Source organism: Rhizobium binae, from assembly GCF_017357225.1.
GTDB lineage: Bacteria > Pseudomonadota > Alphaproteobacteria > Rhizobiales > Rhizobiaceae > Rhizobium > Rhizobium binae.
Genome location: NZ_CP071604.1, coordinates 4417562 through 4474666 on the forward strand (window position 1 = coordinate 4417562; position 57105 = coordinate 4474666).

A 57105-nucleotide genomic window follows, 5' to 3' on the forward strand; every position below is an offset into this window, starting at 1 on the left:
AAGTCGGTGACGTTGATTTCCATCTTGAGGCCGAGCTTATCGGCGACGGCCGTCAGGATGTCGCTGTCGAGGCCGACGAGTTTTCCATCCTTGACCGCCGTATAGGGCATGTAAGGCTGGACCGTAACGACGAGGGTGCCCGGCTTCATCAGCTCCAGATCGTCGGCATTGGCCGCGGACGGCACGGCCGTCGCCAACAACCCCAAACTCAGGATTGTCAAGGCAAGCATCCCATTCGCCTGTGCTTTTTTCGTCAATTCAGCATGTTTCATTTGAACCCCTCTTTGTGGTTATATATTGCTGATATATTGAGGATATGCAGACATGATATGAAGTCAAGCGGATTCGTTAAGCGCCTTTTTTCTATGCGGAATGGCGTTTAGATATGCGGAAATGGACAGAGAGAGGAACGCGCTGAATATGTTCGAAGTGGATTACGAAGCGGTGGAGTCAACGCTGGCGGAGCGGACATACATTCGGCTGCGCGACGATATCATTACGACATTGCTTCCTCCGGGCACGCTTTTGCGGGAAGCCGAGCTCATGAAACGCATGGAAGTCGGGCGCACGCCGGTCCGGGAGGCGCTTCAGCGTCTGCAATATGACGGTTTCGTTGTCGTCAGCGCGCGCCGCGGCACATTTGTCAGTAAGATCGATATCAATGACCTTACCGCGGTCTACGAGGCACGGGCACGGATCGAATCCTGGGCGACTCGACTGGCTGCGGAAAGGCTGCGCGAGTTCGAGCGGCAAGAAGCACGGCAACTGATCGACGAGCTCAAGCAGACAACCGGTCCGATGGCGTTGGAAGACATCCTTGCTTTAGATCGCCGGATTCATCGCTTCATTTACAAAGTGGCGAAAAACCCTTTCCTCTCCGACACGCTGGATCACTACCACAATCTGTCGCTGAGAATCCTCTACGTCGCCATGAAGCGGTTTCCGACACTGGTACCGCGTCTCGAGGACGTCTTGCATGATCAGGTCCTCATGCTTGAGGCCGTATGCAGAGGTGATGCAGATGAGGCTGAAAGGATCGCAATGGCTCACGTCATGAGCTTCGAGAGCGAGGTCCGAAAGGTAATCTGAATTCGGCTCTTGGAATTGGGTGCAGCTTTAGCTGAATGAAGATATTTCCGGCAAATGAGCCGTTCGAATCGCGCGGTGCAAGTGGAAGCGGCATCGATACTTGCCTGCATTCCACATTTCAGTCAGAGGCCGGCGTGAGCCGGCACTCTTGAATCGATGAAAACCAGGATCAATCCTTGGCGCGTTCGACGTAGGAATTGTCTTCGGTGGCGATGACGACGCGGGTGCCGGCATCGATATGCGGCGGCACCATGGTGCGAATGCCGTTGGAGAGCATGGCCGGCTTGTAGGAAGAGGAAGCCGTCTGGCCCTTCACGACCGGTTCCGTCTCGGTGATTTCGAGCGTGACGTGGCGTGGCAATTCGAGCGCCAGCGGAATGCCTTCATGAATCGACAGGATGCAGGTCATGCCTTCCTGGAGATAGGCCTTCTGGTCGCCCATGGTTTCCTGGCTGACGACCACCTGGTCGTAGGTCGCCGGGTTCATGAAGTGAAAGCCTTCGCCGTCCTCATAGAGGTACTGGAAGTTCACGTCTTCGACGAAGGCTCGCTCGACCTGCTCGGTGGTGCGCCAGCGCTCGGAAACCTTCACGCCATCGACGATGCGGCGCATGTCGACCTGGGTAACCGGCGTGCCCTTGCCCGGATGAAAATTCTGGGCGGTGAGAACGACGTAGAGCTTGCCGTCGACATCGAGAACGTTGCCCTTGCGGACCGAAGAGGCGATGACCTTGACCATAAGACTTCCTTGTAACTCGGCTTTCGGCGTCGTAGAGGACTGTCGAAACGCCCTGAAGACGCAAATATTTTTCTTTGGGGGCGCAACTAACCTAAAATCCGGGAAATAGCCACCCCCATACCGGCTTCTCCGGCGAAGAAAGCTTGGAATGAACCCTTCGGCCAAAGCGTCCCCCTGGTGGGCCCCGTCCGTGCATGCCGACCGCCGACCGTTCCTGATCGGGCGCAATGCGATCCAGGCGGCATTGCGCGGGTTTTTCGCGCGCGAGGATTTCATCGAAGTGGATACCGCGGTGCTGCAGGTATCGCCGGGCAACGAGGCGCATCTGCATGCCTTCGCCACCGAAGCGCTGACGACGGATGGGCAAAGGGCGCCCTTCTACCTGCACACCTCGCCGGAATTTGCCTGCAAGAAGCTGCTTGCGGCAGGTGAGCAGCGCATCTCGTGTTTTGCCCATGTCTACCGCAACCGCGAGCGCGGGCCGCTGCATCATCCCGAATTCACCATGCTCGAATGGTATCGGACCGGCGAAAGTTACGAGAGCCTGATGATGGATTGCGTGCGGATTCTGGCGCTCGCCGCCGAGACGGTGAAGACCGACAAGCTTGGCTATCGCGGTGCGGCGAGCGATCCTTTCGCCGGGCCGGAACGCCTGAGCGTCGCCGAAGCGTTTGGACGCCACGCCGGCATCGATCTTCTCGCCTCTGTCGCCGCCGACGGTTCGACCGATCGAGCACATCTGGCGGCCGAGCTCAGGCGCGTCGGCATGCGTGTTGCCGATGACGATGGCTGGGCCGATCTCTTCAGCCGGGTGCTGGTCGAAAAGATCGAGCCGCATCTCGGCTTCGGCCGCATCACCATTCTCGACGAATATCCGGTCTCTGAGGCGGCCCTTGCCCGCCCATCAGCCCGCGACCCGCGTGTTGCCGAGCGTTTCGAGCTCTATGCCTGCGGCGTCGAGCTCGCCAACGGCTTCGGCGAGCTCACCAACGTCCCCGAACAGAAGCGGCGGTTCGAGATCGAGATGGCCGAGAAGATGCGGGTTTATGGTGAGACCTACCCGATCGACGAGGATTTCCTGGCGGCCCTTTCGTCGATGCCCGAGGCAAGCGGCATTGCGCTCGGTTTCGACCGGCTGGTCATGCTGGCGACGGGGGCCTCGCGCATCGATCAGGTGCTCTGGGCGCCGGTTGCGGAGTATGGGCGATGAACGCCGTCAAACCGATCAAGACAGTCGATGATCTTCTGCAGGCAGGGCTGGCCACGCCCGGCGACCGTGCCATGTTGGACGCGGTAGCCGCACGTTACGCGATCGCGCTGACGCCGGTTGTGGCGAGGCTGATCGATCGCGCCGATCCTGATGATCCGATCGCACGGCAATTCGTGCCCGATCCGGCCGAGTTGACGGCCGCAACCGGGGAACGCGCCGATCCGATCGGTGATCATGCCCATAGCCCCGTCGAAGGCATCGTCCACCGCTACCCCGATCGCGTATTGCTCAAAGCTGTGCATATCTGCCCCGTCTATTGCCGTTTCTGCTTCCGGCGCGAAATGGTCGGGCCGCAGGGCCTCGGCACGCTCGATGCCGTCGCAATGCAGGCAGCCTTCGATTACGTAGCCGACCATCAGGAGATCTGGGAGGTCATCCTCACCGGCGGCGATCCGCTGGTGCTTTCCGCGCGCCGGCTCCGCGACATCATGGAGGCGCTGGCGGCAATCGCGCATGTCAAGATCGTACGCTTCCACACCCGCGTTCCCGTGGTCGATCCCGAAAAGATCGATGCAGCGCTGATCGATGCCCTGAAGGCGAGCGGCAAGACGGTCTATGTGGCGCTGCATGCCAATCATCCGACGGAATTGACAAGGGAAGCGCGCGCGGCTTGCGCCCGCCTGGTCGATGCCGGCATCGCCATGGTCAGCCAGTCGGTGCTGTTGAAAGGCGTCAATGACGACCCCGACGTGCTTGCCGAGCTGATGAAGGCCTTCGTCGAGATCCGCGTCAAACCCTATTACCTGCACCATCCGGATTTCGCACCCGGTACCAGCCATTTCAGATTGACGATCGACGAGGGGCAGCAGATCGTCGCGGCGCTGCGCGGACGGATTTCCGGGCTTTGCCAGCCGGCCTACATCCTCGATATCCCCGGCGGGCACGGCAAGGCCGTCATCAGCCAAAGCGTTATCCGGGCAACAGGCAAGGGATGTTATTCCGTCTCGGACTATCGCGGCGGCGAGCATTCCTATCCCCCCGCCGGTTGACGCAAAATGGCGCTTTGCGTGTCATTTTTGTACTCGTCGTGTGCCACAGCGCCGCAAGCTTCGTCGTCGAAGTTCTATTAAATTGTTGATGTAGAATTGTAATTTCTGCTGCACCCGGGCCGATCGCTAAAATCCTAACTGTGAGTGCTAATCATATTTAACCCAACAAATTAGCGGAATGTTCTGTTTTCCCCACTAAAAGAACGCTCATGACAAGGCGATGAAACGCCGGTTCGGGATCATGAGAATCTTGGAGTGATGGGATGAATACGACAATCCGCGACCTCGTAGCCAAATTCGGCAAGCTTCCGACGTCGATCGACCAAATTGCCGACGATGCCGATCTTTATGCAGCAGGTCTGACGTCCTTTGCTTCGGTGCAGCTGATGCTCGGCATTGAAGAGGCCTTCGACATCGAATTTCCCGACAATCTGTTGAACCGCAAATCCTTCGCGAGCATCGCGGCGATCGCCAAAACTGTCGATCTCATCCGGGATGGCCGGAAGGTCGCCTGATGAATTTCCCCGTCAGGATCATGCAGGACGGTCTTGCCGCCAGGGTGGCTCGCGTCGCCGAAATCGCGGCCAAACATGCCGATGCCGTCGACGCCGAGGGCCGTTTCCCACGCGAAGCCGTAGACGCCATGAAGGCCGAGAGGCTGCTCGGCATTCAGGTGCCGCACCATCTCGGCGGTGAATCGGCCTCGATCACCGAGATCGCCGAATTGTGCTCGATGCTCGGCCAGGCTTGCGCGGCAAGCGCCATGGTTTTTGCCATGCACCACATCAAGCTGTCGAGCCTTGTCGAACACGGCAGCGACAGCGAATGGCATTGCCATTTCATGCGCAATATTGCTGGCGAGCAACTGCTGATCGCCTCCGCCACCACCGAGGGCGGGATCGGCGGCAACCTGCGCAACAGTATTTGCGCGGTCGAAGTCGACGGCGATATCTGCAGCCTCGAAAAGGATGCCACCGTCATTTCCTACGGTTCGCATGCTGACGCCATCCTCATCACTTCGCGCGCCCACCCGCAGGCGGCGTCCTCCGATCAGGTGCTGACAGCCTTCCTCAAGGACCAGTACACGCTCGAAAAGACCCACGTCTGGAACACGCTCGGCATGCGCGGCACCTGCTCCGACGGCTTTCTCTTCAAGGGACAGGCACCGGCCCATCAGATCCTGCCGAAGCCATTTGCCGAGATTGCTGCGCAATCCATGCTCGCCTCGTCGCATCTGTTGTGGAGCGGCGTCTGGTATGGCATCGCGGTCGATGCGGTCGCGCGGGCCCAGTCCTTCGTGCGCGCCGCCGCCCGCAAGGCGCCTGATGCCCAGCCGCCCGGCGCGCTGCGTCTCGCCGAGGTTTCCAACCTTCTGCAAATGGTCAAATCCAACGTGGTTGCCGGCCTGAAGGCTTATGAACATGCCAAGGCCGATCCCGACAGGTTGTCGTCGATGGGCTTTGCCGTGGCGATGAACAACGTCAAGATCGCCTCTTCCGAGACGATCCTGGAGATCGTCAACCATGCTATGCTGATCTGCGGCATCATGGGCTACAAGAACGGTACGCCCTTCAGCCTCGGACGGCACTTGCGCGACGCCCATTCCGCACAGCTCATGATCTCGAACGACCGCATCCTCGGCAATACGTCGAGCATGCTTCTGGTCCATAAGCAGGACACTAGCCTACTGGGGTAACAGTCATGGATATGCAGACTTCGTTTCTCGACCGGCTTTTCGAAGCCGGCCTGCTGATCGATACCGGCATCGACGGGCTCTATGGCCGCAGCGGCCAGTTCGAAGAGGTGATCGCTGCCTTCGAGCGCCTTATCGACAAGGTCGGCGGCGCCGATGGTGCGGAAGCCATGCGCTTTCCTCCCGGCATGAACCGTGCCTTCTTCGAAAAAAGCGGCTACATGAAGAGCTTCCCGCAGCTGGCGGGCACCGTGCACAGCTTCTGCGGCAGCGAACTCGACCATGTCAGCCTGCTGCAATGCATGGAAGTCGGCGAGGACTGGACGAAGGGGCAGGAAGCCACCGACATCGTGCTGACGCCGGCTGCCTGCTATCCGCTCTACCCGACAGTCGCCAAGCGCGGCAATCTGCCGAAGACCGGCGGCCTCTTCGACCTGCAATCCTACTGCTTCCGCCACGAACCGTCGAAGGATCCGGCCCGCCAGCAGCTCTTCCGCATGCGCGAATATGTCTGCATGGGCAGCGAGCAGCACGTCACCGATTTCCGCCAGCGCTGGATGGATCGCGGCGTCGAGATGATGAAGGCGGTCGGTCTCGAGGTAACGATCGATATCGCCAACGATCCGTTCTTCGGCCGCGCCGGCAAGATGCTCGTCAACAATCAGCGCGACCAGAACCTGAAATTCGAACTGCTGATCCCGATCACCTCGGCCGCCAATCCCACCGCCTGCATGAGCTTCAACTATCATCAGGACGCATTCGGCACGAAATGGGGCCTCAACCTCGAAGACGGCAGCGTTGCGCACACGGCCTGTGTCGGCTTCGGGCTCGAGCGCATCGCGCTTGCCCTGTTCCACCATCACGGGCTCGACGTGAAGCAATGGCCGGCCAATGTGCGGAAAGCGCTGTGGGGCTGAGCTACTCGATGACATCGGTATTCCCGGGGACCAGCCCGGAAACCTATCGGCAGCACGCGCTGCATTCCAGCGAGCGCGCCTGGCCGGAAACCAATTGTTACGTCGACCTGTGGATCGAGGTGCTGGCGACGTCGGGGGCAGCACCCGAGGCGATGCTCGGTTTCACCCTGGCGCAGGATTTCGAAGGCGACCAGTTCACCTTCTTCAAGGTGCCACTCGAGGATCTCGAGACGCTTTATGGCATCCGCGCGACCGAGCTTGCCATCTATGACCGGGTCGAGCGGCATGTCGAAGTGCAGATCGCCCGGAGCCGTCTCTGCCTCATCGAGATGGATTCCTTCTATATGCCGGATACGCGCGGCACCGCCTACCGGCAGGAGCACGGCAAGACCACGGTTGCCATCAACCGGCTGGACGTTGCGGCAAAACGGGTCGAGTATTTCCACAATGCCGGCTATTTCCACCTCGAAGGCGAGGATTTCGACGGGCTGTTCCAGCTGCAGCTGACGGAGAACGACCCGCCGTTCCTGCCTTATGCGGAATTTGCGCGATTCCCGGAAAAGCCCGCCGACGAAGCGCACCTGCGCGCGACCGCACGGCGGCTTGCCGGGGTTCATTTCAACAGGCGGCCCAGCGAAAATCCTATCCGCGCCTTCGCCGCCGTCTTTCCGCAACAGGTGGAAGCGGTGGCTGAGCGGCCGTTCGGCTTCTTTCACAAATATGCCTTCAATACGCTTCGCCAGGTCGGCGCCAATTTCGAGCTGGCGGCCGATTACCTGGCGTGGCTCTCCGCGGATGAATTCGCCGGCGCCGCCGCCCATGCCAGGCGGATTTCGGACGCTGCGAAATCCGTGCAGTTCCAGCTTGCCCGCGCCGTTGCCCGCCGGAAGTTCGAACCGCTGCAGGCAGCCCTTGATCCGGCCGCCGATGCGTGGGATTTGATGATGGCATCGCTTGCAGAGCGAATCTGAGGCCGGAGATCAGACCATGCGGGGGCGTTTGGCAAGCATCGGAGCCGAGGAAAGCTTGCTTTCCGAAGGCTGGAACCTGGTCCTGACGGAACCGGATGCCTGTGCGGTGCCGCACGACATTCCGCTCTCCGCGCAGTTCATTCCCGCACCCGTTCCCGGCACCGTCGCCGCCGCACTCGAAAGAGCCGGGCTCTTCGACCGGGAAAATCCGGAGCCGCTGAACACCAGGGACGCCTGGTATCTCTGCCGCCTCTTCGATGCCGAGCCCGGCGACGCGATCTTGCGTTTCGAGGGGCTGGCGACGCTGTGCCATGTTTTCCTGAACGGCCAGGAGATCCTCTTTTCCGAAAGCATGTTTACGGCGCACGAGATTCCGGTGACGCTTTCGGGCGGCGACGAGCTGGCGCTCTGCTTCCGGGCGCTCGGCCCGCGTCTGTCGGAGCCCGGCCCCCGCGCGCGCTGGCGGCCGCAGATGATCACGCCGCCGGGCTTGAAAAATTTCCGCACGACGCTGCTCGGTCATATGCCGGGCTGGTGTCCCGATATCCACGCGGTCGGCCCATGGCGGCCGATATCGCTGGTGCGGCGCAATCCCGTCTCGCTCGACAATGTCTCCATCCGCGCTGTCTTGGATGAGAGCGGCGTCGGCCGGCTCAGCGTTTCCCTGCACAATAATGCCGACAATCCTTCGATGCTGCTGCGCTGCGGCGGGATGGAACAGCCGTTCGAGAAGGTGGGCGACCATCATTACTCGGCTATCCTCAAGCTTGCCGACATCGAAGCCTGGTGGCCACATACGCATGGCGTTCCCCGTCTCTACGAATTGACGCTTGTTTCCGACGGCGCCGACTACTCGCTCGGCAGCACCGGCTTCCGGCGCATTGAGGTCGAGCGCGGCGTTGACGGCGATGACTTCGCGCTTCTCGTCAATGGCGAGCGCGTCTTTTGCCGCGGCGCGGTGTGGACGACAGCGGATATCGCGCGCCTGCCGGGGGGACGAGCGGACTACGAACCGTTCCTGCGGCTTGCCGCCGAAGCCGGCATGAACATGATCCGTATCGGCGGCACGATGACCTATGAGACGCCGGATTTCTTTGCGCTCTGCGACGAACTCGGCCTGCTCGTGTGGCAGGACTTCATGTTCGCCAATTTTGACTATCCGCGCAACGACAAGACCTTTCTCGGTCACGTGCACGCCGAGGTCGAGGAAATGCTGCACGGCGTTCAGGCATCGCCTTCGCTGGCGGTGCTCTGCGGCGGCAGCGAGATCCACCAGCAAGCGGCCATGCTCGGCCTGCCGATGGAATTCTGGAGCGGGCCGATCACCGATGAGATCATCCCGGCAATCATTGCGCGCATGCGTCCCGACGTGCCCTATGTCCCGAACTCGCCCTATGGCGGCGCACTGCCTTTTTCGCCGAACGCCGGTGTCGCGCATTATTACGGCGTCGGCGCTTATATGCGGCCGATTGCCGACGCCCGCCGCGCCGAGGTGCGGTTTGCCTCCGAAAGCCTCGCCTTTGCGCATGTGCCGCAGCAGAGGACGCTGCATCGTCATCTTGATGTGCCGGCCGTCCACAGTCCGCTCTGGAAGGCGCGCGTGCCGCGCGACCGCAGCGCATCGTGGGATTTCGAGGACGTTCGCGACTTCTATCTGGAGCTCTTTTACGGCTTCGATCCGGCCCGGTTGCGCCGCGAAGATCCGGAACGTTATCTCGATCTCTCCCGCGCAGTCACCGGCGAGGTGCTCGAGGAAACCTTTGCCGAATGGCGGCGCAAAGGCTCCGGCTGCAGCGGCGCGCTCGTCTGGACGCTGCAGGACCTGCTGCCCGGCCCCGGCTGGGGTGTGATCGACTCAACCGGCGAGCCAAAGCCGGTCTGGTATGCGATGCGCCGTGCCTTCCGGCCGGTTCAGACTGTGTTTACCGATGAGGGAACCAACGGCCTCGATGTGCATGTCGTCAACGAGACCGAAGCTGCACTCGACGTGGAGCTCGAAGTCTTCTGCCTGCGCGACGGCAAGCAACAGGTCGTCAGCGGCAATACTGGCTTCAAGCTGGCGGCAAGGAGCGTGGAACGTTTTGCCTCCACCGCGCTCTTCGGCGCCTTCTTCGATACGACCTATGCCTTCCGCTTCGGCCCGCCGGCGCATGATGTGAGCGTGGCGCGACTGCGCTCACTCGCCGACGGCGCCATTCTTGCCGAAGGCTTCCACTTCCCCTCGGGACGCGGCAAAGCGCTTCACGATGCGGGCATCGAGGCATCGCTCGGCAAGGTTGGCGAAGATTGGTTCGTCGATCTCAGGACCGACCGGCTGGCGCAATCCGTGCATATCGACGTCGAAGGCTATCGGGCCGAGGATGATTGGTTTCATCTCGCTCCCGGTGCGGCGCGGCGCGTGCGGCTCCATAGGCTGCCCGGCACGGACAGTCCGCCGGCCGGCGACATCAGAAATCTCGGCAGTTCACATCGCCTCATGCTTCAGAGCTGATACCCCGCCAACGACAAAGCCGATGCATTGAGAGAGATCCGTGATTTGAGAACGATATACCGATTTCTGCGTGCCCATGCCCTGCAGCGGCTGATTCCACGCTCACGTGTCGCCTTCAATCCGCGCAAGCCGGTGGAAATCGCCGGCTATCTCTCGATGGCCGTCGGCGTCGGCGAGTCGGCACGGCTGTGCGCCGATGCGCTTGCCGCAGCGGGACGGGCGATATCGCTTTCGGACGTCAGCACGCATCCCGACGAAACATCCTTTGCGGCATGGAGGCCCTTGTCTCCGTCCACTGAAACACCGGGAAGCCGCATCTGGCATCTCAATCCGCCGATGCTGCCGCGCGCCATTCTGAAGAAGGGCGTGGCGAATTTCTCCCGGACCTTCAATATCGGCTATTTCGCCTGGGAGCTCGAAGCCGTCCCGGCGGAGTGGCGCAACGCGATGCGTTACATGAACGCCGTCTTCGTGCCTTCGGAATTCACCCGCCGCGCGATCGCGCCGCTGACCGCCGCACCCGTTATCGTGGTTCCGCATCCGGTCACCGAGAAGCCGGCCGCGGACGGCATGCGCGAGAAATTCGGAATCGAGAAGGACGCCTTTCTGGTCAGCTTCATCTTCAGTGCCGGCTCTTCGATCAACCGGAAGAATCCGCAGGCCGTCGTCGAAGCCTTCAGGATATTCGCCGCCGAAGTCCCAAGCGCCGTCCTGTTGATGAAGGCCAGTGGCGACATCGTCAGGGATCAGGGCCTGGGCGACCTGGTCGCCTCGGTCAAGGACGACAGCCGGATCAGGATCGTCACCGACAAGCTGTCGAATTCCGAGATCAACGGCCTTATCCGCTCGTCGGACGCCTATCTTTCACTGCATCGTTCGGAAGGCTTCGGGCTGACCGTTGCCGAAGCGATCATGCAGCTTACGCCGGTCATATCCACCGCATGGTCGGGCACGGCGGATTTCTGCGATCCGGACAATACATGGCTGGTCGACTCTCCGCTCATTCCGGTTGTCGACACCCATCCTGAATTTGCCGGGCTCGAAAACGCGGTCTGGGCGGATCCTTCTCCCCGGGCGGCGGCCGCCCACCTCAGGGAAATCTTACTTGCCCCCGAGCGGGCGCGCGATAAGGCGGAGAAAGCACGGGAATTCCTGCTGCGCTACCTCGCCGAGAACAGCTACGAGAAGGCACTTCACAGGCTGGCGGGGCTGCAAACCAACTAAGCTGAGGTCGCCACTCCGCTTTATTTTAATATTTTCGCATTAGAGATGGCGGGTGTGCGGCTTAGAGCATGTCACGCAGAACAGTGCAGCGATTTTGCCACATGCGGGAAAACAAAGAGCTAAAGCGCGTGGCGCGCGCTTCAGGCGATCCTGACGGATGGACAGATGTCGAAGGGTATTATCGCGAATTCGGTGATGAATGCGGCGGCGGGCATGCTGCTGCTGCTGACGGGCTTCGTTTCGTCGATCATAACCGCGCGGCTGCTGGGACCGGAAGCCAACGGCATCGTCGCCTTCTCGCTCTGGCTGGTGGTGACCGGCGCCTCGATCGCCGAGCTCGGCTCCAGCATCACGCTCCTGAAGACGCTGCCGCAGCTGTCGGCGGAAGGTTACGACGCACACCGCCGGCGGGGTTTTGCCGCCATTCTCGTCAGCTTCATGATGTTTTCGACCGTCGTGCTGCTGGCCCTCTACGCGCTGTTTTTCCTGACCTCCGAGGAGATGCACTGGGCCGAGACCGCGCCGTCCGTCGCGCTGGTCACCGGCATTCTGTTCTTCGTCCAGGCGATCGGATCCTTTGTCAAATTCTACCTGATCGGAGAGAAGAAGCTCGGCGCCTTCTTCCGGCTGACCGTCGTCGTCTCGATCGTCCAGCTTGCCGGCGTCGCTGTCGGTGCCGTCCTCTATGGCGTCCAGGGTGTTCTCATCGGTTACGCGCTCGGCCAGCTTGTCCTGTTTTTTGCCACGCTGCCCATCCTGCTTGCACGGCGCGACTGGTGCGGCGTGTCGCTGAAATACCTCGCCTCCTCCTCCGTCATCCTTTCGCTCCAGTTCATCATCGATTCCATCTTCCTCAACCGGCTCGAACTGCTGTTTTTGCAGCAGTTCTGGTCGGTGGAGATGGTCGGCTATTATGCAGTCGGCCTGTCGATCGCCAATATCGCATTGCAACTGCCGATCCAGATGACCGGCAGCCTGCTGCCCTATTACTCCGAACGGCGGCACAACAGCGACGATTCGACCTTGCCGGTCGAGGTCTTTGCCTCAGTCACCCGCAGCATGGCCTATATTGTGCTGCCGATGAGCCTCGGGCTTGCGGCGATCTCCAGCGAGCTGGTGCTGGTCGTGTTCGGCGAAGCGTTCGGCCGCAGCGGCACGGTGGTGGCGCTGCTGGCGCTGGTGGCGCCCGCCTATACCTTCATGCAGATTCTCAGCCTCTACCTCTTATCGATGGACAGAGCCCGAGCCCGCCTGAAAATCAGTGTGATAGGTGGCCTGGTGATGGTAGCGGGTTGTTTACTGATCGTTCCTAGGCTGGCGGCCGAGGGCGCCGCGCTGGTGCGCATCCTCGTCTTCGTTGCAATGTCGGTGATGATGATAAGACAAACAGGATTCGGATCTCAGCTTTCGGGTCTCTACAGAAGCCTGACGAAGGTGACGCTCGCCTCCGTGCTATGCGCCTGCGGAGCCATTTCCGTACTGGAATTTGTCCATGGTCCGGCCGGACTGGTCGGCGCGATCGTCGCCGGCACGTTCTGCTATTTCGCAGCGCTGCGGGTGCTGCGCGCCGTGCCGGCCGAAGATGTCGACGTCATGCGCTCCATTCTCGACAAGATGCCGTCCGCGCTGCGCAAGCCGGTCGGCCACGCCATCAATTTCATTGCGCCGGCGCTTCCCGGCGACCCCGATCGCGCCAAGGTCGCTCCCGGCGAGTTCTCGCTCGAACCGGCCGAAGGAGCTGGACGCAGCGCTGCGCTGCCTGTCGTCTTCGACGGTACGATCGGCCTGTTCATGCCCGAGAATGCCCGGGTGAAGAAGCGTTCGGCCGCCGTGCTCTTCGTCAGCCCCTGGGGTTTCGAGGAGATGTGCAGCCGCAAGTTTTTCCGCGTTGCGGCCGAGCATTTTTCGGATATTGGCGTGCCGAGCCTGCGCTTCGACTATCGCGGCACCGGCGATGCGCTGGATTTCGACGCGCTGCCGGCAAGGCTGGAAACCTGGGAAAATTCGATCCGCGCGGCGGCCGCCAAGCTGAAGACGCTCTCCGGCTGCGACCGTATTGTTCTCATCGGACAGGGCCTCGGCGCAACCCTTGCTCAGCGCATCGGTGCCTCGATCGACGGCGTGGACGGACTCGTCATGCTGGCGCCGGTGCTGAGTGGCCGGGCCTATCTACGCGAACTCAACATGTGGTCGAAGATCATCGATGCCGATCTCGGCCTCGGCAAGGAGCATGTCCAGACCGCCAAGGTGCAGATCGCCGGGCTCGTCATGCCCGAGGAGATCGCCGGCGAGCTCGGCAAGCTCAACATCGCCTCGCCGCGGGGTTTGGCGGCGTCCCGCTATCTGATCCTCGAACGTCCGGCCAAGGCCGACGATACCGGCTTTGCCGATGCGCTGAAGGCTCTTGGCGCCGAGGTCGAGCAGAGGGCTTTCGAAGGTTATGACGAACTCGTCACCAATCCGCTCTTCGCCAAGACGCCGATGGCTGTCGTCGCGCAGCTGACGACCTGGCTGGAGGGGGCCACGGTGGAGACGTCCGACGCCCCTTCGCCGGCAGAAATCGAGAACCCGCCGCTGGCAGGCGATGGGTTTGTCGAAATGCCTGTCCGTTTCGGAAGCTATGATCACCTGGTCGGCGTCGTCAGCCGGCCGCCCGGCGAGATCAAGGGCAGTGCCGTACTCTTCCTGTCGACGGCCTATGACCGGCATGCCGGCTGGGGCCGGACGACGGTTGATATGGCACGAGAGCTTGCACGCCAGGGCGTGGTTTCGCTGCGCTTCGATTCCGCTAATGTCGGCGACAGTCCGCCGCGGCCTGATGCGCCGGAGCAGGTGCTCTATTCCGATACGCAGACCGCCGATGCGGTCGCCTCGCTCGATCTGCTCGAAGGCATCGCCGCCGGCCCTGTGATGGTGGCCGGCCGATGCAGTGGCGGCTATGTCGCCTTCCGCGCCGGCGTCGCCGACGAGCGGCTGAAGGCCGTCGTTTCGATCAATCCCTTCGTCTATTACTGGGATCCGAAGATACCGGTGCGTAAGGAACACGTCGTCTCCGTTCCCCGCAGCCTCGATGATTACGGCCAGCGCCTGGCGCGGCTCGATACGCTAAAGCGGCTGCTGCGCGGCCAGGTGGATGTCGTCTCTGCGCTGCAGAACATGGTCATCGCTGCCGGCCGCCGCTTGTCGCCCTGGGTGGCGCCGCTGCTCGAACTGCTGCCTGACCGGCGTCATATCGCCCGCGAAGTCCGGCAGTCCTTCGCCCAGTTCGGCAGGCGCAAGGTGCCATTGACGCTGATCTACAGCGAAGGTGATGTCGGCCTCGATCACGTCTATTTCCACTTCGGACCGCGCGGCGCCAAGCTTTCCCGCTATCCGAACGTGCGGCTGCTGATGCTGCCGGATGCCGATCATAATTTGACGCCGCCGCAATCACGCAGGTTCGTGCTCGATGAGATCATCCGTCTCGCCAGAGCGTGACGGGATTTCAGGCTGGCAGGCTCAGATCCGCTCGCCAGCAACGACGTTCAGTGATCCATAGAGATCGATATAACGCCGGGCGACGATATCCCAGGAATAGCCGCGCACGGCGTCGACAAGCTCGGCGCGGACGACATCCGGTTGGCGCGCGAGCGTTTCATAGGCCGCTTCGATCATTGTCACGGCGGTCTCCGGATGGGTGAAATCGGCCAGCCTGATGACGGGATGCCGGCCGGCAAGCGTTGTAAAGGCGTCATTGGCATTCAGCACCGGCAGCAGGCCGGCGCTCATCGCCTCCAGCGCCACCAGGCCGAAACCTTCATACTCCGAGGCGGAGGCAAACAGCGAAGCCTCGGCCATGATGCGCCGGATGGCACCGTTGTCGGGAGAGACGTGCAGGGTGACGCGGCCGGAAAGGTTGCGGCCTTCGATGGCGGCTTCGACATCGGTCCGGCTCAGGTCGGATTCGGCGCCGACTATATCGAGATGCCATTCCGCATCGCGGCTCTGCAATACGGTCATCACGTCGAGCAGATGGTCCAGCCGCTTGTTCACCGAGAAGCGGCCGATGGTGACGATGCGGCGCCTTGGCCGCTGCGACGCGGTATCGGCGAACTTGCCGATATCGGCGCCGTTCTCGATCAGCATGCTGTCCGGCACGATCGCGGAAAACTGCTTGAGATCGGAGGCGCTGCAGCATACGACGCGCCTGTAGGCCAGTGCCGAAGCGCGGGTCAGCGTGCGGAACCAGATCTTCTTGATCGCCGCGTATTTGCGGGTGTGGAAGAAGCCGCCATGGGTGGTGACGATCATCGGCTTGCGATGCAGCGGCCGGCCCCAGGCGAGCGCGTCGAAGAAGAAGTCGATGGCATGGACATGCACGAGATCGGCATCGGCGAGATGGCGGAAAACCTCCGGCGCCAGCGGATAACGGCTGCTGCCCGACCACGGAATGCGCACCACCTCGATGCCGTCGATGTCTTCGCGCGCCGGAAGTTTATTCTTCGGTGCAGTAAACAGCGAATCGAGTGTTACGACGCGAATGCGATAACCGCACCGGACGGTTTGGCGGGCAAGATTGGCGACCACATCTTCCAGGCCGCCGCGATTTGGCAAAAACTGGCGCACGACATGGACGATCAGCGGCGCCGTTTCCAGCTGCGGCCTCTCGTGCACCCTGTCTGCCTCCATGATCGCCATTCTCCACCTATCGCTGCCCACGCCACCTCCTGTCGAGGCGGCCTTGTTATAGCAACGATGAGATATCTCAGGCGTTAACCCGCAGTTTCGGCGAGGTTCGGACAGGCGATTCTTCGCGAAAGGGTTAACCGCCTCTGACGGAAATGCTCTTTTTGTTTCACGCAATTCCCGGCAAAAGCGCTGCACACTTTTGCTGGAATTGCTTAGAACGCCTTGAAGGTCAACGTCGTCAGCGATCGGACGATGCCGGGAATATTGGCAATGTTGTCGTTGATGAACTTGCCGATATCCTGGCCTTCCTCAATGTAGACCTTCAGCAGCAGATCGTAGTCGCCGCTGGTGGAATAGAGCTCCGAAACCAGTTCGGTCTGGTAGATGGCATCGGCAACCTCATAGGTTTTGCCGGGGGCGCATTGGAGCTGGACGAAGATCGGCTTCATGGGATTTCCTGCAGAGGTTGTTTGACCGATATAATGGTCGAAAGCGCCATGGCGATGCAAGCCGTTCCTCACGCAGTCGGATTGGCGGCGGCTTCCGCGACGATCCAATCGCGAAAGGCGGCAAGCGGCGCATAGTCGGCGCGCTCGCGCGGAAAGGCGAGATAGTAGCGCTCGCGGCTCTCCATCTCCAGATCGACGGCGGCGACGAGATCGCCGCGCTTGAGTTCCTCCTGCATCAGGAATGTCGGCAACAGAGCGACCCCGAGACCGGCGATCGCCGCCTGTGCGGCGGTGGCGAACTGGTCGAAGAGCATGCCATCCACGCTTTCGAAGGAAACGCCGTTGCCGGCGAACCACTGCTCCCAGGCATCAGGGCGGGTCGTCAGATGCAGAAGCGGAACGGACAGTAGATCCTGCGGCCCGGCGATCGTGTATCGCTTGAGAAAGTCAGGGCTGCAGGCCGGCACCGTGCGCTCCGACATCAGCAAGGTCAGTTCCGCGCCCGGCCACTGCGGATGGCCGAAATGGATCGCGGCATCGATCGAATCGAGGCGGAAATCGAAGGGTGAAAGCCGGGTCGCCAGATTGATGGTCACACCGGGATTGGCGGCGAGGAAGCGCCCGAGCCGCGGCGCCAGCCAGCGCGTGCCGAAGGTTGGCAGGATGGCGAGATTGAGCGTGCCGCCATGCGGATTGGCGCGCAGGTTCAAAGAAGCGCTGGATATCCGCCGCAACGCCTCGCGGATTTCGCGGGCATAACTGTCGCCGGCCAGCGTCAGCCGCATGGTCTGGCGTTCGCGCAGGAAGAGCTCGACGCCGAGCTGCTCTTCCAGCGCGCTCACCTGGCGGCTGACGGCGCTCTGCGTCAGATCCAGCTCGCGTGCTGCCGCCGTGACGCTGCCGGTGCGGGCGACCGCCTCGAAGGCGGCGAGATGTGAAATCGACGGCAGAAAACGTCTTGAGCCAAGCATGATCATTCCATTTCAGAATGAGCTATTTCCGAAATAGCGATATTTCGGGCTTCGCAGCAATTGTAAAGAGTTTCATCCTGCAAGAACGGAATGAGCCGGAGTTTTCAAGATGCCGCAAACCTTCGTTTCCACTGACCGCATCCGTTCGCTTTTCACCGAGGCGATGTCGCAGATGTACCGGACGGAGGTGCCGCAATACGGTACGCTGATCGAACTGGTCGCCGATGTGAATGCCGGCTGCCTCGAACGCGATCCGGATCTGCGCGAGCGTTTGGTTCGCGCCGGCGAGCTCGAACGCATCGATGTCGAGCGTCACGGCGCCATTCGCCTCGGCACGGCGGATGAACTCTTCACCATCCGCCGGCTGTTCGCGGTCATGGGCATGCAGGCGGTCGGCTACTACGATCTTTCCGTTGCCGGCGTGCCGGTCCACTCCACCTGCTTCCGGCCGATCGACGAGGCCGCACTCAACATCAATCCGTTCCGCGTCTTCACCTCGCTGCTGCGATTGGAACTGATTGAAGATGAAGGGCTGCGCAACGAAGCAGAGGCCATTTTGGCAAAGCGGCGCATCTATACGCCGCGCGCCGTCGCGCTGATCGAGCGCCACGAGCAGAATGGCGGTCTGACGGAAGCGGAAGCAACGGAATTCGTCGCCGAGGCGCTCGAGACCTTCCGTTGGCACGGCGAGGCGACGGTCGGCGCCGAAACCTACAAGCGCCTGCACGACGCCCATCGGCTGATCGCCGACGTCGTCAGCTTCAAAGGCCCGCATATCAATCATCTGACGCCGCGCACGCTCGATATCGACGCGGTCCAGGCTCGCATGCCGGAACGCGGCATCACGCCGAAGGCCGTTATCGAAGGGCCGCCGCGCCGTCAATGCGATATCCTGCTGCGGCAGACGAGCTTCAAGGCGCTCGAGGAAGCGATCGCCTTTGCCGGCGAGGCGGAAGCAGTTCAAGGGACGCATACCGCCCGTTTCGGCGAGATTGAACAGCGTGGCGTGGCGCTGACGGCCAAGGGCCGGGCGCTCTATGACCGGCTGCTCGCCTCGGTTCGCGGCGAGGTGCAGGTCGGCGCCGGCGGCGCCAAGGCCGGCGCCTACGATCAGGAACTCGCCGAGCGTTTCAGGGCGCTGCCGGACAGCTGGGACGAGCTGCGCAGGCAGGGCCTGGCCTTCTTCCGTTATTCCGCCACATCAGCGGGCATTGCCGCCGCGGTCAACGGCGCGCTGGCTGGCGATCCGGAAACGCTGATAGCCAGGGGTCACCTTGCCTTCTCGCCGATCGTCTACGAAGACTTCCTGCCGGTCAGCGCGGCCGGCATCTTCCAGTCGAATCTCGGCACCGATCAGCAGCAGAACTATGTGACGTGCTCGAACCGCGACGCCTTCGAGGCCGCACTCGGCGCAACCGTTCAAGACGAGCTCGCGCTTTATGCCGAGCGCCAGGCCGCATCGCTGGATGCAGCGATGGAAGCGCTCGGCCTTGCGGGCCTGCAGTTGAAGACGGTTGCGTGAAATCCTCGCTTCAACGCTTCATCATATGGGTTAAACTACCGCGATTTCGTTCCGATCGGACTGAACCATGCTGAATGATCCGCGCTCCCACGGCCTCTGGGAAAAGACCGCAGCCGAACCGCCTGTTACCTCGCCTCTGGCAGGCGCGGTATCTGCCGATGTCGTCATCGTTGGCGGCGGTTACACCGGCCTCTCCTCTGCCCTGCATCTTGCCGAAGCCGGCTCGAAGGTGGTGCTGCTGGAGGCAAGAGAGATCGGTTTCGGCGGCGCGGGACGCAATGTCGGCCTGATCAATGCCGGCATGTGGGTGATGCCCGACGATCTGCCCGGCGTGCTCGGCCCGCTGCACGGCGAACGCCTGCTCGAGCTGCTCGGCAATGCGCCGAAGCTGGTCATGGAACTGATCGATAGGCATAGCATTGCCTGCGAACTCGAACGCAACGGCACGCTGCACTGCGCGGTCGGCGCGGAGGGGCTGAAGGAAATCGAAGCGCGCGCGGCGCAATGGTCGGCGCGCGGCGCGCCCGTGACGCTGCTCGATGCGGTGGAGACGGCGAAACGCATCGGCAGCGACGCCTATACCGGTTCACTGCTCGACATGCGCGCCGGAACGCTGCAGCCGCTGGCCTATGCGCGCGGCCTTGCCCATGCCGCTGTCAAGGCGGGTGTCGCGATCCATACGTCGAGCCCCGTCACCGCAACGGAGCGCAACGGCAGCCGCTGGACCGTGAAAACGGAAAACGGCGCGGTCAGCGCGGACTGGATCATCGTCGCGACCGATGCCTACAGCACCGGCCCCTTCGAGCAGGTGCGCAACGAACAGGTCTATCTGCCCTATTTCAACTTCGCCACCGTGCCGCTCGGCCACAATCTACGCCAGTCGATCCTGCCGGGGCGGGAAGGTGCGTGGGATACCAAGGACATTCTCTCCTCCTTTCGCATGGACCGGGCCGGGCGTCTCGTTTTCGGCAGTGTTGGAGCGCTGCGCAATACCGGGCTTGCCGTGCACAAGGGCTGGGCCAAGCGCGCCCTGAAGCGGCTCTTCCCCATGATCGGCGAGGTCGAATTCGAATGCGAATGGTACGGCCAGATCGGCATGACCGACAATGCACTGCCGCGCTTTCATAAATTCGCGCCCGGCGTGGTGGGCTTTTCGGGTTATAATGGCCGCGGCATTGCCCCCGGCACGGTTTTCGGCCGGACACTGGCCGAGCATATTCTCGGCCGGCTGTCGGAAGCAGATCTGCCGCTGCCCCTGACCGCGCCCACCGAACCGAGCTTCCGGGCGCTTAGGGAACTATGGTACGAAGCCGGCGCTCAGGTCGCCCACTTCGCCGATGCCCGCTTTTGAGAACCGACAAGCGCTTCCGAGAAGCGAAACTCGCTTCTGAGAATAACAAGATTGGAACCACGACAATGAATATCGCCGTCCTCGATCTCGCCACCGAAACCGCCAAGCTGCTCGCCGAACTCGGCGTCGACGCCGGCCGCTATCATGGCGGCACGCTTTCCGTCACCTCGCCGGTGACGGGCAAGGAAATCGGCAAACTGACAGAGCACACCGTTTCCGAGACGAAGGCGGCGATCGAAGAGGCGCACAAGGCGTTCCTCGAATGGCGTGTCGTTCCAGCACCGAAGCGCGGCGAGCTGGTCCGCCTGCTCGGTGAGGAGCTGCGTGCCGCCAAGACCGCGCTCGGCCGTCTCGTCTCGATCGAAGTCGGCAAGATCACCTCGGAAGGCCTCGGCGAAGTCCAGGAGATGATCGATATCTGCGATTTCGCCGTCGGCCTGTCCCGCCAGCTCTACGGCCTGACGATCGCCACTGAGCGCTCCGAGCACCGGATGATGGAAAGCTGGCATCCGCTCGGTGTGGTCGGCATCATCTCGGCCTTCAACTTCCCGGTCGCCGTCTGGTCGTGGAATGCAGCGCTTGCGATGGTCTGCGGCAATTCCACCGTCTGGAAACCTTCGGAAAAGACGCCGTTGACCGCACTTGCGGTGCAGGCGCTGTTCGAAAAGGCGCTGAAGCGCTTCGTTGCCGAGGGCGGCACGGCGCCGGCCAATCTCTCGACCTTGATCATCGGCGGCCGCGATGTCGGCGAGGTGCTGGTCGACCACCCGAAAATCCCGCTCGTGTCCGCTACGGGTTCCACGGCCATGGGCCGCGCCGTCGGCCCACGCCTGTCGCAGCGTTTTGCCCGCGCCATCCTCGAACTCGGCGGCAACAATGCGGCAATCGTCTGCCCGAGCGCCGATCTCGACCTGACGCTGCGCGGCGTCGCCTTCTCCGCCATGGGCACGGCCGGCCAGCGCTGCACGACGCTCCGCCGTCTCTTCGTGCATGAAAGCGTCTACGACCAGCTGGTGCCGCGTCTGCAGAAGGCCTACGGCTCGGTCACCATCGGCAATCCGCTCGAAGCGGGCACGCTGGTTGGACCGCTGATCGACGGCCAGGCCTTTGAGAAGATGCAGGCAGCACTTGGCGAGGCGCGATCGGCCGGCGGCAAGGTGACCGGCGGCGGGCGCGTCGACAACGGTTCGGCCGATGCCTTCTATGTTCGCCCCGCGCTTGTCGAAATGCCCGATCAGACCGGACCGGTCGAACACGAGACCTTCGCGCCCATTCTTTACGTGATGAAATACAGCGATTTCGACGCGGTGCTGGCCCTGCACAACGCCGTGCCGCAGGGGCTGTCCTCGTCGATATTCACCAACGACATGCGCGAGGCGGAAACCTTCGTCTCGGCGCGCGGTTCCGATTGCGGTATCGCCAATGTCAATCTCGGGCCTTCGGGCGCCGAGATCGGCGGCGCCTTCGGCGGGGAGAAGGAAACCGGCGGCGGACGCGAATCCGGCTCCGATGCCTGGAAGGCCTATATGCGCCGCGCCACCAACACGATCAATTACGGCAGCACGCTGCCGCTTGCGCAAGGCGTCAAGTTCGACGTCGAATAGGCGCAGTGACGAGAAAGGCGGCGTTCGCGCGCCGCCGCCTTTTCACTGCATTGGGATTTATTCCCTGAAAATATGAAATACTTGGTCAAGATATTGTGATGCTTTTTTCGTCGCAATCAAACTTGAAATAGCTAGTCAAGAAAAATATACGCCTCTTACCACCCTCGGGAAGCCCGGGTGACATTGCCATGGAGGTCAGCTTGACTATTGCTCTTAACCGTTTCTCCCACCTGCTGGCGCTTGCCGCTTCGCTTCTCTCCGCCACGACGCTGGCCGGCAGCGCCAGTGCGCAGGATGAAGGCCTCGTCGTCTACAATGCCCAGCACGAAAGCCTGGGCCGCCAGTGGATCGATGCCTTCACCAAGGAGACCGGCATCAAGGTGACCGTGCGCCAGGGCAGCGACATGCAGTTCGCCAACCAGCTCATCCAGGAGGGCGATGCCTCTCCGGCCGACGTCTTCCTGACGGAGAATTCGCCGGCGATGACGCTGGTCGACGGCGCGGGCCTCTTCGCCCCGGTCGAGAAGGATACGCTTGATCAGGTTCCCGATCAGTACCGCCCGGCCGACGGCATGTGGACCGGTATTGCCGCCCGCACCACCGTCTTTGCCTATGACAAGACGAAGCTTACCGAGGACAAGCTGCCGAAGTCTATGCTCGACCTCGCCGATCCCGCCTGGAAGGGCCGCTGGGGTGCGGCGCCCGCCGGCGCCGATTTCCAGGCCATCGTCGCAGCGCTGCTGCAGCTCAAGGGCGAAGACGCCACCAAGACATGGCTGAACGGCCTCAAGGACAACGCCACCCCCTACAAGGGCAACAGCGTTGCCATGAAGGCGGTCAATGCAGGCGAAGTCGAAGGCGCAATCATCTACCACTATTACTGGTTCGGCGATCAGGCCAAAACAGGAGAGAACAGCAAGAATGTCGGCCTGCACTACTTCAAGAACCAGGATCCGGGCGCTTTCGTCAGCGTCTCGGGCGGCGGCGTCCTGAAGTCCACCCAGCATATGAAGGAAGCCCAGGCCTTCCTGAAGTTCATCACCGGCAAGGCCGGCCAGGCGGTTCTGAAGGACGGCACGTCCTATGAATATGCCATCGGCAAGGACGCAGCCTCCAGCGACAAGCTGACGCCGCTCGCCGATCTCAACGCGCCGAAAGTCGAGGCTTCGACGCTGGACAGCAAGAAGGTCGTGGAGCTGATGACGGCCGCCGGCCTGATCTGACACTTCTGCCGCAGGCTTGCAGCAGCCAAAACTATTGCTTTTGGCTCAAGAAAACCTTAGGGCATGACGAAATCCGGCAACCGCCCTTTAAAGGCGGTTGCCTTCCTTTTTCAGCGTGTGAAGGCATCGGCCTTGCTGCAGGACAACAGATTGCTCGCATCCGGTACCGAGGCGCCGGCCGCGCCGGGGACCATGCGAATGGTTTTGCCGCGCGGGCGCATGCCGCACGCGTCCGTCGTTCTCCTTGCAACGGCGGTCGCTCTATTCAGTCTCGTGCCGCTCGGCTTCATCGGCTGGATCACCTATGATGTCGGCTGGGAAACCGTGAAGGCGCTCGTCTTCCGGGCGCGGGTCGGCGACCTCCTCATCAACACGGTTCTCTTGGAGTCGATCACCGTTCCGCTGTCGATCGCGCTGGCCGTGACGCTTGCCTGGCTGACCGAGCGGACGGATGTTCCTTTCGCCAGGCTGTGGGCCTGGCTCGCCATCGCGCCGCTCGCCGTGCCGGCCTTCGTGCACAGCTATGCCTGGGTCAGCCTCATTCCCGGCATGCGCGGCCTGCAGAGCGGCGTCTTCGTTTCGGTGATCGCCTATTACCCCTTCCTCTATCTGCCGGTCGCCGCAGCCTTGCGCCGTCTGGATCCGGCGATCGAAGATGCAGCGGCCTCGCTCGGCCTCAATCCCTGGCGTGTGTTCTTCCGCGCCGTCCTGCCGCAACTGAGATTCGCCATCTGCGGCGGCTCGCTGCTGATCGCGCTGCACCTGCTTTCGGAATACGGCCTGTTCGTCATGATCCGCTTCGACACGTTCGCGACGGCGATCGTCGACCAGTTCCAGTCTTCCTACAACAGCCCGGCCTCCAATATGCTCGGCGGCGTGCTCGTCGCCTGCTGTCTTTTCCTGCTTGGCCTCGAAGTGCTGCTGCGCGGCAACGAACGTTATGCCCGCGTCGGCGCCGGCTCGCCGCGTCCGGCCGACCGCCGGCGTCTCGGCTGGTTCATGGTGCCGGCCATCTCGCTGCCCGTCGTCCTGGCGGTGCTGACCCTCGGCGTGCCGCTTGTGACGCTTGGCCGCTGGCTCTATCTCGGCGGCAGCGAGATCTGGCGTATCGAGGTCGCCAGCGCCTTCGTGCAGACGATCGTGCTCGCCCTTGCCGGCGGCGTGCTGGCGACGGTTGCCGCGGCCCCGATGGCGTGGCTGTCCGTGCGCGCACCCGGCCGCTTGCAGCGGCTGCTCGAAGCCTGCCACTATTATGTCGGGTCGCTGCCGGGTGTCGTCGTGGCGCTGGCGCTGGTGACGATCACCGTGCGCCTGATGCTGCCGCTCTATCAGACTTTCGCAACCCTGCTCGTCGCCTATGTGATGCTTTTTCTGCCGCGCGCCATGGTCGGGCTGCGCACCAGCATCGCCCAGGCGCCGGTGGAGTTGGAGCGCGCCGCGATGGGCCTCGGCCGCACCCCCGGCCAGGCGGTGCGGCAGATCACCATGCGGCTTGCCGCGCCCGGAGCCGCCGCCAGCGTGGCGCTCGCCGCACTCGGCATCACCAATGAACTCACGGCGACGCTGATGCTTGCGCCCAATGGCGTCGATACGCTGGCGACGAAATTCTGGTCGCTGACCAGCGAAATCGATTATGTCTCTGCCGCCCCCTACGCCTTCATGATGATCGTGCTGTCATTGCCGCTCACCCTCACGCTCTATACGCAATCGAAACGGACCGCTGGCCAATGACGCTGCTTACGATCGAAAACATCAGCAAGTGTTACGGCCCGGTCCAGGCGCTGAAGGATATTTCGCTCGAAGTACAGGCGGGCAGCCGCACCGCCGTCGTCGGGCCGTCCGGTTCGGGCAAAACGACGCTGCTGCGTATCATTGCCGGCTTCGAGCAGGCCGACGCCGGCAGGGTGACCCTGGATGGCGACGTGCTGGCGGACGGTCCGGCCGCAGTGCCGGCCCATAAGCGCGGCATCGGCATCGTTTCGCAGGACGGAGCGCTGTTTCCGCATCTGAGCGTCGCCGAAAATATCGGTTTCGGTTTCGAGAAAGGGGCGGTGGATCGCGAGAAGCGCATCGTCGATCTGCTCGATATGGTCGAGCTCGATCGTGGCATGCTGGCGCGGCGCCCGCACCAGCTTTCCGGCGGCCAGCAGCAGCGCGTGGCGCTCGCCCGCGCGCTCGGCCGCAAGCCGCGGCTGATGCTGCTCGACGAGCCATTCTCGGCGCTCGATACCGGCCTGCGTGAAAACATGCGCAAGGTGGTGGCGCGCGTGCTGCAGGCGGCCGGCATTACCGCCGTTCTGGTGACGCATGATCAGGAAGAGGCGCTGAGCTTTGCCGATCAGGTGGCGGTCTTGAGGGAAGGGCGGCTGATCCAGGCCGGATCGCCGCAATCATTGTATCTGCATCCCAAGGATCGCGAGACGGCGCTGTTCCTCGGCGATGCCGTCTTGCTGCCCGCCATCATCCGGAACGGTCTGGCCGACTGCGCCCTCGGCCACGTCGCCGTCGACGACAGCCGGCAGGGCAAGGCGGAGATCATGCTGCGGCCCGAACAGATCCGTGTCATTGCCGATGAAAGCGATCGCGATCATGGCGGACGTGTCGTCGAGGTGGAATTCGGCGGCGCGGTCTGCACCGTTGCCGTTTCGCTTGACGGCGTCGCCCTGCCGCCGATCCGGATCAAGACCTCAAGCGTCGCGCTGCCGGCGCGCGGCGATCTCGTTCGCCTCGATATATCTGGCAAGGCGCACGTCTTCGAACGGTAATCAGCCGACCTTGCGTATCAGCTCTTCCGGCTCGATGCCTTCGAGCCAGCCGCCGGCAAAACCGGCGCGCTCGAGTCCGAGGCGGATGACCGGCGACTGCCGCATCAGTCTCCAGATGAAGTCGGAGCGCGCATTTTCGAGGGTCATGACGACAAGACCCTGGTCGATGCCGACAGTGCGGTCGTCGACCCAGCCCTCCGGCCGCTTGGTCTTGACCGTCGGATTGAAGCCGCCGGGAAAGCCGCCTTCCAAGAGCAGGTTCGGATAGCTGGTCAGAAGCGCCTTGGTGCCGTCGAGAGCCGCCTGCCGGTCATAGGGCAGGCAGGCGAGCGCCGCCCAGGGCGCAATCGTCCCGTCATCGGGACCGAGCGGCGCGCCGCGCGCGGCATAACCCAGAACCTTCGGCTGGCGGCCACCGCGCATGCGCCGTGTCGGCGGCGGGCCGTCGCAGGCGGAGAAGCCCCAGATATTCCTGTTATAGCCGACAAACTGGCCGGGATTGCGCTCGGCGTAATCCCGCTGGACATTGATGACGACCTGGGTGTTGCGGAAATAATCCCAGTTTCGCTCTGCCATCGGCTTGTCCTGAATGCCGCGGAAATCGATCCAGGCATGCGAGAAAAGATGGATGAAGAGCGGGCCAGCGTAGAGATAGGGCTGTTCACCGTGCATCATCCAGGAATAGCTCGACGTGAAGGTGTCGTAGCAGGATTGCGGGATAGGATGCGTCGGCGAGGCGAGCGCCAGGGCATAAAGGATGATCGCCTCATCGAAGCCGTGATAGCGCCAGCGCAGGAAGCCGGATGAAGGCTTCCACCCCATGGAGATGGTATCGCCCTTGTTCAGCGCCCAGCGCCAGTCGACGCGTTCGTAGATGAAGGTCGCGAGTTCCCGGATTTCGGTCTCCGTCTCGTTGTCTTCACGATCGAAATATTGCGCTGAGGTCAGGACGCCGGCGATGAGCAGCGCGGTGTCGATGGTCGAAAGCTCGCTGTTCCAGGCGCGGTTGCCGGTATCCATGTGCAGGAAATGGTAGAAGAAGCCGCGGTGGCCGGTCGCATGACGCTCCTCGCCTTGGCGTGCCTCAGCAAAGAAACGCAGCGTATTGACCGTTCTTTCGGCCGCTTCCTTGCGGGTGATCCAGCAACGTTCGACAGCAACGGGATAGGAGGAAAGGGCAAAGCCGACAGCCGCGATGCTCGCCGGCACGCCGCCGATCGAGGTATCGGCCACCAGGCCATTCTCGGGATTGGAATATTTCAGGAAATACTTGAATGCCGAATGCTGCAGCCTGTCGACCAGGGCTGCATCAATGTCTTCAATCCGTTGCAGCATAGGCTCCTACCCAACTGTTGCATCGCCCCATGCTTGATCATGGTGGCCGTCCCCGGGCAAATCAAACCCTTTTGATTCGCAAGGATAAGAGAACACAAACGGCGGGTATCGGTCGTTAACAATTATCGGTGAAATAATATCTAGCATAAGTCATATAAGCGGTGCAGCAAAAGAGGGGCGCTCGCGCCGCCGCGGCACAGCTTATCTCTTACAGTACTTGTCACCTCGCGCCACCCTGCAAGGCGGCCGCCTATGACCGATCGCATCGGCCCACATGCCCAGGCCTCGTGGTCGCGGAGACGTGCGGCAGCAACGTATACTCAACGTAAAGATCGCCGGCGCAGACCCTCGCATACGCTCATCGTGCCGTAGTCGCGCAGCATCAGCATAGCCGAAGTGCCGAGAATTTCAGGTCAGGCCGTAAATCCCGCCATCCCGAACATCCCTTTTGGGAAATCTTCTCTCGGTGGCTCGGTGAGACCTTAGGCCTGAGGTGACCGCGCAGAGAGGAAGACCTGCGGCTCGAAGGTAAAATCCCTTTCGAAAGGATAGGTTGGATGCTGTTTGCGCAGCCGCGGCAGGCGCTCGACGAACTGATCGACGACGCCCTCCGACAGCGCCATCAGGTTCGGATTGGCGATCATCGCCAGTTCCGGCGACAGATAACCCGATTTGACGACGATGATTTTGGCCGCATGCGGGTCGAGCCCGAGCCGGGTCAAGTCGGCGATATGGTGATAGGGCCGCCGCTTGGCCGACAGCACGAGATCGATGCCACCGAGCGAGACCACCGCCTGACGGTCTGAAGGATCAAGCGTTTCGTGCAGGAACTTGACGATGAAACGGGCAATGACCGGCTTGCTGCCTCGGGTATCGAGCGAAGCGCCGACGCTGAGTTCCAGCTCGCGACCCACCCCGGCAGCGTAACAGGCCTCGGTCGCTTGGCGATCGGCAATACCGGCAAAGACGACACCGGTGGCGTTTCTGGAAATCAACTCGGCCAGGACGTCGGCTCGATCGCCGACGCCGCCGCCGGTCGGGTTGTCGCCGGATTCGGCGAGCACGACAGGAGCCGTCGGGCTGGCGATGGCTCTCGCGACGCATTCTTCAACGGAGCCCGTCTCGCAACCGAAGACAAAGTCCTCGCGTGCATCCCAATAGGCCTGGGCAAGGCGCTTGGCCTCACGCTCGAGCACGTCGGGATCGGTACCGGTCATGATGGCGGCGGCCGTAGCACGCGGCTCATCGGCCCAGACGTAGCCGACCATCAGCGATGCATCCCAGACGCCGTCGATCGCGTCGATGTCAGGCAACATGGCATAGAGGCTCTTAGCCGGCTCATCGACGGTGCTGGTCCGCTCGCCGGGCAGCACGACCGGGATCGGCGCCCAGAGAACAAGCGGTCTTACCCCTGTTTTCAGGCTTTTCACCAGCATGGAGACCGATCGGCGCATTGTCTCCTCGACATCGATATGCGGCGCCGTGCGATAGGTCGAATAGATGTCGAGCGCATCGATGATGCGTTGGGTGACGTTGCCGTGCAGGTCGTAGCTTGCCGAAACCGTGCAATCCTCGCCGACCAGCGCGCGCGCCGCACCGATCCAGTCACCCTCGGCATCTTCCATGCCGTCCACATACATGGCGCCGTGCATGGCAAGATAGAGCCCGTCGAGCGGCAGCAGCGGTTTCAGCCGCTCGAGAAATTCGCGCTTGAACGCCTCATAGGTGGCACGCGAAACCGGCCCGCCGGCAATGGCGCGGGCATGGATCGTCGGCAGGAATTCCGCGTCATAGTCTCTGAGGAAGGCAAAGTAGGGCGACTCCAGCAGGCCCTCGCCGTGCAACACGCGAAAATCCCTCTCCTCGTTCAAAACGGGATTGTATGTGCTGCACTCGATATGAATGCCACCGACGGCGATGCGCATGAGAGACCTCGGTTGATATGGGAGCAATCAGGAAAACAGGGGTGACGGTGAACTGAGAGCGGCGATTCGGCGGTCGCGCCGCCGCTCTCCGATCCTGATGATAGTTCGCAAAACGAGCCAATCAACCGCAATAAATGACGAAATTCATTCGAGTCTCAGCCGGGATCCAGGACCGGATTGACCTTACGGAAGCTTCTCCGGAGGGCGCCATGGGTCACCGGGCGGGTAAAGTCGCTCACCACCGGCAAAGCGACCGCGACGTCGGCGTCAGCCGTGCGACATCGATCCGGCGCCAGCACTGGCTGTCCATCCGCGGATAAATCTCGGCTGTCCAAATCGGATTCTGCCGCAGTCGGCCCTGATAAGCGGCCGCAGCGTCTTGATCCGGATGACATTCGAACCAGACGAACACCGTTTCTCCCTCGCGAACCGGCAGCCGCGGGAAGCCGTTGCTGCGTCGCTCGGTCATGAACAGCGCGTCGATACGCGCACCGGCGCCCAGCATCGCCGGGAGCGCATTGTCGCGGAAGAACCCGGAGAAATCTTCTTCCGAACCGGGCGCCAGCGAACAGATATTCACGACGACCAACCCTTGCGCTCCGGCGCGCTCCGCCTCCTTATCCCTCGGCAGATTGTGCGCAAAAGGCAGAACACCCGCCACCGGCTTGAGCAGCAGGACATTGTCGGAATTGAGCATCGTCGCGTTCGCCGCGGCCCCGTGTTCTTTCCAGGCCGGGCCGCCATAGAAGGATGCAAGCGCCTCCGTCCTGGCGTCCATATCCTCGAATGAACGAACCCACACGAAACAATCGGGATCGTCGAGATCATGGAACTCGCCTGCGATGCGCATGCCGAGCGTCTCCTGGGGTTCAATAAATTCGCTGTCAAACAGACGAATCAGCGCCTCGCGGCGCCCGGGAAGAAGGCGATAGCGGCGAAGTTCGAAGATGGCGTGCGGGTTCATGGTTTTCCTGACAGGTCGATCGTCCTGTTTTTATAACGGGACAATTGACCTGTTTTGTCAAGCTGCTATGTTGGGTTGGTTGATCTGAGATGCCATGAGCGAAAACAAAAGAACCAACGACCCCAAAGGCGTGCGCCGCCGAATCGTCGATGCCGCCTATGACGCCTTTGTCACGCAGGGTTATCTTGCGACCGGCATGCTGGAACTGCGCGAAAAAGCTTCCGTGTCCGGCGGTGCAATGGCCCATCATTTCCCTGTGAAGCGTGACCTTGGCCTTGCGGTCATCCGCGATCGCGTCGCCGACGCGGTTCGGCAAACCTGGATTGAACCGTTGCGCGCATATGAGGACACGTGGGCCGCCATCGATCTGATTTTTAAAGACATCATTGCCGAATTGACGCAAAGGGACCGGGTTTCCGGCTGCCCGCTCAACAACATCGCAATGGAAGTCTCCGCGCATGACGCGGAGATGCGCGAGCTTGTCAGCGCCGTCTTCGGAGCCTGGCACGAAGCGCTGTCTGCAAGCTTCAAAGCGGATGTGAAGGCGAAGCGCGCCCAAGACCTCGATCCGCAGAAAACCGCAACGCTGGTCATTGCCGCCTACTCCGGCGCCATGGCGATGGCCAGGGCGCGCCAGGATGTCGGCCCGCTCAACGACTGCCGCACCGAACTGGCGGCGCTGCTGGCGGCAAAATACCGCCGCCCCTGCCCGACAATGATTTCGCAGAGACGCAAAAAACCGCATGCCGGTTCCCCTGAAGAATCGGAACCTGTGAGCCGGCATGAGCAATTTAAATAATGGCGGAGAGGGTGGGATTTGAACCCACGATACCCTTGCAGGTATGCCGCATTTCGAGTGCGGTGCATTCGACCACTCTGCCACCTCTCCGCAGTCTTGGTCGGCGCTTGTTCGGCGCGGGCGTTCTCATAACGAGCATATGACAGGTTGGCAAGCCGAAATCTCAAGCTTTTCCATCCTTTTGCCTTGACACCTTTCTGTCACTCGCGTATCCCGCATCCGCAATAGGAGTGGAGTAATCCGCCCCTTGCCCGCCTCGCGCTCGCGCGGGGTTTCACCGGCAGACCAGAGTTCCGGGCTAGTCCCCTGAAATCCCTGCTTAACCGAGACTGATAAAAAGACGGCCACCTGCTTCGTTAGCGGGGAGCGCCGGAACGAACATGAAAGGATAAAAAATGTTCGCAGTCATCAAGACCGGCGGTAAACAGTACCGAGTGGCAGCCAATGACGTGCTGACCATCGAGAAGCTCGAAGCTGCCGCAGGCGACTCCATTGAATTCACCGAAGTGCTCGTGATCGGCGAAGGCGCCGACGCTGCGATCGGTGCGCCCTTCGTCACCGGCGCCTCTGTCAAGGCAGAAGTCGTCGAACAGAACCGCGGCAAGAAGGTCATCGCCTTCAAGAAGCGCCGCCGTCAGAATTCGAAGCGTTCGCGCGGCCATCGTCAGCATCACACGGTCGTCCGTATCACGGACATCGTGGCTGCCAAGTAAGATCAACGGGACTAGGTTTAAAGGAGAACTCCAATGGCACACAAAAAAGCTGGCGGTTCCTCGCGCAACGGTCGCGATTCCGAATCCAAGCGCCTTGGCGTGAAGAAGTTCGGCGGCGAAGCCGTCATCGCAGGCAACATCATCGTGCGTCAGCGCGGTACGCAGTGGCATCCCGGTTCCAACGTCGGCCTCGGCAAGGATCACACGATCTTTGCACTTACCGCCGGCAATGTGGACTACCGAACGAAGGCCAACGGTCGCGTCTACGTGTCTGTCATGCCGAAAGCGGAAGCAGCGGAATAAGCCGGTAGCGCTCAAAAACAGCCGGCGTCTCATCGACCCGGCTGGCCGTACCAGGTTCAGTCCAGAAAACAGGGGAGATGGGGCGCCATCTCCCCTTTTTCTTTGTCCAAACAGGAGGACTGAACATGCAAGGCGAATTGTTGAGGGCAGACCAATCACGGTCTCCCCGGGAAGACCAGCGGTCTCCCATAGAACGGCTGAGGCCGGAGCGGTTAAGGACCGATTGCCCTGTCTTGTTATCGGAAAGGCTCGTCATGCGCGCGCCCCACGAAGAAGACATCGACGCCCTTGCCCATCTCGCCAACAACGCCAAAGTCGCCACCATGGTATCGCGTATGCCGCACCCCTATACCGCCAATGATGCCGCCGACTTTGTTTGGCGTACGCGAAATGGCGAGATTGGTAAGTGCGTCTATGCCATCACCAAAGCCGAAAACGGCGCCTTTATCGGCTGCTGCGGCGTGGAACCGCACACCGACGGCAAGACCGTCGAGATCGGCTACTGGCTGGGCGAGCCCTATTGGAACCAGGGTTATACGACCGAAGCCTGCCATGCCCTGGTCGATATGGTGTTCAGGACCCGTCAGGACGTCGACCAGATCGACGCCCGCTGCCGGGTCATGAACGTCGCCTCGCGGCGCGTCATCCAGAAGTGCGGCTTCCAGTTCCAGGGTTCGGGGCTTGCCGCCTCGCTGGCGCTCGGCAGCAACGTGCCTGTGGAATGGTACAGGCTCGACCGCAAGACCTGGATGTCGCTGAGAAGCTGGGGGAACATCGCATGAGCACGACCGCGCTGCAGAGGCCGGAATTGAAGTCGATGATGCCCGGCCCCGCGCCTGTCATCTCGACATCACGGCTGACGCTCCGCCCCCACAGGCTGAGCGATGCGCCGGCGATCGCGGAATCGCTTTCCGATTTCGCGGTCACGCGCATGTTGTCCCGCGTTCCCGCGCCCTTCGACCGGCAGGATGCGCTGGACTGGCTGATCCCGGTCACTTCGGGGACCCTGCCCGACTGGCCCTTGGCGATCACCGGTCAGGATGATGTCCATATCGGCAACGTCTCGATCGAGCTGCGCCACGGCCGCTGGCACCTCGGCTACTGGCTGAACCGCTACTACTGGCGGCGCGGCTATATGAGCGAGGCGGTGGCGGCGATCATCGAGCGCTTCTCGCGCCGCATGCCGGAGACGCCGATCCATTCGGGCGTCTTCGCCGACAATCCGGCGTCGCTGCGTCTGCAGGAGAAGCTGGGTTTCCGCATGACGGGTTGCGGCGAAATCTATTGTTTCGCCCGCAATACCATGGTGTCGCACATCGAAACCGTACTGCAGCCGGGCATGCTGCCATCGCGGAAGGTGGCCTGACGGAGCATGATGCCGAAAAGTGTGAGCGGCTTTCGGACAACATGATGCTCTCATACAAATCGAGAAATGGAGACGCCGCCACCGGCGGCGCCTCGTCAATCGCCGATCTCGACCCAGAGCGGGAAATGATCGGAGCCGACGGATTGCGTATCGATCCGGGCAGATTTCAACCGGCTCACGAGGCCGCAACTGACGAAGCAATAATCGAGATGCATGCGTTTGCCGTGGTCCTCTGGATCCATCCAGCTGTAGCTATCGGGGCGGTAGGTTTCGAGCGCCGCAAAGGCGTCCACCGGCGTGCCGATCCGGGCGACCCGGCCGTAATAACCGCCGGCAGCGCCGGCAAGCGCGCAATATTCCGGCGATTCCGGCTCCATGTTGAAGTCGCCCAGAATGACGTAATCCTCCGGCAACGGCGGCTCCGGCAGGTCGAATTCGGCCGCCCCCGTCAGCGACCCGCCCTCCTGGACGAAAGCGTTGATATGCGCGTGCAAAAATTGCAGCTGGCGGATGCGTTCGTCGGGAGAGACGTGGTCGAGATGGACGGAGTAGACGCGGAACGCGCCCCCGGGCATTGTGATGACCGCCTCGGTCGCGCCGCGCTGCGGGTTGATCTTGCTGAGCGTGCGGCTGCGCGGCAGGAGCAGCGTCCGGGTCGAGGCGATCGGCCAGCGCGACAACACCATATTGCCGAACTGAAAGCGCGTGCCGGGGGCCGGCGCAGGCGTGCCTTGATCAGGCTCGACATGCATGTCACAGGCCGGGCCATAGACCCAGAAATAGTCGGGAAAGAGGGCTGCAATATCGGCGACCATGTCGGCAAAACCGTTGCGCGAGAAGCCGCGGGTCACCTCCTGCAGCGCGATGACGTCGGCACCTTCGAGGCTCCGGGCAATGCGCGGGAGATCGTATCTGCCGTCGAGACCGAAGCCGTACTGTATGTTATAGCTCGCAAAATTCACGATAATCTTTGACCTCCGTCGGAACCGCCTATATCGAATGGGCCAAGACGGGCCGTCCAACTGCCACCGGATACTGGAACTAAAATGAAATTTCTCGACGAAGCAAAGGTCTATATCCGATCCGGAGACGGCGGCGCGGGCAGCGTCTCCTTCCGGCGCGAGAAATTCATCGAGTTCGGCGGCCCCGATGGCGGTGACGGCGGACGCGGCGGCGACGTCTGGGTGGAAGCCGTCAACGGCCTCAATACGCTGATCGATTTCCGCTATCAGCAGCATTTCAAGGCGACGATCGGCACCCATGGCATGGGTAGGAACCGTACCGGCGCCAACGGCAGCGACGTGACGCTCAAGGTCCCCGTCGGCACGCAGATCTTCGAGGAAGATCGGGAAACGCTGATCTGCGACCTCACCGTCGAAGGCCAGCGTTACTGCCTCGCCCATGGCGGCAATGGCGGCTTCGGCAACGCCCATTTCAAGACCTCCACCAATCAGGCGCCGGATTGGGCCAATCCCGGCCTGCCCGGCGAGGAAAAGACCATCTGGCTGCGCCTGAAGCTGATTGCCGATGCCGGCCTGGTCGGCCTGCCCAATGCCGGCAAGTCGACCTTCCTGGCATCCGTCACCCGCGCCCGGCCGAAAATCGCCAACTATCCCTTCACCACGCTGCATCCCAATCTTGGCGTCGCCACCATCGACGAACGGGAATTCATTCTGGCCGACATTCCCGGCCTGATCGAAGGCGCCCATGAAGGCGTCGGCATCGGCGACCGCTTCCTCGGCCATGTCGAGCGCACGCGCGTGCTGCTCCATCTCGTCTCCGCCCAGGAAGAAAAGGTCGGCAAAGCCTACAAGACGGTCAAGCACGAGCTCGAAGCCTACGGCAACGATCTCACCGACAAGCCGGAGATCGTCGCACTGTCGCAGATCGACGTGCTCGACGATGCCGAACTGAAAAAGAAGACGAAAGAGCTGGGCAAGGCCTGCGGCAAGACGCCGTTCCAGATTTCAGCCGTCACCGGCAAGGGTATGACTGAGGTCCTGCGGGCACTGCGCGACATCATTGTCGAAGAAAATGCCGAGGATAAGCCGGCCAAGGTGCCGAAGCTCAGGCATCGTGACATGGTCGTCAGCGATGAGGACGAGGGTCAGGGCGAGGATGAGGCCGATGACCAGCCGTAAGCCGCTTGGCCGCTACCGCCGCATCGTCATCAAGATCGGCTCGGCCCTCCTCGTCGACCGCAAGGCCGGGCTGAAAAAGGCCTGGCTCGACGCCATGTGCGCCGACATTGCGGGGCTGAAGGCCAAGGGGACCGATGTGCTCGTCGTTTCCTCGGGCGCGATCGCGCTCGGCCGCTCGGTGCTCGACCTGCCCTCCGGCGCGCTGAAGCTCGAGGAGAGCCAGGCGGCCGCCGCCGTCGGCCAGATCGCGCTCGCGCGCGCCTGGTCGGAAAGCCTGTCGCGTGACGAGATCGTCGCCGGCCAGATCCTGCTGACTCTCGGCGATACCGAAGAGCGCCGCCGCTATCTCAACGCGCGCGCCACCATCAACCAGCTTTTGAAAATCGGCGCCGTGCCGATCATCAACGAAAACGACACGGTCGCGACCAGCGAAATCCGCTATGGTGACAATGATCGCCTGGCCGCCCGCGTCGCGACGATGACCGGCGCCGATCTGCTCATTCTTCTCTCCGACATCGACGGCCTTTATACTGCGCCGCCGCACCTCGATCCGAATGCGACCTTCCTGGAGACGATCGCCGAAATCACCCCTGACATCGAAGCGATGGCCGGCGGTGCGGCTTCCGAGCTTTCACGCGGCGGCATGCGCACCAAGATCGATGCCGGCAAGATCGCCACGACATCGGGCTGCGCCATGATCATCGCCTCCGGCAAGACCGACGGCCCGCTGTCGGCAATCGAAAACGGCGCCCGCTCCTCCTGGTTCGCCCCGTCGGGCACGCCGGTGACCGCCCGCAAGATCTGGATCGCCGGACAGTTGCAGCCGGCCGGCGAACTGCATGTCGATGACGGCGCCGTCACCGCGCTCGGCGCCGGCAAGAGCCTGCTTCCGGCCGGCGTGCGCAGCGTTTCCGGCCTCTTCAGCCGTGGCGATACCGTGGCGATCGTCGGCCCCGAAGGTCGCGAGATCGCCCGCGGGCTTGCCAGCTACGATGCCGAGGACGCCCGTCGGATCGCCGGCCGCAAGTCGGCCGAGATCGAGGCCATCCTCGGCTATGCCGGACGCGCCGCCATGGTCCATCGCGACGACATGGTAATGAGCGCACAGCTCAGACAGAAATCGGAAAGGCAGAAAAAGGACGCGGCCCATGCTTGATACTGTTGCGCTAAGCCCTGACATTGACGTGCTGATGAACGACATCGGCCGCAAGGCGAAGGCTGCCGCGCGACCGTTGGGCTTTGCCTCCACCGATGCAAAGAACCGCGCCTTGCATGCCATGGCCGATGCAATCGTGGCCAACAGCGCCCATATTCTTGACGAGAATGCCAAGGACCTGAAGGACATCGAAGGCAGCGAGACGCTCGCCTCCTTCGTCGACCGGCTGACGCTGAACGACAAGCGCATCGCCGAGATGGCCGAGGGGATTCGCGCCATCGCCGCCCTTGCCGATCCGGTCGGCGAAATCATCGCCGCCTGGGACCGGCCGAATGGTCTGAAGATCGAACGTGTCCGCACGCCGCTCGGCGTCATCGGCGTCATCTTCGAAAGCCGGCCGAATGTCACGGCCGATGCCGGCGCCCTCTGCCTCAAGGCCGGCAATGCCGTGATCCTGCGCTGTGGCTCGGATTCGCGCCGTTCATCGCAGGCTATCCATGCCTGCCTTGTCGACGGCCTGAAGGCGGCAGGACTTCCAGAGCATGCTATCCAACTTGTTCCGGTCACCGACCGCGCCGCCGTCGGCGCCATGCTGCGCGGCCTGGATGGCGCGATCGACGTCATCGTGCCGCGTGGCGGCAAAAGCCTGGTGGCCCGCGTGCAAAGCGAGGCCCGTGTGCCGGTCTTTGCCCATCTCGAAGGCCTTTGCCACATCTATGTCGACGCCTCCGCCGATATCGAGATGGCAAAGAAGATCGTCGTCAATGCCAAGATGCGCCGCACCGGCATTTGCGGCGCGGCCGAAACCCTGCTTGTCGACGGGGCCGCGATCGGCACGCATCTGACGCCGCTGCTCGAGGTTCTCACCGAAGCTGGCTGCGAGATCCGTGGTTCCGCGACGGTGCTGAAGGTCGCCCCCGGCGTCAAGTCGGCGACCGAGGAGGACTGGACGACCGAATATCTCGACTCGATCATTTCTGTTGCCGTCGTCGACGGCATATCGGGCGCGATCGCTCATATCCAGAAATATTCCTCGAACCACACCGAGGCCGTGATCGCCGAGGACCCCGCGGTGGTCGAGCGTTTCTTCACCGAGGTCGATTCGGCGATCCTGCTGCACAATGCCTCGACGCAATTTGCCGATGGCGGTGAGTTCGGCATGGGCGCGGAGATCGGCATCGCTACCGGCAAGATGCATGCGCGCGGCCCCGTCGGCGTCGAGCAGCTCACCTCCTTCAAATACCGGGTGCGCGGTGCCGGACAGATCCGACCTTGACGTGACGACGGAAAATCTGGATCGGCGCTACCTCCGCATGCCGCACAGCGAACGCGGCATGGTCGTCGGCCTGTTCGGCGGTTCGTTCAATCCGCCGCATCAGGGCCACGCGCTCGTTGCCGAGATCGCCATCAAGCGGCTTGGCCTCGACCAGCTCTGGTGGATGGTAACGCCGGGCAATCCGCTGAAGAGCCGCAACCAGCTCGCACCGCTTGTCGAACGCATTGCCGAAAGCGAGCGTGTGGCTGCCGACCCGCGCATCAAGGTCACCGCTTTCGAACAGACGCTCGGCGTCAGCTACACCGCCAATACGCTGGCCCGCATCAAGGCCCGCAATCCGCATGTGCATTTCATCTGGATCATGGGCGCCGACAGCCTGCAGACCTTCCACAAATGGCAGAAGTGGCAGGAGATCGTCTGCACTTTCCCGATCGCCGTGATCGACCGCCCGGGCGCCACACTCTCCTATCTCTCTTCGAAGATGACGCGGACCTTCGATTTCGCCCGGATCGACGAGGATGACGCGCGCGCCCTTTGGAAGAAGCAGGCGCCGGCCTGGACCTTCATCCACGGACCGCGCTCCGGCCTGAGCTCGACGGCAATCCGCAACGGTTCGCTGCCGGGCGCAGTCAAATAGGCTGATCTTCAAGAAAATCCCAGAAACGAGAAAGCCCGACGGGGGAGGAGATCCGTCGGGCTTATAAACTCGATCGACAACTGGGAGGAGGAGTGTTGTCGACCCTGTCGAACGGCTTATGGGAGGAGGAGAAAGCCGTTTCGATGAGTGTGTTGTACCATATCCCCGAGAAAGGTGAATATCGATTTGTGCAATGCAGCAATGCCAGCAATGCAATACTGGAGGCAACAGGCTTCGACTGCTGCCGATTTTATCGGCAAGGCGGATGAAAATGCTCCATCGTCACGACAGGTCTTTGGTTTGTCGCCGACTTTCCCGAGCAGATGCCTACCGCCGAACCTCCTGTTGTCGGAACAGCTATGCGCTTCATGAAAGCGTGGATGCTCATCGCTAGTCAGCACGGTATATTTCCCTGGATATATCCCTGGCCAAAACCGTAGTATCGTTATATTCGTCGAGATATTTCGAGCCGGGATAGAATCATGCAGAACCGCCGCCAATGGATGAAACTGGCCACCGCCGCAATCGCGGCTCTCTGGCTCGGCGCGGCAGCGCTGCCGACACCGGCCGCAGCCGCTGAAAAACTGACCGTCTTTGCCGCGGCGAGCCTGAAGAACGCGCTCGACGCCGCCAATGCCGCTTGGACCAAGGAGATCGGCAAGGAAGCCGTCGCCTCCTATGCGGCAAGCGGCGGGCTCGCCAAACAGATCGAAAACGCGGCCCCGGCCGATATCTTCATCTCGGCCGACCTCGACTGGATGGATTACGTCGCCAAGAAAAACCTGATCAAGGCCGACAGCCGCACCAACCTGCTTGGAAACCGGATCGTGCTCGTTGCCGAAAAGGACAAGGCTAAACCGGTCGAGATCAAGCAGGGCTTCGATCTTGCCGGTCTGCTTGGTGACGGTAAGCTGGCCATGGGTGAGCCGAAATCGGTTCCGGCCGGCAAATACGCCATGGCCGCGCTCGACAAGCTCGGCGTCTGGAAATCGGTCGAAACCAAGGTCGCCGGCGCCGAAAGCGTCCGCGCCGCCCTTGCCTTGGTCTCCCGCGGCGAGGCGCCCTATGGCATCGTCTACCAGACGGACGCGACCGCCGATAAGGGTGTCGCCATCGTCGGCACCTTCCCGGCCGAATCCCACCCGCCGATCATCTATCCGGTCGCCATCCTTGCTGAAAGCAAGAACCCGGATGCAACGGCCTATCTCGACTTCCTGAAATCGGATAGGGCAGCCGCCTTCTTCACGGCGCAGGGATTTACCGTTCTCAAGTGACCGAGGGTGAAATGATTGCGGAATCAACAACGACAACTTAGCGTGAAGGCTGACAGGGCCGGCCTATTGCCTTTTCGTCATGCTCGGGTATGTCCCGAGCATCTGCGTCCGTTTGATAGGGCAGCAGATCCTCGGCACAAGGCCGAGAATGACGCGGAGTAAAGGGCGGACTGAGCATCAGCGCGCCTTCGATTTCGTGGAGACACTGCGTTTGGATATATTCGGACTGAGCACTGAAGAATGGACGGCAATCCTGCTCAGCCTGCGCATCTCGGTCGTCGCCACGCTGGCGAGCCTGCCCCTTGGCATCCTCGTCGCCCTGCTGCTGGCCCGCGGCCGCTTCTGGGGCAAGTCGGTGTTGAACGGCATCGTTCACCTGCCGCTGATCCTGCCCCCTGTTGTGACCGGTTTTCTCCTCCTCATCCTCTTCGGCCGCCGTGGCCCGATCGGCAGCCTGCTCGACCAGTACCTCGGCATCGTCTTTTCCTTCCGCTGGACCGGTGCGGCACTCGCCTGCGCCGTCATGGCCTTTCCGCTGATGGTGCGCAGCATCCGCCTGTCGATCGAGGCAGTCGATCGCAAGCTCGAGGAGGCGGCCGGAACGCTGGGCGCCGGCCCGATCCTGGTCTTCCTGACGGTCACCCTGCCGCTGACCCTTCCCGGTATCATCACCGGCATGATCCTGTCCTTCGCCAAGGCGATGGGCGAATTCGGCGCAACGATCACCTTTGTCTCCAACATTCCGGGCGAGACCCAAACCTTGTCGTCGGCGATCTACACCTTTACCCAGGTGCCCGGCGGTGATGCTGGCGCGCTGCGGCTGACACTCGTCGCCATCGTCATTTCCATGACCGCCCTGCTCGCCTCAGAGTTCCTTGCGCGTTTCGCCGGCCGAAGGATCGATCCCGAATGACGTTGATCGTCGAGGCAAAACAGAGGCTGGGCGCGTTTTTTCTCGACGCCGCCTTCACATCCGAAGGCGGCGTGACCGCGCTGTTCGGACGCTCCGGCTCCGGCAAGACCTCACTGATCCGCATCATCGCCGGCCTCGCCCGTCCGGACGAGGGCCGCGTTGTCCTTGACGGCGAAAGCCTGACCGAAACCAAAGCCGGTCTCTTCGTTCCGAAACACCGCCGTCATTTCGGTTATGTCTTCCAGGAGGCGCGGCTGTTCCCGCATCTCAGCGTGCGCGCCAATCTTTCCTACGGCCGCTGGTTCGCGCCAGGAGTTGCGCGCGGCGAGAGCTTCGATCACGTCGTCGACCTGCTCGGCATCGAGACGCTGCTGGATCGCAGCCCCGCAAAACTCTCAGGCGGCGAGAAGCAGCGGGTCGCGATCGGCCGCGCCCTTCTCTGCTCGCCCCGGCTGCTGTTGATGGATGAGCCGCTGGCCGCCCTCGACGAGGCGCGCAAGGCTGAGATCCTGCCCTATCTCGAGCGATTGCGCGATCAGACCGAAATCCCGATCGTCTATGTCAGCCATTCGATTGCCGAGGTGGCGCGGCTCGCAAACAAAGTGGTGGTCATGCGCGACGGCGGGGTGGAGGCGGTTGGCCCAGCCGTCGACATCTTGAGCCGCGCCTCTGCGGCCTTCGACCGGAAAGAAGCGGGCGCGCTGCTGCAAGGGATCGTGGAAAGCTTTGACGCGCGCCACCATCTCTCGACCGTCGCCCTCAAATCCGGCCGGCTGCATATTCCCGGCGCGGCACTCACGCCCGGCAAGCCGGTGCGTATCCGCATCCCGTCGCGCGACGTCATGCTGGCGACGGCAAGACCGGAGGGGCTCAGTGCCCTCAACATTGTCGAAGGCAAGATCGAACAGTTATCGCCGGATGCGGACGGAACGGTTGAAATCCGGCTCGACTGCGGCGGCGATGCCATCCTCTCGCGCATCACCGCACTGTCCTGCGAGCGCCTCGACCTTCGACCCGGCAACACCGTCTTCGCCGTCATCAAGACGGTTGCCCTGGAGGCCTGATCAGCCGTGCCCGTCCGGCCGCGGGTTGCGCTTTGCCTCGAGCCAGGCAAGGTCCTCGGCAAGGCTCGCTTTCACGATGCTTTCCATCCGGCGAAAGCGCGCCAGCAATTGCTCGCCGAACGGTGTCAGCGCCGCACCGCCGCCCTTCTGGCCGCCGCGTTGTGATTCCACCACATGTTCGCAGAACATCCGGTTCATCTCGCTGACCAGCAGCCATGCGCGGCGATAGGACATATCCATCGCCCGCCCTGCTGCGGAGATCGATCCGGTCGCGCGGATGTGTTCCAGCAGTTCGATCTTGCCGCGTCCGAGCCGATCCTCATCCGGGAAGCTGATTCGCAAGATGGGTACGAGTGTTTTTGCGGCTGGATCGGTCATTCGAATCTGGAAATGGTGGAATTTCCGGCACTTTACGCTCCGGCCTGAAAACTGTACACCGCCCGGACAAGCAGCGAGGGCAGCAATATAGTTCAATTCCGTCGCCAGATCGGATTTTCCGCCGCTCCGTACCTTAGCACGTCTTGAAACATTAATGGTTTGATGCCTATCTTAACCATGATCCGGTCGTGATCGGATCTCGTGTTGTGCATGGTTTGTCATTCCAGGAAAGGGAAAGCACTGACAACAGTACACGCCAAGGGAAAAACGCTCGCCGTTCTCCCGAAGAGCGCAGAACGTGGCGCCGATGCCGCTGCCCGCGCCTTAGAAGCCGTTCTCGCCAGCCTCGAGGACTCTAAAGCTGAAGATATCGTCACCATCGACATTGCCGGAAAATCGGCGCTGGGAGACTACATGATCGTCGTCTCCGGCCGTTCGAACAGGCATGTCATGGCGATCTCGGACCACCTGCTCACTGATCTGAAGGACGAAGGTTTCGGTACGGCCCGCGTCGAAGGTCAGGAGGGCGGTGACTGGATCCTGATCGACACCGGCGACATTATCGTGCATGTGTTCCGTCCTGAAATCAGAGAGTTCTACAACATCGAAAAGATGTGGGCGGCTCCTGACATGGATGAAGAAACACGGCACTGACAGGCGGGCCGGCATTCTGACCGGCACCTGAGACATGGCATTGACTGGCGGGAAACATCGTAAGCCGGCCGGTGGCGCAGCTTGTGCGTCGCCAATGCCTGATGAGCGGGAGCGGGGGAATGCGAGTTGGTCTCTTTGCGGTGGGACGGCTGAAATCCGGCCCCGAAAAGGATCTTGCGGCCCGTTATTTTGATCGTTTCGCCAAGGCCGGCCCAGCGGTCGGCCTCGAACTTGCCCGTATTGCCGAAACTGCCGAAAGCCGTGCCTCCAATGCGGATACCCGCAAACGCGAGGAGGCGGCGATGCTGCTGAAATCGCTCGCCGAAGGCAGCGTCCTCATTCTTCTCGACGAACGCGGCAAGGCGCTCGACAGCGAAGCCTTCGCAAATCTGCTCGGCTCCTATCGCGACCAGGGCAAACGCGATCTGATGATCGCGATCGGCGGCGCCGACGGCCTCGATCCCGCGCTCTACGATCGTGCCGACGCCACGCTTTGCCTGGGCAAAATGACTTGGCCGCACCAGCTCGTCCGCACGCTGATCGCCGAGCAGCTCTATCGCGCCGTCACCATCCTGTCCGGCCATCCCTATCACCGGGTCTGACGTGTTCCACGTGAACTCATGCCTTTGACGATGCGTCGCATTGTCACGCAGCCGTGTTTCGCGGCGCCGCACTTCGCTCGCAAACTTTCTGGCAAAGCGTGCCAAATCAGCTTAGTCTCCGCGCGATTTGAAAGAGTGCCCCCACACGCATGACGACGAAACCAACCAGGCGACACCGCATGATTCTGCCGGCACTTGCGGCCGGTTTTGGTGTCGCCGTCATCGTCGCGTCAGCAAATACGTTGACCGTCCGGGCCGAGGAAGCCGCTCCGGAAGCGGCGCAATCTGCAGCGCAGCCGCCGGCAGCCGAGCCGCCGCCACCCGATCCGGCCGCTGAACTCGCCGCCAAACGCGATCAGACCCGCGCCGAGCTCGAAACCCTGTCGAAATCAATCAGCCTTTCCTCGGACAAGGTGAGCGAACTCCAGCAAAGCATCGCCAATCTGGAAAAAAGCACGCAGAGCATCCGTCAGGCGCTGATCGATTCCGCCGCCCGCCGCAAAGGGCTCGAGAAGCAGGTTCTCGAAAGCGAGAAGAAACTGGCCGATCTCGGCGTCAAGCAGGATGGCATCCGCCGTTCGCTGCACGAGCGCCGCGGCCTGCTGGCCGAGGTGTTGGCAGCACTCCAGCGCATGGGCCGCAACCCGCCGCCCGCCTTGCTCGTCACTCCCGATGATGCGCTTGCTTCCGTGCGCAGCGCCATCCTGCTCGGCGCCGTCGTGCCCGGCATCCGCAAGGAAACCGACAAGCTCGCCGCCGATCTCGCAAGCCTCGCCGCGCTGCAGGCGGCAAGTGCGGCCGAAAAGGCCGGCCTGACGGCGACGATGACCGATAGCATCGAGGAAGAGCGGCGCATGGACCTGCTCCTTGCCGAAAACGACAAGCTCAGCCGCAGCAACGCCGCCGAACTGCAGGCCGAAAGGAAACGTTCGGAGGAACTGGCCGGCAAGGCGACCAGCCTCGAAGGCCTCGTCGCGTCGATGGAATCCGAGATCGCTTCGGTGCGCGAAGCGGCCGCCGCCGCCCGCCAGGCCGAGGAGAACCGCAAGCTTCTGACCGACGAGCAGCGGGCCCAGGCCAAGGCTCTGGCCGACAGCGGCGTGCCCGATAAAAACCGCATTGCGCCCGCATATCCCTTCGGAGAATTGAGGGCCAAATTGGAGCTGCCCGTGGCAGGCGATATCCTGCGCCAGTTCGGCGATGCCGACGGTACCGGGCACGAAGCCATGGGAATGACGGTCGCCACCAACCCGGAGACAGTGGTGACGGCACCTGCAGATGGCCTGGTGGTTTTCGCCGGCGCTTTCCGCAGTTACGGCCAGATGATCATCCTCGACGCGGGCGACGGATATCACCTGATTCTCTCGGGAATGGATACGATCAATACCCGCCAGGGAAAATTCGTTTTCGCCGGCGAGCCGCTCGCCTTAATGGGAGCGAAAAGAGTGGCAAGCGCAACTGCATTGGCGCTGGAAACGGACCGGCCAACGCTTTACATTGAATTTCGAAAAGACGGTAAACCGGTCGATTCCCGACCGTGGTGGACCGCCAAGGACACTGGAAAGGCACGCAATGATTCGTAGGGCTTCTCTTGTTCTGGTCGGCGCATTGATGGGTGCGACCGCGATGAGCGTCATTTACTCGGCAGGTGTGCCGGCAGAAGCGGCCGGATCCTCTACCTACAAGGAACTCTCGGTATTTGGCGACGTCTTCGAACGCGTGCGCGCGCAGTACGTCACGCCGCCGGCCGAAGACAAGCTGATCGAGAATGCCATCAATGGCATGCTTTCCTCGCTCGATCCGCATTCGAGCTATATGAATGCGAAGGACGCCGAGGACATGCGCACCCAGACCAAGGGTGAGTTCGGCGGCCTCGGCATCGAAGTCACGATGGAAGACGAACTCGTCAAGGTCATCACCCCGATCGACGATACGCCCGCCGCTAAGGCCGGCGTTCTCGCCGGCGATTACATCTCCGAGATCGACGGCCAGTCCGTGCGCGGCCTGAAGCTGGAAGACGCGGTCGAGAAGATGCGCGGCGCCGTCAACACGCCGATCAAGCTGACGCTGATCCGCAAGGGCGCCGACAAGCCGATCGAGCTGACGATCGTCCGTGACGTCGTTGCCGTCCAGGCGGTCAAATCACGCGTCGAGGACGATGTCGGTTACCTCCGCATCATCTCCTTCACCGAGAAGACCTATCCCGACATGGAAAAGGCGATCAAGAAGATCAAGGACACCGTTCCGGCCGACAAGCTGAAGGGTTACGTCCTCGACCTGCGCCTTAATCCGGGCGGCCTGCTCGATCAGGCGATCAATGTCTCCGACGCGCTGCTGCAGCGTGGCGAGGTCGTTTCGACCCGTGGCCGCAACCCGGATGAAACCCGCCGCTTCAATGCCGGCCCGGGCGACCTGACCGACGGCAAACCAGTGATCGTGCTGATCAACGGCGGTTCGGCCTCCGCATCGGAAATCGTTGCCGGCGCGCTTCAGGATCTGCGCCGCGCCACCGTTCTCGGCACCCGTTCCTTCGGCAAGGGTTCCGTCCAGACGATTATCCCGCTTGGCGAGAACGGCGCGCTGCGCTTGACCACGGCGCTCTATTACACCCCGTCGGGCCGCTCGATCCAGGGCACCGGCATCACGCCTGACATCAAGGTCGAAGAGCCGCTGCCGGAAGAACTGCAGGGCAAGATGGTGACCGAAGGCGAATCCAGCCTGCGCGGCCATATCAAGGGCCAGAGCGAAACCGATGAAGGTTCGGGCTCGGTTGCCTATGTGCCGCCGGATCCGAAGGATGACGTGCAGCTGAACTACGCGCTCGACCTTCTGCGCGGCAAGAAGACCGATCCGGCCTTTCCGCCGAACCCCGATAAGGCCGTCGTCGCCAAGTAATTGATCCTCGCAAGGCCGGGCACTCGCCCGGCCTTGACCCTTTCTGCTGTTTCCCGGTTTTGGAGCGGGCGAGAAAATTGGGAACGGACCTGCATGCGCCTTTGGGGCGCAACCGCAAAACCGGCAGCCGGCGTCCTGGCGCGCTGCGCCTCGGCCGCATTGCAGCCAGTCTGTGCCTCTTCGCGATCGGCGGGTTTTCTCTCTATACCGCCTTTCGCGGCGACGGGCTGCAGCGCGCCGAACCGCCGACGGCCGAGCAGGCCGCAAGCCAAGCGTCCAGCAAGGCGCCGACGACCGCTGTCGACCGGGCGGCCAACGGGATGCCCCGCGCCGATCCGCGCTCGGGCGCCAATGTCGAACAGATGATCACCGGCGATGGCTCCGTCATCACCAAATACAGTCCCCGCCCGCGCGACGGCAGCGGACCGGTGCTGGTCGATGCCATGCAGATCGGCCAGGACCCGCGCATGGCGGCCCAGCCCAATGAAGCGCTGCTCGAAGACACCGCGTTTGGCAGGCTGCCGATCGTCGGCCCCGACGGCCGGCGGCCGATGGACCAATATGCGCGTCCCTCGTCCGGTGCGCGCGGCGTCCGCATTGCCATTGTGGTTAGCGGCCTCGGGCTCAGCCAGACGGGGACACAGCGTGCCATCGCCGAATTGCCGGAGGAAATCACCCTCGCCTTTGCTGCAAGCGGCAACAGCCTGCAGCGCTGGATGCAGGAGGCCCGCCGCGGCGGGCACGAGATTCTTCTGCAGGTACCGCTCGAGCCATTTGATTATCCGGCGAATGACCCCGGTCCGGGGACCCTGCTGACGTCGAAGCCGGTGGCCCGCAACATTGAGAACCTGCACAGGGCGATGGGCGAAATCACCAATTATACCGGCATCATGAACTATCTCGGCGGCCGTTTTCTCTCCGACCCCGCCGCCATGGAACCTGTGATGCGCGATATCGGCAAGCGCGGCCTGCTCTTCCTCGACGACGGCACGTCGGCGCAGTCGAAAACGGCGACGATCGCCAAGGGCACCGAACTGCCTTATGCCTTTGCCGACCTGCAGCTCGACGGCCAGCTCGATATCAACGCCATCCTGAAGAAGCTCGACGAACTCGAGCGCATCGCTCGCAAGAACGGCCAGGCGATCGGCATCGCCGCGGCTTTCGACGAAAGCGTCGACGCCATCGCCAAATGGAGTGAGGAAGCTTCCATGCGCGGTATAGAGATCGTCGGCGTCGCCGCGCTTTCCAACGACCCCAGAAGCCCCTGAGAGAATTCCTGAATGGAGAAGAAAATGAGCCAGGCGACCGTGAAAGCCGAGGATCTGCCCTACCGTCCCTGCGTCGGCGTGATGATCCTGAACCGCGACGGCCTGGTCTGGGCCGGGCGACGGATCCCCGACGGCAATTCCGAATATGATGGCTCGCCGCAGTTGTGGCAGATGCCGCAGGGCGGCATTGACAAGGGCGAGGATCCGCTGGATGCCGCCTATCGTGAGCTCTATGAGGAGACCGGGATCCGGACGGTGAGCCTGCTTGCTGAAGCGCGAGACTGGATCAACTATGATCTGCCGCCGGCGCTGATCGGCATCGGATTGAAAGGAAAGTTCCGCGGCCAGACACAGCGCTGGTTCGCCTTTCGCTTCGAGGGCGACGAAAGCGAGATCGCCATCAACCCGCCGCCCGGCGGTCATGATCCGGAATTCGATGCCTGGGAATGGAAGCCGATGCAGGAACTGCCCGGTCTGATCGTTCCGTTCAAACGCGCCGTCTACGACCAGGTGATCGCCGAGTTCCGGCATCTGGCAGCGCTGCAGTCGGAAGACTGAGCGCCTGTCGGCAGCGCGAATGTGTGTATTGAAGATGTCGGCCGCGCGGAGCGGCCGGTATTCCCGTCCAAATCATTCGGCTTCGTTGGCGGAATCGGCATTGAGCTGGCCGTATTTGCTCTCGCCGATTTTCTCGAGCAGATCGAGCTGCGTTTCGAGGAAGTCGATGTGGCCTTCCTCATCCGCCAGCAGTTCCTCGAAAAGTTTCATGGAAACGTAGTCGCCGGCCTCGTGACAGATATCGCGCGACTTCTTGTAGGCCGTGCGGGCGTCATACTCGCCGGCAAGATCGGCTTCCAGCACTTCCTTGACATTCTGGCCGATGCGCAGCGGCGCGAGTGTCTGCAGGTTGGGATGGCCTTCAAGGAAGATAATGCGGGCGACAAGCCGGTCGGCATGGTGCATCTCTTCGATGGATTCGGCGCGCTCCTTCTTGGCGAGCTTGGTGTAGCCCCAGTCCTCTAGAAGCCGATAATGAACCCAATATTGATTGACCGCCCCGAGCTCGAGAAACAGTGCCTCGTTAAGCCGCTCGATGACCTTTTTGTCGCCTTTCAATGTCCGCTCTCCTGTTTTCCTCATGGAACTGCTTCAAGCGTGACATGAAATCAAATATTTCGGTCTCCGTCGAGTGGCGACGGGCGTGGTATTCCTCGGTCGTCTGGATGATGATATCGACCACATTGGGGAAGCAGCCGCAGCAACGGCCGCGCTTTTCCATCGCGTGGTAGACCTTCGCAGGCACGATAAGCTGCCAACAATCTTCGTCGAGAAGGTTGGTGATAACCTCCCGGATTTCCTTGTCGGTTATATAATTGCAGCTGCAGACAAGCACGTCTTCATTCCAAACATGACACTGACTATCGTGTTTTCTGCTAAAGAAGACGGTGGCTGTCAAGAAAAAATTCGAGTCCGGCGCCGGCGGCAGCAGCAATGGACGCAATCTGTTGAAGATTGTAGGGCGGTTCCGGGACGATGACCGCGTGATCCCGATCGCGCCCCGCATGATCTCGATCGTGCCCCGCATGATCCCGATCGTACTCGTACTATTCGATCGTGCGGGCAGGCCCCCCAGGCCGGCATGTTTTCTGTCGGTGCACAGGCTTCAATGAAAGTTGCGCCCACGCGGCATGACCTGGGCGGATTCCGCCACGCCCGCATGGCTGCCTTCGGCAATCATTCGTTTTTCCAATTCTGCCCCTTTGCGCGCCTCCGCCTGTCGCTGGTCACCTCCCGGTCTCAACACCTCGTCCGACCGCTCGCAGGCGCCGAAACGGCGGGCCTCGCGTTGCAGGATCCCAAGCGCCGGCGTCATGTCCTCGATATGCTCGACGACGGTATGGATCACCCCGCTATGGCTTTGCAGCCTGCCGCGGATTTTCACCAGCCGGGCTCCCATGACGACTGCCCGGTATTTGTCGAACATCTTGTTCCAGACGATCGCATTGGCAACGCCGGTTTCGTCCTCCAGCGTCATGAAGATCACGCCTTTGGCCGAACCCGGGCGCTGCCGCACCAGCACCAGCCCGGCAATTGTCACCCTCTTCCCGTTGGGCACCGTCAGAAGATCGACATTGCGTGTGATGCCCGCCTTTCGCAATTCCTCCCGCAGAAACGAGACGGGATGCGCTTTCAGCGACAGGGACAGATAACGGTAATCCTCGATCACCTGCTCGCCCGGCAGCATGTCGGGCAACTTCGCCGCGGGTTCGGGCTGAAGGTCGAGATGACGGACCCGTTCGAAAAGAGGCAGTTCTTCGGCCGCACTCTTCACATCCAGTGCCCGTACAGCCCAAAGCGCTTCGCGGCGCGACAGATGGATGGATCGGAATGAATCCGCATCCGCCAGTCGCTCGATGACGGATTTCGGCAGACCGGATCGCAGCCAGAGATCGCGCACCGAACCATATCCTTGCCCTCGATTGTCGACGAGCCGTTTCATATCGTCTGACGAGAGACCTTTGATCTGCCGGAAACCCAGCCGCACCGCATGCCGGGTCTTGATGATCTCCCGCATCTGCGCATGCCGGAAATCGACGGTCTTTCGGTCGAAGGCAGCCTCTTCCAAAGTGCAATCCCAGTCGGACTCATTGATGTCGACCGCTAGGATCCTTACCCCATGCTCGCGTGCATCCCGCACCAGCTGAGCCGGCGCGTAAAACCCCATCGGCTGGGAATTCAGCATCGCCGCGCAGAAAACATCGGGATAATAGGCCTTGAGCCATGAAGAGGCATAGACAAGCAGCGCAAAGGAAGCGGCATGGCTTTCCGGAAAGCCATATTCACCGAAACCTTTGATCTGATTGAAGCATTGCTTTGCGAACTCGGGATCGTAATCTTTTGAGACCATTCCCTCGATGAACCGCTTCTCGAAATCGCCGATCGTACCGGTCCGCTTGAATGTCGCCATTGCTCTGCGAAGCTTGTCGGCTTCTGCCGGCCTGAAGCCTGCGGCCGTGATTGCGATCTGCATCGCCTGCTCCTGAAACAGGGGGACGCCGAGGGTTCTTTCGAGGACCGCTTCAAGCTCCTTGCTTGGATATTCCACTGGAATGTTCCTGGCCCGCTGCTCCCGGCGTTTCAAATAGGGATGGACCATATCGCCCTGGATCGGCCCCGGCCGGACGATCGCCACCTCGATGACGAGGTCGTAGAATATCTTCGGCTTCAGGCGCGGCAGCATGCTCATCTGCGCCCGGCTCTCGATCTGGAAGACGCCAAGCGTATCGGCCCGGCCCATCATCTCATAGACCGGCTTGCCCTCGTCCCCATGCTCCCTGTTGCCGAGGTCTGCGAGTGTCTTCTTGACATCATAATGCAGTTCAAGCAGCGAAAAGGCCTTCCGCAGACAGGTCAGCATGCCGAGCGCCAGCACATCCACTTTGAGAATCTTGACGTTGTCGAGATCGTCCTTATCCCATTCGATCATGTAACGATCCGGCATCGCCGTCTTCATGATCGGCACGACCTCGTCGAGTCGGTCCCGCGTGATGACGAAGCCGCCGACATGCTGGGTGAGGTGGCGCGGGAAGCCGAGAAGTTCGGAGGCATATTGCAGCACGTTCTGGGTCACTGGATCCTTGACGTCGAGACCGGCCGCCTTGGCATCCCTCTCGGAAAGATTGTCCTCCGACCAACCCCAGACGAGGCTGCTGATCGCCGACTGAACATCCTCCGACAGGCCGAAGGCCTTGGCGACCTCGCGGCCGGCCGAACGGGTGCGGTAGGTGGTCACTCCCGCCGTCAGCCCTGCGTGGTTGATGCCATATCGTCGGTAGATGAACTGGATGACTTCCTCACGCCGGTCATGCTCGAAATCGACATCGATATCCGGCGGCTCGTCCCGGTCCATCGAAATGAAACGGTCGAAGAGAAGCGTGCTCTTTTGAGGATCAACTTCCGTTATTTCAAGGCAATAGCAGATGACCGAATTTGCCGCCGATCCGCGTCCCTGGCACAAAACCTTGAGGTCATAACGGGCGTGCTGGATGATTCTGTGAACCGTCAGAAAGTAGGAGGCGTAGTTCTTATCGCCGATGAGTTTAAGTTCATAATCGATCTGCTTCGCCACTTTGAGTGGGACACCTTCGGGATAGCGCTTTGCGGCTCCCGCCCTTGTCAGTCTCTCAAGGGTTTCCTGCGGCGTTTCGCCGGGATCGTTTTCAGGCGGGTAATTATGCTGCAGTTCCGTCAGCGAAAAGCTCAGTTTGCCGAAAAAGACCTGCGTATTTTCGACCGCATCGGGATAGTCCCCGAAGATCCGGAGCATTTCACGTGAATCCTTGAGGTAGCGCTCGGCATTCGGCGCCAGCAGGAATCCGGCTTGTGATATCTGCACATGCTCCCGGATCGCGATCACGACATCTGAAAGCGGCCGGCGTTCAGGATGATGGTAAAGCGGCTGGTTGGTCGCAATCAACGGCACGCGATTTCGGGCGGCAAGCATGGCAAGCACCGCAAACACCTCCCTGTCGCGACCGTCATAGGCCGGCGCCAGCACCATAAAAATAGCCTTGCGGAAACGTCTGCGAAACCGTTCCAGATAATTCTCCAGCGCAGTCTGGCCCGCCTGGCTCTCGACAAGGGTACGATTGGCAACGAGGGCAAGCATCATCTCGTCCCCCCATTCCATGAGCTCTGCTTCCGTCAGGATGCAGGTTCCCTTGACCGCTTCCTCCTTGAGATTGCCAGCGCTGAGAAGGCGGCAGAGGTTTGCCCAGCCCCGACGATTGCATGGGTAGGCGAGGATATCAGGAGTATCGTCGCAAAAGACGAGGCGGGCGCCCGGCTGTATCCGGATTGGATGGAAAATCCTTTCCTTTTTTCCGGTCTTCGCCGCTTCGGCCATGATCGCATCTCTGTTCTTGTATCTCTCCTCAAGCTGTTCCGCCTGCGCATGCGCACGCACGACGCCGGCAACCGAATTCCGGTCCGCAATTCCGAGACCGCCGAGCCGGAGATGAGCGGCCTGCAAGACCATCTCCTCCGGGCTGGAGGCGCCTTCGAGGAATGAGAAATTCGTCCTCGCGCCGATCTCGAAAAATGCGCGCTCGCCTTTCATGCAAACACCCCGTGCATGAACCAGCGGGGATCGACTTCCCGGCCATAGAAACCTCGACGATAGATCCAGAAGCGATGGCCGCTCTCGTCCTCGATGCGGAAATAATCGCGCGCCTCCGCGTCACTTCCGTCGATCCACCATTCCATGGCAATCCGCTCCGGACCTTCGCTTTTTGCCACTTGGTGCTGCATGCGCCGCCAGCGAAAGATTTGCGGCGGACCATCGGGCACTTCGGCGAGCACGGTCTCGACAGGCTCTGGCGTCGCAAAAAGCCTCAACGGGCGCTCTTGGCGGAAAGGAAGAGAACCGTTCGGCTCGGCTTTCCCGCGTCTTGAAAGATTGTCCATCGCCGGAATCGCGATGACGGCGCGCTCCGGCACATGGCTCTCCCGAAGTTGGAAACTTTGCAGACAATCCTCACCCAGCCGGGCGGAGACACGGTCGACGAAAGCCGAAAGGGAGATTTCTCCCTGACGATCGCCCTCGAAATCAGCCTGCGCTTCGTTGAAGGGATCATGCCGCACCACATTCAGCCGCACGATCTCGAAACCATAACCGGCATCGAGATCGTCATAGACCGCCTGCAGGCGCTCGGAAAAAAGCCCGGCGATAAATTTCGGTTCGCGAAGCGGTTGCGAAGCGCCGACGGAAAGACGGAAGACCCTGCCGTCGACGCGGAAGAGAACCAATTCGAACACCCGCCCGCCGGCGCCTCGTGCCTCCAGCGACGGCTGCAGCGACACGGCGACCTGCCTGGTGACGGCAAGGATCTGTTCTTCCGTTCCGATCGGCTCGATCAGGCGGCTTTCGGCCGAAAGGCTGGCGACGGGACGACGGGGCGAAACCGCTTCCTCTTCATGTCCCAGCGCCTGGTCGAGACGCAGAAGCAATTCCGGCCCGAATCGGCGGGTCAGCGGCGCCCGCGGCGCATTGATGATGTCGCCGATATATTTCAGACCGAGCTTGTTCAGCGCATCAACGGTTTGCCCCTGCAGCCGCAAGGCCGCGACTGGCAAAGACATCAGCACTTGCTCCGTCTCCACGTCTTCGATCACGCCGCTTTGCCCGAAGCGCGACACGGCCCAGGAAAGTCCCGGTGACGATGAGATCGCCCCCCGCGCATCGATCCCCATATGAAAGAGCCGCGACAGAATATCCTTGAGAAGCGCCTTTTCGCCGCCGAAGAGATGCGTGCAGCCGGTAATGTCGAGAAACAGGCCGTCCCTGCCGTCAAAGGCCACCAAAGGCGTATACCGGTCGCACCAGTCGGCAATTGCCTCCAGCAGCCGGCGATCGGCGGCCGGATCCTCTTCCACCACATCGAGCGTCGGATACATGGCACGCGCTTCGGCCACGCCCTGTTCCTTCTTCAGCCCCAACCGCTCGGCCAATTCGTCCAGAGCCGTCAGCCGCATGGCATTGTTGAGCTTGCCCGAACAGACGATGGACGGCGCCTCAGGACGCCCTTTCGAACGCCAGGAGGGCCCCCATCGCCTGCGGGCGATACGATCGGTTGGCAGATGCGGGAAGCTGAGCGCCAGAATGCGCTGACTGTTCGCCTGGAGGACGAAGGAGGTTTGGTTCGGTGACGGAGAAAAATTCGCGTTCATGGGGATTCCACTCCAGGAGAAAGGAGAGCGGGGCCGGATTGCGGCTCTTCTCCAGCGTGAGACGGAAAATCGGATTACCGATACTGCCGGCAAGCTTCGATCCATCCGGCAACGGCCGCAGACCGGACGGTCCCGGTTCGACATGCAGGCGCAAGGCCGCACTGCTGGCCTCCTCCACTCCTGCCTGCCGCAGAAGAAAGAGCGGACGGCGGGCAGCATGCGCCCTGAGACTGAGCCTGCGGCTTTCGGTCAGGCCGAAATGCGCAGGGTTGCCCCGCACTTCGAAGATGACGGCCGAGAAAGCAGCACTTTCCACCGCCGCCTCCGCCAGCCAGAGCGCTTCGTCCAGCTTGCGCGGCGCGGCATGGAGAAATCGCTCAGGACACAACCCGAAATCCCGAAGCCCGGGAGCATAGGGACGGCCGGCCTCCAGCGTGCCGACTGCATCGCCGATCCAGAGCAACGGCATAAGCCTGCCGGCATCTGATTCCTGTTTCTGCAGCCGCGCGGCAACAGCCATCGCCAGCCCGCTTGCCGCGCCGGCATCGCGAGACAGCGCGGAGCGGAATTCGGTAATCCCGTCGAGGGGCAGGCCGCCTTCCAGCGCCCGATCGACAAACTCCACCCCAAACGGCAAGGGGGGCAGAATGCGTTCCTGGCGCGTCTTGCGTCCTTGCGCCAAGGCCTCCTGCTCCGCTGCCGCAAGTGCCGGCGCGGGCTTTCCTTCCAGTCTGGCGATGGTTTCGCGGAGCGCAAAAAGCCGCTCGCGCGCCAGGGCGTTCTGCGCCATGGCGTTTACTCCGATCCGTCTTGTTCCTGTTATGTTCTTATGGATTCCAGAGAGCGGAAGAAGAGTCAACAACCATTTTCTATGAATTTATTCCTGCCTTTGATTCCGCACTCGAAAATCGGCGATAAAGGTTCTATATGGGCCCGCAAAGGAAGGAATATTCATGGCCCGCATAGACCAGAGCGATGATTGGCGGGACCGCCATGCGCCGACGATCAGCACTTTCGAGTCGCTGGCCATGGAGGCCTACAGCCATCTTCCGGATGAATTCCGCCAGCTGACGACCAACCTCACGATCGAGATCGAGGATTTCCCCGATGACGACGTTTTCGAGGACATGGCGCTGGAAACCCCTTTCGATCTTCTCGGCCTTTTCGAGGGCAGGGGCATTTCCGAACGTTTCACGATGGAAACAGGCGAGATGCCGAATCGCATCCGCCTCTACCGGCGCCCTATCCTCGACTACTGGGCCGAGAACGACGAGACGCTCGGCGATATCATCACCCATGTCCTGATCCACGAGATCGGCCACCATTTCGGGCTGAGCGACGAGGACATGGAGCGGATCGAGGCCAGCGCCGAGGAAGCCACCGAGCGCTAATGCATGTCGCCCGGAAGTGTGCAACGGTTTCGGGATAAACGACATGCATGAAACAAAGAGCTGAAGCACCGCGCCTCGGCAGGACGCGCTAACGACGCTCCATCGCTTTCAATGAGCAGGACTCACTGCTCCGAGAGTTTCATATCCGGATCGTAATCCTTGCCTTCGACGGTCTTGACGACGGCTTGGCCGCACTGCATCGCGCCGGTTGCGGCATTGAAGGCATAGGTCGGCGACCCCTCCAGCGACCAGCCCTTGTTGAGGGCGGCAGTGACCTTGTGGCAGAACGAGGCGTCGTCGGGACCGGTCAGGAAGCGGTAGAGTTTCATCAGGCGGGCTTTCTTGCAGACATCAGGCGAGCTTTATGAACCACAGCCTCGGCCTGGACAAGGTGCAGCCGTTCGATCATTCGCCCGTTCGCATTGATGACGTTGAGACCCCTGGCGTCAGGCGCGGCAAAGGCTGATATGATCGCCTCAGCCTCCGCAATCTCTTCCAGGCTCGGCCCGAAATGCCGGTTGGCCACTGCGATCTGCGCGGGATGGATCAGCATCTTACCGGCAAAACCCATGGCGCGGCCCTGCCTGCATTCGGCATCGAAACCTTCGCCATCTTGGAAATCATTGAAGACGCTGTCGAGCGCATCGAACCCATAGGCCTTGACCGCCAGAATGACCTGCATCAGCCAGGGCACGAGATAGGTCCGCCCCGGCTGGGGAAGCACGCCCGTTTCCTTGCGCAGGTCGTTGAGCCCGACGACGAGGCAATCGAGCCTTGCACCCGGCGTGCGGCCGGATCCGGCGATCGCCCCGACATTCAGCACGCCGCGCGGCGTCTCGATCATCGCCCAAATGCGTAGGTCCTCCGGCGCATCCGCATCGGCAAGCAGATCGCTGACGTCAGTGACATCGCTAGGTTCGTCCACCTTCGGCAGCAGCACGGCATCGGGCAAAAGCGCCTTGACCAGATCGAGATCCGCTGCTCCGAATTCGGATGACAAAGAATTGATGCGGATGATCCTCTCCTTGCCCTCGAGCGGCGGCCCGGCAAAAAAGGCCCGCAGGTTTTCCCGCGCCTGACCCTTCTTCTCGGGCGAGACAGAATCCTCCAGGTCAAAAATAACCGCATCGCAATCAAGGGAACGGCTTTTTTCAAGCGCCCGCAGATTGACCGCGGGCACGCTCAGCACCGAGCGGCGCAGATGCAGGGAACGGAGAGGTGTGGTTCGGCTCATCAATCATTAGTGCCAAGCTTCGCAAAGCCCGGCAAGACAACAAAAAGCCATGCTTGCCTTGCAGAGAGAAAAAAGAAGGACCACATTCCTTTCTGTAGAAAGGTATCAAACCCATGCAGAACATTCGCTCCATCTTCTTCATGCTTGCCGGC

Annotated in this window: 53 protein-coding genes and 1 tRNA gene (2 of these 54 only partly in view); 36 read left to right on the top strand and 18 right to left on the bottom strand. The window is 61.8% G+C overall.

Annotated features, from left to right (window positions below; all coding sequences use genetic code 11):
• Window positions 1-272: the start of a substrate-binding periplasmic protein gene (locus J2J99_RS21540; RefSeq protein WP_168295055.1), read on the bottom strand. It extends 655 nt beyond the left edge of the window; 272 of the gene's 927 nt are visible here — the first part of the coding sequence; its start codon is at window positions 270-272; its stop codon lies off the left edge, out of view.
• A gap of 148 nt (window positions 273-420) precedes the next feature.
• Here J2J99_RS21540 and J2J99_RS21545 point away from each other — a divergent pair, with 148 nt between their 5' ends.
• A complete protein-coding gene (locus tag J2J99_RS21545; protein ID WP_168295056.1) occupies window positions 421-1089 on the top strand; it encodes a GntR family transcriptional regulator in 669 nt (222 codons plus the stop codon).
• Window positions 1090-1258: 169 nt separating this feature from the next.
• Here the strand turns inward: J2J99_RS21545 and efp are convergent, their stop codons facing one another.
• Window positions 1259-1828, bottom strand: a complete 570-nt coding sequence (efp, locus tag J2J99_RS21550) for an elongation factor P (protein ID WP_064708087.1) — start codon at window positions 1826-1828, stop codon at window positions 1259-1261.
• Window positions 1829-1976: 148 nt separating this feature from the next.
• Between efp and epmA the strand changes: the two genes are divergently transcribed.
• From epmA to J2J99_RS21595, 9 genes are all read left to right on the top strand, one after another.
• The gene (gene epmA, locus J2J99_RS21555; protein ID WP_168295057.1) at window positions 1977-3038 is read left to right on the top strand and encodes an EF-P lysine aminoacylase EpmA; all 1062 of its coding nucleotides are present in this window, start codon (window positions 1977-1979) and stop codon (window positions 3036-3038) included.
• Window positions 3035-4087, top strand: coding sequence for a lysine-2,3-aminomutase-like protein (locus J2J99_RS21560; RefSeq protein ID WP_168295058.1), 1053 nt, complete (start codon window positions 3035-3037; stop codon window positions 4085-4087). Before epmA ends, J2J99_RS21560 begins: the two co-directional genes overlap by 4 nt.
• Window positions 4088-4350: 263 nt before the next feature.
• Entirely contained in the window at window positions 4351-4602 is a 252-nt protein-coding gene (locus tag J2J99_RS21565; RefSeq protein ID WP_168295059.1) for an acyl carrier protein, read from the top strand.
• Window positions 4602-5783, top strand: a complete 1182-nt coding sequence (locus J2J99_RS21570; RefSeq protein ID WP_168295060.1) for an acyl-CoA dehydrogenase family protein — start codon at window positions 4602-4604, stop codon at window positions 5781-5783. Before J2J99_RS21565 ends, J2J99_RS21570 begins: the two co-directional genes overlap by 1 nt.
• A gap of 5 nt (window positions 5784-5788) precedes the next feature.
• A complete protein-coding gene (locus J2J99_RS21575; RefSeq protein ID WP_168295061.1) occupies window positions 5789-6697 on the top strand; it encodes an amino acid--[acyl-carrier-protein] ligase in 909 nt (302 codons plus the stop codon).
• An 8-nt stretch (window positions 6698-6705) separates the two neighbouring features.
• Window positions 6706-7668 (top strand): DUF1839 family protein, encoded by a 963-nt coding sequence (locus J2J99_RS21580; RefSeq protein ID WP_168295062.1) that lies wholly within the window; start codon window positions 6706-6708, stop codon window positions 7666-7668.
• 16 nt (window positions 7669-7684) lie between these two features.
• Window positions 7685-10159 carry a glycoside hydrolase family 2 protein gene (locus J2J99_RS21585; protein WP_168295063.1) on the top strand — a complete coding sequence of 825 codons (2475 nt, stop codon included), beginning with the start codon at window positions 7685-7687 and terminating at the stop codon, window positions 10157-10159.
• Window positions 10160-10204: 45 nt separating this feature from the next.
• Entirely contained in the window at window positions 10205-11383 is a 1179-nt protein-coding gene (locus J2J99_RS21590; protein ID WP_168295064.1) for a glycosyltransferase family 4 protein, read from the top strand.
• 165 nt (window positions 11384-11548) lie between these two features.
• Window positions 11549-14860: an alpha/beta fold hydrolase gene (locus J2J99_RS21595; protein ID WP_168295065.1), complete on the top strand. Its 3312-nt coding sequence runs from the start codon at window positions 11549-11551 to the stop codon at window positions 14858-14860.
• Between the two features lie 21 nt (window positions 14861-14881).
• On the opposite strand, the gene J2J99_RS21600 is transcribed toward J2J99_RS21595, so the two are convergent.
• From J2J99_RS21600 to J2J99_RS21610, 3 genes are all read right to left on the bottom strand, one after another.
• Window positions 14882-16060: a glycosyltransferase family 4 protein gene (locus J2J99_RS21600; RefSeq protein WP_168295180.1), complete on the bottom strand. Its 1179-nt coding sequence runs from the start codon at window positions 16058-16060 to the stop codon at window positions 14882-14884.
• Between the two features lie 203 nt (window positions 16061-16263).
• Window positions 16264-16500 carry an Lrp/AsnC ligand binding domain-containing protein gene (locus J2J99_RS21605; protein WP_003567502.1) on the bottom strand — a complete coding sequence of 79 codons (237 nt, stop codon included), beginning with the start codon at window positions 16498-16500 and terminating at the stop codon, window positions 16264-16266.
• Window positions 16501-16568: 68 nt separating this feature from the next.
• Complete coding sequence (locus J2J99_RS21610) at window positions 16569-17477, bottom strand: LysR family transcriptional regulator (RefSeq protein WP_168295066.1); 909 nt, start codon at window positions 17475-17477, stop codon at window positions 16569-16571.
• 103 nt (window positions 17478-17580) lie between these two features.
• Here J2J99_RS21610 and hglS point away from each other — a divergent pair, with 103 nt between their 5' ends.
• The 6 genes from hglS (at window position 17581) to J2J99_RS21640 (ending at window position 25936) form a co-directional block, all read left to right on the top strand.
• The gene (gene hglS, locus J2J99_RS21615; protein ID WP_168295067.1) at window positions 17581-18993 is read left to right on the top strand and encodes a 2-oxoadipate dioxygenase/decarboxylase HglS; all 1413 of its coding nucleotides are present in this window, start codon (window positions 17581-17583) and stop codon (window positions 18991-18993) included.
• 67 nt (window positions 18994-19060) lie between these two features.
• Window positions 19061-20344, top strand: a complete 1284-nt coding sequence (locus tag J2J99_RS21620; RefSeq protein WP_168295068.1) for an NAD(P)/FAD-dependent oxidoreductase — start codon at window positions 19061-19063, stop codon at window positions 20342-20344.
• A gap of 65 nt (window positions 20345-20409) precedes the next feature.
• Complete coding sequence (gene amaB, locus J2J99_RS21625; RefSeq protein WP_168295069.1) at window positions 20410-21948, top strand: L-piperidine-6-carboxylate dehydrogenase; 1539 nt, start codon at window positions 20410-20412, stop codon at window positions 21946-21948.
• Window positions 21949-22148: 200 nt separating this feature from the next.
• Window positions 22149-23171, top strand: a complete 1023-nt coding sequence (locus tag J2J99_RS21630; protein WP_168295070.1) for an iron ABC transporter substrate-binding protein — start codon at window positions 22149-22151, stop codon at window positions 23169-23171.
• Window positions 23172-23234: 63 nt separating this feature from the next.
• The gene (locus J2J99_RS21635; RefSeq protein WP_168295071.1) at window positions 23235-24902 is read left to right on the top strand and encodes an ABC transporter permease; all 1668 of its coding nucleotides are present in this window, start codon (window positions 23235-23237) and stop codon (window positions 24900-24902) included.
• Window positions 24899-25936 carry an ABC transporter ATP-binding protein gene (locus J2J99_RS21640; RefSeq protein WP_168295072.1) on the top strand — a complete coding sequence of 346 codons (1038 nt, stop codon included), beginning with the start codon at window positions 24899-24901 and terminating at the stop codon, window positions 25934-25936. Before J2J99_RS21635 ends, J2J99_RS21640 begins: the two co-directional genes overlap by 4 nt.
• On the opposite strand, the gene J2J99_RS21645 is transcribed toward J2J99_RS21640, so the two are convergent.
• From J2J99_RS21645 to J2J99_RS21655, 3 genes are all read right to left on the bottom strand, one after another.
• On the bottom strand, window positions 25937-27271 hold the full coding sequence (locus tag J2J99_RS21645; RefSeq protein ID WP_168295073.1) for a glucoamylase family protein: 1335 nt from the start codon (window positions 27269-27271) through the stop codon (window positions 25937-25939).
• Window positions 27272-27753: 482 nt separating this feature from the next.
• Entirely contained in the window at window positions 27754-29196 is a 1443-nt protein-coding gene (locus J2J99_RS21650; protein WP_168295074.1) for a M81 family metallopeptidase, read from the bottom strand.
• Between the two features lie 235 nt (window positions 29197-29431).
• Window positions 29432-30160 (bottom strand): NIPSNAP family protein, encoded by a 729-nt coding sequence (locus J2J99_RS21655; RefSeq protein WP_168295075.1) that lies wholly within the window; start codon window positions 30158-30160, stop codon window positions 29432-29434.
• A 196-nt stretch (window positions 30161-30356) separates the two neighbouring features.
• Here J2J99_RS21655 and J2J99_RS21660 point away from each other — a divergent pair, with 196 nt between their 5' ends.
• The gene (locus J2J99_RS21660; RefSeq protein WP_246638727.1) at window positions 30357-30959 is read left to right on the top strand and encodes an LmrA/YxaF family transcription factor; all 603 of its coding nucleotides are present in this window, start codon (window positions 30357-30359) and stop codon (window positions 30957-30959) included.
• Here J2J99_RS21660 and J2J99_RS21665 read toward each other — a convergent pair.
• Window positions 30960-31049 (bottom strand) — tRNA-Ser (locus J2J99_RS21665).
• Between the two features lie 305 nt (window positions 31050-31354).
• On the opposite strand from J2J99_RS21665, the gene rplU reads away from it, so the two are divergent.
• From rplU to J2J99_RS21685, 4 genes are all read left to right on the top strand, one after another.
• Window positions 31355-31672, top strand: a complete 318-nt coding sequence (gene rplU / locus J2J99_RS21670; protein WP_004676173.1) for a 50S ribosomal protein L21 — start codon at window positions 31355-31357, stop codon at window positions 31670-31672.
• 33 nt (window positions 31673-31705) lie between these two features.
• Window positions 31706-31975, top strand: a complete 270-nt coding sequence (gene rpmA / locus J2J99_RS21675; RefSeq protein WP_004676172.1) for a 50S ribosomal protein L27 — start codon at window positions 31706-31708, stop codon at window positions 31973-31975.
• Window positions 31976-32100: 125 nt separating this feature from the next.
• A complete protein-coding gene (locus J2J99_RS21680) occupies window positions 32101-32757 on the top strand; it encodes a GNAT family N-acetyltransferase (RefSeq protein WP_038692019.1) in 657 nt (218 codons plus the stop codon).
• Window positions 32754-33341, top strand: a complete 588-nt coding sequence (locus tag J2J99_RS21685) for a GNAT family N-acetyltransferase (RefSeq protein WP_168295077.1) — start codon at window positions 32754-32756, stop codon at window positions 33339-33341. The genes J2J99_RS21680 and J2J99_RS21685 overlap by 4 nt, the downstream gene beginning before the upstream one ends.
• Before the next feature lie 95 nt (window positions 33342-33436).
• Here the strand turns inward: J2J99_RS21685 and J2J99_RS21690 are convergent, their stop codons facing one another.
• Entirely contained in the window at window positions 33437-34303 is an 867-nt protein-coding gene (locus J2J99_RS21690; protein WP_168295078.1) for an endonuclease/exonuclease/phosphatase family protein, read from the bottom strand.
• An 84-nt stretch (window positions 34304-34387) separates the two neighbouring features.
• On the opposite strand from J2J99_RS21690, the gene obgE reads away from it, so the two are divergent.
• From obgE to modC, 7 genes are all read left to right on the top strand, one after another.
• A complete protein-coding gene (obgE, locus tag J2J99_RS21695; RefSeq protein ID WP_168295079.1) occupies window positions 34388-35482 on the top strand; it encodes a GTPase ObgE in 1095 nt (364 codons plus the stop codon).
• Window positions 35469-36638, top strand: coding sequence for a glutamate 5-kinase (gene proB / locus J2J99_RS21700; protein ID WP_168295080.1), 1170 nt, complete (start codon window positions 35469-35471; stop codon window positions 36636-36638). The genes obgE and proB overlap by 14 nt, the downstream gene beginning before the upstream one ends.
• Entirely contained in the window at window positions 36631-37914 is a 1284-nt protein-coding gene (locus J2J99_RS21705; protein ID WP_168295081.1) for a glutamate-5-semialdehyde dehydrogenase, read from the top strand. Before proB ends, J2J99_RS21705 begins: the two co-directional genes overlap by 8 nt.
• A 37-nt stretch (window positions 37915-37951) precedes the next feature.
• Window positions 37952-38551, top strand: coding sequence for a nicotinate-nucleotide adenylyltransferase (locus J2J99_RS21710; RefSeq protein WP_246735336.1), 600 nt, complete (start codon window positions 37952-37954; stop codon window positions 38549-38551).
• 482 nt (window positions 38552-39033) lie between these two features.
• Complete coding sequence (modA, locus tag J2J99_RS21715; protein WP_168295083.1) at window positions 39034-39825, top strand: molybdate ABC transporter substrate-binding protein; 792 nt, start codon at window positions 39034-39036, stop codon at window positions 39823-39825.
• Window positions 39826-40036: 211 nt separating this feature from the next.
• Window positions 40037-40738 carry a molybdate ABC transporter permease subunit gene (gene modB, locus J2J99_RS21720; protein WP_168295084.1) on the top strand — a complete coding sequence of 234 codons (702 nt, stop codon included), beginning with the start codon at window positions 40037-40039 and terminating at the stop codon, window positions 40736-40738.
• Window positions 40735-41802 (top strand): molybdenum ABC transporter ATP-binding protein, encoded by a 1068-nt coding sequence (gene modC, locus J2J99_RS21725; RefSeq protein ID WP_168295085.1) that lies wholly within the window; start codon window positions 40735-40737, stop codon window positions 41800-41802. The genes modB and modC overlap by 4 nt, the downstream gene beginning before the upstream one ends.
• Here modC and J2J99_RS21730 read toward each other — a convergent pair whose 3' ends face one another.
• A complete protein-coding gene (locus J2J99_RS21730) occupies window positions 41803-42180 on the bottom strand; it encodes a winged helix-turn-helix domain-containing protein (RefSeq protein WP_168295086.1) in 378 nt (125 codons plus the stop codon).
• A gap of 210 nt (window positions 42181-42390) precedes the next feature.
• Here J2J99_RS21730 and rsfS point away from each other — a divergent pair, with 210 nt between their 5' ends.
• The 6 genes from rsfS (at window position 42391) to J2J99_RS21760 (ending at window position 48157) form a co-directional block, all read left to right on the top strand.
• Window positions 42391-42834, top strand: coding sequence for a ribosome silencing factor (gene rsfS, locus J2J99_RS21735; RefSeq protein WP_168295087.1), 444 nt, complete (start codon window positions 42391-42393; stop codon window positions 42832-42834).
• A gap of 119 nt (window positions 42835-42953) precedes the next feature.
• A complete protein-coding gene (rlmH, locus tag J2J99_RS21740) occupies window positions 42954-43436 on the top strand; it encodes a 23S rRNA (pseudouridine(1915)-N(3))-methyltransferase RlmH (protein ID WP_168295088.1) in 483 nt (160 codons plus the stop codon).
• Window positions 43437-43615: 179 nt separating this feature from the next.
• Entirely contained in the window at window positions 43616-45019 is a 1404-nt protein-coding gene (locus J2J99_RS21745) for a murein hydrolase activator EnvC family protein (protein WP_168295089.1), read from the top strand.
• Window positions 45009-46331 (top strand): S41 family peptidase, encoded by a 1323-nt coding sequence (locus tag J2J99_RS21750; RefSeq protein WP_003543943.1) that lies wholly within the window; start codon window positions 45009-45011, stop codon window positions 46329-46331. Before J2J99_RS21745 ends, J2J99_RS21750 begins: the two co-directional genes overlap by 11 nt.
• Before the next feature lie 77 nt (window positions 46332-46408).
• The gene (locus J2J99_RS21755; protein WP_168295090.1) at window positions 46409-47599 is read left to right on the top strand and encodes a divergent polysaccharide deacetylase family protein; all 1191 of its coding nucleotides are present in this window, start codon (window positions 46409-46411) and stop codon (window positions 47597-47599) included.
• Window positions 47600-47623: 24 nt separating this feature from the next.
• Window positions 47624-48157, top strand: coding sequence for an RNA pyrophosphohydrolase (locus tag J2J99_RS21760; protein WP_168295091.1), 534 nt, complete (start codon window positions 47624-47626; stop codon window positions 48155-48157).
• A 72-nt stretch (window positions 48158-48229) separates the two neighbouring features.
• Here the strand turns inward: J2J99_RS21760 and bfr are convergent, their stop codons facing one another.
• From bfr to J2J99_RS34075, 5 genes are all read right to left on the bottom strand, one after another.
• Window positions 48230-48715: a bacterioferritin gene (gene bfr, locus J2J99_RS21765; RefSeq protein WP_168295092.1), complete on the bottom strand. Its 486-nt coding sequence runs from the start codon at window positions 48713-48715 to the stop codon at window positions 48230-48232.
• Complete coding sequence (locus J2J99_RS34070; RefSeq protein ID WP_246638733.1) at window positions 48681-49085, bottom strand: (2Fe-2S)-binding protein; 405 nt, start codon at window positions 49083-49085, stop codon at window positions 48681-48683. Before J2J99_RS34070 ends, bfr begins: the two co-directional genes overlap by 35 nt.
• 177 nt (window positions 49086-49262) lie before the next feature.
• Complete coding sequence (locus tag J2J99_RS21775) at window positions 49263-52718, bottom strand: error-prone DNA polymerase (protein ID WP_168295094.1); 3456 nt, start codon at window positions 52716-52718, stop codon at window positions 49263-49265.
• Window positions 52715-54133 carry a Y-family DNA polymerase gene (locus J2J99_RS21780; RefSeq protein WP_246735337.1) on the bottom strand — a complete coding sequence of 473 codons (1419 nt, stop codon included), beginning with the start codon at window positions 54131-54133 and terminating at the stop codon, window positions 52715-52717. Before J2J99_RS21780 ends, J2J99_RS21775 begins: the two co-directional genes overlap by 4 nt.
• A gap of 40 nt (window positions 54134-54173) precedes the next feature.
• Window positions 54174-55118: an ImuA family protein gene (locus J2J99_RS34075; RefSeq protein ID WP_246735334.1), complete on the bottom strand. Its 945-nt coding sequence runs from the start codon at window positions 55116-55118 to the stop codon at window positions 54174-54176.
• 163 nt (window positions 55119-55281) lie between these two features.
• Here J2J99_RS34075 and J2J99_RS21785 point away from each other — a divergent pair, with 163 nt between their 5' ends.
• Window positions 55282-55719 carry a metallopeptidase family protein gene (locus J2J99_RS21785; RefSeq protein WP_168295096.1) on the top strand — a complete coding sequence of 146 codons (438 nt, stop codon included), beginning with the start codon at window positions 55282-55284 and terminating at the stop codon, window positions 55717-55719.
• A 122-nt stretch (window positions 55720-55841) separates the two neighbouring features.
• Here the strand turns inward: J2J99_RS21785 and J2J99_RS21790 are convergent, their stop codons facing one another.
• Entirely contained in the window at window positions 55842-56048 is a 207-nt protein-coding gene (locus J2J99_RS21790) for a DUF1737 domain-containing protein (protein ID WP_168295097.1), read from the bottom strand.
• Window positions 56048-56953 carry an HpcH/HpaI aldolase/citrate lyase family protein gene (locus tag J2J99_RS21795; RefSeq protein ID WP_168295098.1) on the bottom strand — a complete coding sequence of 302 codons (906 nt, stop codon included), beginning with the start codon at window positions 56951-56953 and terminating at the stop codon, window positions 56048-56050. Before J2J99_RS21795 ends, J2J99_RS21790 begins: the two co-directional genes overlap by 1 nt.
• A gap of 113 nt (window positions 56954-57066) precedes the next feature.
• Between J2J99_RS21795 and J2J99_RS21800 the strand changes: the two genes are divergently transcribed.
• Window positions 57067-57105: the 5' portion of a hypothetical protein gene (locus J2J99_RS21800; RefSeq protein WP_168295099.1), read on the top strand. The gene runs 195 nt beyond the window's last position; only the first 39 of its 234 coding nucleotides appear in the window; its start codon is at window positions 57067-57069; its stop codon lies off the right edge, out of view.

What these genes read in the sequence shown, in the direction of transcription:
- modC (WP_168295085.1), top strand. Translation starts at nt 40,735, where the DNA reads ATGACGTTGATCGTCGAGGCAAAACAGAGGCTGGGCGCGTTTTTTCTC.
- J2J99_RS21605 (WP_003567502.1), bottom strand. Translation starts at nt 16,500, where the DNA reads ATGAAGCCGATCTTCGTCCAGCTCCAATGCGCCCCCGGCAAAACCTAT.
- modA (WP_168295083.1), top strand. Translation starts at nt 39,034, where the DNA reads ATGCAGAACCGCCGCCAATGGATGAAACTGGCCACCGCCGCAATCGCG.
- efp (WP_064708087.1), bottom strand. Translation starts at nt 1,828, where the DNA reads ATGGTCAAGGTCATCGCCTCTTCGGTCCGCAAGGGCAACGTTCTCGAT.
- J2J99_RS21785 (WP_168295096.1), top strand. Translation starts at nt 55,282, where the DNA reads ATGGCCCGCATAGACCAGAGCGATGATTGGCGGGACCGCCATGCGCCG.
- J2J99_RS21610 (WP_168295066.1), bottom strand. Translation starts at nt 17,477, where the DNA reads ATGATCATGCTTGGCTCAAGACGTTTTCTGCCGTCGATTTCACATCTC.
- J2J99_RS21780 (WP_246735337.1), bottom strand. Translation starts at nt 54,133, where the DNA reads ATGCGGCTGACGGCTCTGGACGAATTGGCCGAGCGGTTGGGGCTGAAG.
- rsfS (WP_168295087.1), top strand. Translation starts at nt 42,391, where the DNA reads ATGGTTTGTCATTCCAGGAAAGGGAAAGCACTGACAACAGTACACGCC.
- J2J99_RS21745 (WP_168295089.1), top strand. Translation starts at nt 43,616, where the DNA reads ATGATTCTGCCGGCACTTGCGGCCGGTTTTGGTGTCGCCGTCATCGTC.
- rpmA (WP_004676172.1), top strand. Translation starts at nt 31,706, where the DNA reads ATGGCACACAAAAAAGCTGGCGGTTCCTCGCGCAACGGTCGCGATTCC.
- J2J99_RS21545 (WP_168295056.1), top strand. Translation starts at nt 421, where the DNA reads ATGTTCGAAGTGGATTACGAAGCGGTGGAGTCAACGCTGGCGGAGCGG.
- J2J99_RS21680 (WP_038692019.1), top strand. Translation starts at nt 32,101, where the DNA reads ATGCAAGGCGAATTGTTGAGGGCAGACCAATCACGGTCTCCCCGGGAA.
- J2J99_RS34075 (WP_246735334.1), bottom strand. Translation starts at nt 55,118, where the DNA reads ATGGCGCAGAACGCCCTGGCGCGCGAGCGGCTTTTTGCGCTCCGCGAA.
- obgE (WP_168295079.1), top strand. Translation starts at nt 34,388, where the DNA reads ATGAAATTTCTCGACGAAGCAAAGGTCTATATCCGATCCGGAGACGGC.
- amaB (WP_168295069.1), top strand. Translation starts at nt 20,410, where the DNA reads ATGAATATCGCCGTCCTCGATCTCGCCACCGAAACCGCCAAGCTGCTC.
- J2J99_RS21595 (WP_168295065.1), top strand. Translation starts at nt 11,549, where the DNA reads ATGTCGAAGGGTATTATCGCGAATTCGGTGATGAATGCGGCGGCGGGC.
- J2J99_RS21790 (WP_168295097.1), bottom strand. Translation starts at nt 56,048, where the DNA reads ATGAAACTCTACCGCTTCCTGACCGGTCCCGACGACGCCTCGTTCTGC.
- J2J99_RS21750 (WP_003543943.1), top strand. Translation starts at nt 45,009, where the DNA reads ATGATTCGTAGGGCTTCTCTTGTTCTGGTCGGCGCATTGATGGGTGCG.
- J2J99_RS21585 (WP_168295063.1), top strand. Translation starts at nt 7,685, where the DNA reads ATGCGGGGGCGTTTGGCAAGCATCGGAGCCGAGGAAAGCTTGCTTTCC.
- proB (WP_168295080.1), top strand. Translation starts at nt 35,469, where the DNA reads ATGACCAGCCGTAAGCCGCTTGGCCGCTACCGCCGCATCGTCATCAAG.
- rplU (WP_004676173.1), top strand. Translation starts at nt 31,355, where the DNA reads ATGTTCGCAGTCATCAAGACCGGCGGTAAACAGTACCGAGTGGCAGCC.
- J2J99_RS21570 (WP_168295060.1), top strand. Translation starts at nt 4,602, where the DNA reads ATGAATTTCCCCGTCAGGATCATGCAGGACGGTCTTGCCGCCAGGGTG.
- J2J99_RS21580 (WP_168295062.1), top strand. Translation starts at nt 6,706, where the DNA reads ATGACATCGGTATTCCCGGGGACCAGCCCGGAAACCTATCGGCAGCAC.
- J2J99_RS21730 (WP_168295086.1), bottom strand. Translation starts at nt 42,180, where the DNA reads ATGACCGATCCAGCCGCAAAAACACTCGTACCCATCTTGCGAATCAGC.
- J2J99_RS21660 (WP_246638727.1), top strand. Translation starts at nt 30,357, where the DNA reads ATGCTGGAACTGCGCGAAAAAGCTTCCGTGTCCGGCGGTGCAATGGCC.
- hglS (WP_168295067.1), top strand. Translation starts at nt 17,581, where the DNA reads ATGCCGCAAACCTTCGTTTCCACTGACCGCATCCGTTCGCTTTTCACC.
- J2J99_RS21685 (WP_168295077.1), top strand. Translation starts at nt 32,754, where the DNA reads ATGAGCACGACCGCGCTGCAGAGGCCGGAATTGAAGTCGATGATGCCC.
- rlmH (WP_168295088.1), top strand. Translation starts at nt 42,954, where the DNA reads ATGCGAGTTGGTCTCTTTGCGGTGGGACGGCTGAAATCCGGCCCCGAA.
- J2J99_RS21620 (WP_168295068.1), top strand. Translation starts at nt 19,061, where the DNA reads ATGCTGAATGATCCGCGCTCCCACGGCCTCTGGGAAAAGACCGCAGCC.
- J2J99_RS21560 (WP_168295058.1), top strand. Translation starts at nt 3,035, where the DNA reads ATGAACGCCGTCAAACCGATCAAGACAGTCGATGATCTTCTGCAGGCA.
- J2J99_RS21565 (WP_168295059.1), top strand. Translation starts at nt 4,351, where the DNA reads ATGAATACGACAATCCGCGACCTCGTAGCCAAATTCGGCAAGCTTCCG.
- J2J99_RS21640 (WP_168295072.1), top strand. Translation starts at nt 24,899, where the DNA reads ATGACGCTGCTTACGATCGAAAACATCAGCAAGTGTTACGGCCCGGTC.
- J2J99_RS21650 (WP_168295074.1), bottom strand. Translation starts at nt 29,196, where the DNA reads ATGCGCATCGCCGTCGGTGGCATTCATATCGAGTGCAGCACATACAAT.
- epmA (WP_168295057.1), top strand. Translation starts at nt 1,977, where the DNA reads ATGAACCCTTCGGCCAAAGCGTCCCCCTGGTGGGCCCCGTCCGTGCAT.
- J2J99_RS21705 (WP_168295081.1), top strand. Translation starts at nt 36,631, where the DNA reads ATGCTTGATACTGTTGCGCTAAGCCCTGACATTGACGTGCTGATGAAC.
- J2J99_RS21645 (WP_168295073.1), bottom strand. Translation starts at nt 27,271, where the DNA reads ATGCTGCAACGGATTGAAGACATTGATGCAGCCCTGGTCGACAGGCTG.
- J2J99_RS21635 (WP_168295071.1), top strand. Translation starts at nt 23,235, where the DNA reads ATGACGAAATCCGGCAACCGCCCTTTAAAGGCGGTTGCCTTCCTTTTT.
- J2J99_RS21575 (WP_168295061.1), top strand. Translation starts at nt 5,789, where the DNA reads ATGGATATGCAGACTTCGTTTCTCGACCGGCTTTTCGAAGCCGGCCTG.
- J2J99_RS21760 (WP_168295091.1), top strand. Translation starts at nt 47,624, where the DNA reads ATGAGCCAGGCGACCGTGAAAGCCGAGGATCTGCCCTACCGTCCCTGC.
- J2J99_RS21795 (WP_168295098.1), bottom strand. Translation starts at nt 56,953, where the DNA reads ATGAGCCGAACCACACCTCTCCGTTCCCTGCATCTGCGCCGCTCGGTG.
- J2J99_RS21775 (WP_168295094.1), bottom strand. Translation starts at nt 52,718, where the DNA reads ATGAAAGGCGAGCGCGCATTTTTCGAGATCGGCGCGAGGACGAATTTC.
- J2J99_RS21600 (WP_168295180.1), bottom strand. Translation starts at nt 16,060, where the DNA reads ATGGCGATCATGGAGGCAGACAGGGTGCACGAGAGGCCGCAGCTGGAA.
- J2J99_RS21710 (WP_246735336.1), top strand. Translation starts at nt 37,952, where the DNA reads ATGCCGCACAGCGAACGCGGCATGGTCGTCGGCCTGTTCGGCGGTTCG.
- J2J99_RS21655 (WP_168295075.1), bottom strand. Translation starts at nt 30,160, where the DNA reads ATGAACCCGCACGCCATCTTCGAACTTCGCCGCTATCGCCTTCTTCCC.